The following is a 53998-nucleotide window of genomic DNA, read 5'->3' on the forward strand; positions in this document are numbered from 1 at the left end:
CGCAACCGACTCGAAGCCCTATTCCTTCCCGACGAGTTGCCCGATCTGCGGTTCCGATGCTGTTCGCGAGCACAATCCGCGCTCGGGCAAGGAGGATGCGGTGCGGCGCTGCACAGGCGGGCTGATCTGCGCCGCGCAGGCGGTCGAGCGGCTCAAGCACTTCGTCTCGCGCGATGCGCTCGACATCGATGGGCTCGGCGACAAGCAGATCGAGTTCTTCCACGCCGATCCCGACCTGCCCGTAAAGGAGCCGGCCGATATCTTCACGCTCGCGGCTCGCGATGCCGGTAATTTCAAGAAGCTGAAGGACAAGGAAGGCTTTGGCGCGCAGAGCGCCGCAAAACTGTTCGCGGCGATCGAGGACAGGCGAACGCCTCCGCTCAACCGCTTCATTTTCGGGCTCGGGATCCGCCATATCGGCGAGACCAATGCCCGCCTGCTGGCGCGGCATTACGGCTCGTTCGAGGCTGTGCAGGCAGCCGTGATGCTTGCGGAAGCTGTTTCGTCGCCGGAGCGGCAGGAGCTCGACGCCATCGACGGCGTCGGCCCCACGGTGGTCGAGGCGCTGCTGCAGTTTTTTGCCGAGGCGCACAATCAGGAGATGCTCGGGCGGCTGCTCGCACAGGTTACGCCGCAACCGCTGGAGGCGGTGGCGTCGGTCAGCCCGGTCGCCGGCAAGATCGTAGTGTTCACAGGAGCACTGGAGCGGATGACGCGCGACGAGGCCAAGGCGATGGCCGAGCGCCTGGGCGCCAAGGTCGCGGGCTCGGTCTCATCCAAGACCGACCTGCTAGTCGCCGGACCTGGTGCCGGCTCGAAGCTCAAGGACGCGGCCAAGCACGGGGTCGAGGTAATCGACGAGGCCGGATGGTTCGACCTCGTCGGAGGCTGAGCCGCGTCGCCTCAGTAGCGATGCACGCGCTTCTTGGTCGTTCGGGCGCTGCGGGGCACGTCCGTGCGCTGCGGAATGCCGACGACGCCCTTGACGCCGCCGACGACGCCACCGGTCACGCCACCGACCACAGCGCCGGCGGCGCCACCGACAGGGCCCGCCGCCTGGTTGCCGACGCGCGCGCCTTCAGCCGCGCCGCGCGGAACGCCCTGGGCGCCGGCGGCGAGCGGAAACGAAACGATCGCCAGTGCAGCCGCACCGGCCAAAGCGATGTGCTTGATTGTCATGATAGTTGTCCGTTCGTAAGGGATCGCAGCGCAGGAATTCGGGCGCTTGCGGATACCTGGAAGCAACCTGTGCCGCGCCGCTTTGTTCCGCCTTGCGCAGGCGTACCGGCGGACTATCCCGCCCGAACCTGGCTCGGTGCCACGCCGATGACACGCTTGAAAGCGCGGCTGAAGGCGGCCTCGGACTCATAGCCCAGCCGCTGCGCCACGACCGAGATTCGCGCCTTGTCGCGGGCGAGCCATTGCCGCGCCTGCTGCATCCGGACCTGGGCGACATAGCGCGCCGGCGTCTCGCCGACGACGCTGGCAAAGCGCTCCGCGAAGCCTGAGCGCGACGCCCCCATCAGCCGCGCCAGCGCCGTCACCGTCCAGTCATGGTCGGGATTAAGATGGATTGCTGCGAGGACGCGGCCGATCTCGGGGCAGCGCGCGGCTGCGATCCAGCCCGCCGACTCGCCGCAGCCATTCTCCACCCAGGAGCGGATGATGCTGGCCGCCAGCACATCGGCCAGCCTCGCGAGGATACCGCCTGCGCCGACACGGTCCATCTCGACCTCGCGGGTCATCGCCTCGAGCAGATGCGGGATGCCGGGTTCGCTGACCGCCAGCTCCGACATGCGCATCAGGTCGGGCATCATGCGCAGCAGCGGGTGCTCGCTGTCGACATTGAAGGTCATGTTGCCGCTGAGCAGCAGCGTGCGCTCGCCGTCGCCGCCGGCATGGATGTCGAAGATGTTGCCGCAGATCTGCTGGGTCTCGCAGTCACCCAGCGGGGCGGCCGCGACATCGGGTGCGCTGGCGAGCACATGGCCGGCACCGCGCGGCAGCAGCAGGGCGTCGCCATCCTGCAATTCGACCCACTCATTGGCCGGGGTCAGCAGCCAGCATCCGCGCCTGGCAATGAAGTAGAAGCGCGCCGCCTTCTGCTGCGGGACCGTGACGCCCCAGGGCGCCGTCATCTGGCAGCGATTATAGACGACGCCGTCGAGCCTCAGCCCGCGCAACATGTCGGTTAGCGGGTCGTTTGGTTGCGATGCAGCGATTTTGGACGAACGATCATGCATGATGGCGAATATAGCATGGAAGCTCCAGTGAGCCACGCCCATCTTGCGGCATCATCTTGGAGACAGCCATGTCCGATTCCGCATCCATCCCATCATCGGCGCTCGATCTGCTGCCGGAGGTGGACGAACGCAGCGAGGCCGCCTGGCCCGCGATCTTCTCACTGACGCTCGGCGTCTTCGGCCTTGTCACGGCCGAGTTCCTGCCCGCCAGCCTGCTGACGCCGATGGCCAACGATGTCGGCGTCTCCGTGGGGATCGCCGGGCAGGCGGTCACCGCGACCGCCGTCATTGGCGCCATAGCGGGCCTCGCCACCGCTATCGTGACCCGCGGCCTCGACCGCCGCGTCGTGGTCTGGGGACTGACGGGCCTGCTGATCCTGTCGAGCCTGCTCGCCGCGGCTGCGACAAATCTCACGGTCCTGCTGCTGGCGCGCGTGCTGCTCGGCATCGGGCTCGGCGGGTTCTGGTCGATGGTTGCGGCAACCGCGATGCGGCTCGTCCCTACCAGCGCCTTGCCCAGGGCGATGTCGCTGATCTTCACCGGTGTCTCGGTCGCGACCGTCAGCGCCGCGCCGATCGGCGCCTATCTCGGCGACCTCTGGGGTTGGCGCATCGTCTTCCTGCTCTCGGCGGCGCTCGGCGTGGTCGCGCTCGGCACGCAACTGGCGACGATACCGCGCCTGCCGCCGCTGGGCTCGCCGGATATCCGCACCCTGTTTGCGCTGCTGCGGCGTCCGAGCATCCGCGTCGTGCTGATTGCGATCGTCGTCAGCATCTCCGGCCATTTCGCAGGCTTCACCTATATCCGGCCCTTCCTCGAGCAGGTGCCGATGCTCTCGGTCGAGGCCCTGTCGCTGGTGCTGCTGGCCTATGGCGTCGGCGGGTTCTTCGGCAATTTCGCCGGTGGGGCGATCGTCGCGCGCAGCGCCAAGGCCGCCGTGATCGCAGGGTCGGCGGTGATCGGAGTGATGGCGATCGTGCTCTTGCAGTTCGGCGGCTCGACGATGATTGCGGCCTTGGCGGTCGGTGTCTGGGGCTTCGCCTTCGGCGCGCTGCCAGTGGGATTCCAGACCTGGATGGTCCGGATCTCTCCCGATGAAGCCGAATCATCCGGCGGCCTGCTTGTCGCCGCCTTCCAGGTCGCGATCGCGAGCGGCGCGATCTTCGGTGGCCTCCTGGTCGACAGCTTTGGCGCGCTCGGCGCAATCGGCTATGCGGCCGTCGCGACGAGCCTGGGTGCCGTTGGCGTGCTGGTCTTCCGCGCCCGGAGCCCCGAGCAGATCGAGCCCGGGGCCACTGTCCCGTCCGCTCACTGAACAGAAAACGAAGTGATCGGGTGCGTGAATGCGCCCGATCACTTTTCTTCAAGACAGTTGCAGCGGCATCGGCTGTAAGCTTGCTGCATGAACGCGATCTCCCAAAACGAGGCGTTGGGCCTGGAACCGCTCGGCACGGGCGAACGTGCGAAGCTGTTTCCGGCCGCGCGCTTTGGTGGGCTGGACTGCCTCGCGGCGACGTTCCGGAGCCATGCCTACGCGCCGCATCGCCATGACAGCTATGTCATCGGGGTGATCGAGGCCGGCTGCGAGACCTTCCGTATCAACGGCGTGCGCCACTATGCGCGGCCCGGACAGATCGCCTTCGTCAATCCGCTCGAGACCCATGATGGCGAGCCTCATGGCGGTGGCTACAGCTATCGGATGACCTATCCAGAAGTCGGGTTGATGCAGGAGCTCGCGAGTTCACTCGCCGGGCGTGCCGCCGTCTCGACGCCCTATTTTCCCGAGCCGCTGGTCGAGGACGCCGAGACGTCGGCTCTGTTTGCCGCCGCGCATCGCGCCATCGAGCAGGGGCGCGACGAGTTCGCTGGCGAGGAGATGCTGCTCGCCTTCTACGGCCGCTGCCTCGTCCGCCACGCCGGCTGGATCCCGGCTTCGCTCGGGGATGAGGCCGGGCCCGTCGCGCGAGCGCGCCAGCTCTTCGAAGAGCGGTTCGACGAGGATCTCTCGCTCGCCGACGTCGCAAAGCTCAGTGGCCTGCCGCGCCATCAACTGATCCGTTCTTTCCGGCGAGAAACCGGGCTGACGCCTCATGCCTATCTCGTCGATATCCGCGTGCGCCGCGCGCAGGAGGCCCTGCGCAAGGGCGAAACGCCGGGCGCGGTCGCTGCCGCCACCGGCTTCTGCGACCAGGCGCATCTGACGCGCGCCTTCAAGGCCAGGCTCGGCGTCACGCCCGGCGCCTTTCGCGCCGCCCATCTCGGTTGAAAGCAGACGTTTCATGTCGATGCGAGACGATGTCCGTCGCGGACTTGGCGACATCTGGCCGGCCGCCGTCGCGGCGATGCCGATAGGGCTGCTGTTCGGGGCGCTGGCCGCCGGTAAGGGGCTGTCGCCGCTCGAGGTGCTGCTGATGGGGGTGATGGTGTTCGCGGGCGGGGCGCAGTTCGCTGCCGTCGAGCTCTGGGCGACGCCGGCGCCGATCGGTGCGCTGGTGTTCTCGACGCTGCTGATCAATGCGCGCCATGTCCTGATGAGTGCCTCGCTGGCGCCGAAACTTTCGGGCTTCTCGACGACGCAGAAATTCCTGGGCCTGTACTACATGGCCGACGAGAACTGGGCGCTGGCCGAGAAGAGGGCGCGCACGCACAGACTGACTCCGGCCTATTGGTTCGGCATGGCGCTGCCCTTCGTCGCCGGCTGGATGACGACAACGACGCTCGGCGCGACAATCGGCGCGGCGATGGGCGATCCCCGACGGTTCGGCGCCGACTTCGCTTTCACGGCGCTTTTCATCGCGCTGGTCGCGGCGTTCTGGAAGGGACGGGTGACCGGCTGGACGGTCGCTGCCGCCGGCATGTCCTCGGCGCTGACCTATCGCTTCGTCGGGCCACCCTGGCACGTGCTGGTCGGTGCGCTCTGCGGACTGGCGGCGGCCTGGATCGCAGCTGGTGCCAGCGTGCCCGAGCCCGTGCTCGGCGGAGAGGCGCGCCCGTGACCCTCGATACGCAGACTGTGCTCGCCATACTCGGCATGGCGATAGTGACCTATGCCACCCGGATAGCCGGGCTGGCTCTCGCCGGCCGGCTCGACCTGTCGCCACGCGCGCAGGCTGCGTTCGATGCGATCCCGCCCGCCGTACTGATCGCGGTGATCGCGCCGAGCGCGCTTGCCACCGGCTGGGCCGAGACGGGGGCCGCCATCGTCGCGGGCATCGCCGCGACGCGGTTGCCGCTGCTGGCGGTCGTGGCGGTCGGCGTCGTGGCGGTCGTGGGGCTCAGGGCGCTGGTATAAGAGGCCAAGCGAAACACGACCGTCATTGCGAGGAGCGCAGCAACGAAGCAATCCAGGAGGCGTAGCGCGCTGCCGCCCCTGGATTGCTTCGCTGACGCTCGCAATGACGGCACGTCTTGAACGTCGTCTGGATGAGCGAAGACGCGCGTGGTCGGGACAAGCCAGACCATGACGGGGAGGCGTGACCTACAGCGGCAGGCAGGCCTGCTCCAGCCAGGCCTTTGCCTCGTCCTCGACCAGCGGCGAGAGCTTCTCCCAGACCCGCGCATGATAGGCGTCGATCCAGGCGATCTCGCCATTGTCGAGCAGGTTCCTGTCGATCAGCGCCCGCTCATAGGGGCACCAGGTGATTGTCTCGAAGCCGTAGATCGTCCGGTCGCCGCCGGGGATCTTCCGCTCCTCGACCACGACCAGGTTCTCGATGCGGATGCCGTATTCGCCCTGCTTGTAGTAACCGGGCTCGTTGGACAGGATCATGCCCGGCTCCAGCGGCGTGGTGCCGAGCTTGGACAAGCGCTGCGGCCCCTCATGCACCGAGAGGTAGCTGCCGACGCCATGGCCGGTGCCATGGTCGAAGTCGAGCCCTGCCTGCCAGAGCGGCAGCCGCGCCAAGGCGTCGAGCTGCGCGCCCGACGTGCCCTTCACGAAAAGCGCGCGCGAGATCGCGAGATGGCCCTTGAGCACGCGGGTATAGCGGTCGCGCATCTCGGCGCTGGGCTCGCCGACCGCCATGGTGCGGGTGATGTCGGTGGTGCCGTCCTCATACTGGCCGCCGGAATCGACCAGGAAGATGCCGGGCTCGATCGGGCGATTGCTGGCATCCGTGACGCGGTAATGCGGCAGGGCGGCGTTGGGGCCGGCACCGGCGATCGTGGTGAAGGAGACATCCTTGAGCAGCCCGGTCTTCATCCGCTCGGCTTCGAGCGCGGCAACCGCATCGATTTCGGTCAGGCCGCCCTTCGGCGCCTCGCGCGCCAGCCAGGTCAGGAAACGCACCATCGCGGCGCCGTCGCGCAGATGGGCCTGGCGCGTCCCGTCGAGTTCGGCTGCGTTCTTGCGCGCCTTCATCAGCGCGATCGGATCGGTTCCAGCCTCGGGCGTACCGCCGGCATCGCGAATGAGCGTTGCCAGTGCAGAGGCGGCAGTGGTCGCGTCGAGCCGGACCTTGGCCTTTGCAGCGCCGAGCGCCTGAAGCTGACCCTGCAGGGCGGAGGGCGGCGCGATCTCGCCGACGGCGCCGATGGCGTCGCCGGCCTCGTTGGTGACCTTCTCGGGCGCGAGGAAAACGGTGGGCCGCCCCTCGCGCGGCACGATGGCGTAGCCGAGAGGCAGCGGCGTGTGCTCGACATCGCCGCCGCGGATGTTGAAGGTCCAGGCCAGCGCATGCGGATCCGAGACGACGAGCGCATCGATCTTCGCCTTGGCAAGGGCCTCCTGGATGCGCGCGAGCTTCTCGGCCGTGGTCTCGCCGGCGAAGGCCGCCTGATGGGCCTTCACAGCCGCGGTCGGCGGGGCAGGGCGGTCACTCCAGAGCGCGTCGATGGGATTGGGCGTACAGGGAACGAGCGTGCCGCCGGCGGCGACTGCCGCCTTCTCCAGCCTGGCGACGCCGTCGACCGTATGGAGCCAGGGGTCATAGCCGAGCTGGCCGCTCGCCGGGAGGTTCGCCTCGATCCAGCGCTCCAGCGGCATTTCCTCCATCTTCGTCGGCGTGATGATGGCCGGGTCGGTCTGCTCCTGCGATTGCAGCGTGTAGCGCCCGTCGACGATCAGCGCGGCCTTGTCGGCCAGGATGACGGCATTGCCGGCCGAACCCGTAAAGCCCGTCAGCCAGGCCAGGCGCGCCATGTGCGCGGGCACATACTCGCCCTGGTGCTCATCGGCGCGGGGCACGATGAAGCCGGCAAGGCCCTGTGCCGCCAGCGCCTTGCGCAGCGCATCGACCCGCGGCGCGACCTGCATCGGATTGCTGGGTTCGGAGAAGCCCTGGAACCGGCAGGCGGGATGGGAGACGGCGGTCGAGTCGGTCATGGCGGGTCCGGAACAGGGAAATCGCGCCATGGTCGCGCCTTCGCGATTCCAAGGCCAGCGAAAAGCGCTTTTTTAGGCTGCATTTTCTGAAGGCGGTGCTGCGCCTGCGTTTTGGGCGAGCTGCCTCATTGCTATGCGAACAGCGCAATCGTTAACGGAAATCGACGCGGGGCATGCATTGAATGCATATCTCGCATCTGCGAAGTCCTCTTTTCGCAAGTGCGAAGAGAGCCCACCTTAAGGACATAAGAGAACGAGGAAGCGACCGGGACTGTCCTTCGTTTTTTAGGAGAGACCCTATGACTTATGTGCTGAACAATGCCGACGTCCTGCCGGTACGGGCCGGTGCCAAGGCAGTCGCTCCTGCCGCGAGCGGCCCTGGGTTCTGGCAAAGGCTCTACGCCGCGATGATCGAAAGCCGCCGCCGCTCTGTCGAGCGTGAATTGCGTGCTCGCTACTATCTGATCGGCGAAGCCGGGATCGTGCTGGGCGGCCTGCCGCAAACCACGCTGAAGACCGACGCCGAACTGCCGTTCAACCGCTGAGTTCCTAGCGCCTGCTCTCGTTCAAGTCGCGCCGGCCTCGCGCCTGGCGCCCAACCCACGGACAACCATCATGATCGCCATCATCAAGCACGCCTATGACTGGGTCGTAGATGCCGCCAAGTTCGCCTCCGCCGTCTGGCACGATGCCCGTGCCATGCAGCATGAGGCCGAAGCCAAGTACGGCCATATCGGCTTCTGACGAAAGCGCCGCACCCCCGGGTTCGGCTGGCCTATCGAAGGCGGCGTGGTCTAGGGGCCGCGCCGCCTTTTTTCATGACCAGCGTCGCCCAACCCTCGCGCTGCGACTGGCGGGCGAGATAAACGCCCTGATGCCGGTAGGTCGAGACGACTCCGGCGACGTCCATTGCCAGCAGCCCCGACAGGATCACAGTTCCGCCCGGTGCCAGCACGCGTGCGATCGACGGTGCCAGCCGCTTCAACGGCCACGCCAGAATGTTGGCGAAGATCAGGTCGAAATGCTTGGGCCGGTTGGCCTTGGCATGGCGCAGGCCCGGCGCGACATAGAGATCCAGGCGATTGGGCGCGTGGTTGACGCGCGCATTATCCGCCGCGACTTCGACAGCGATCCGGTCGATGTCGCCGGCGACGACCTTGGTCTTGATCTGCTTGGCCAGTGCCAGAGCCAGAATGCCCGTGCCGGTGCCGACATCGATGGCGTGGCGCGGGCGGCGCTGCTTCAACTCGGCGTCCAGTGCGAGCAGGCAACCCGCAGTGGTGCCGTGATGACCGGTCCCAAAGGCGAGTGCTGCGGGGATCTCGATACCGATGTCGTTGATCCCAACGACATCGCGATCATGCGAGCCATGGACGAGCACGCGGCCGGCGCGCACGGGCTTCAGCCCGTCGAGGCTGGTTGCGACCCAGTCCTGCTGGTTCACCGTGGTGAACTTCGTGCTGTCGACGGCGTCACCGACGATCGGGCGCAGCATGTCGCGCACCGCCTCCTCGTCGGGATGGTAGGAGAAATAGATCTCGACCTTCCACGGTGCGTTGAGCGACAGCGTGGTGACACCGGTCTCGATCTCGAAAGACGAGATCGCGGTTTCCGTGGGATCGAAGACCTCGCCCAGGAGCTCGGTCAGCGCACGCGCCTTGTCGCCGCTGGTGGAGAGTTCAAGGACGGTCGCGACCGTCGCGGGGAGAAGACCTTCACGCATTGCAGCGCGATAGCAGTCCGCGCGCCGCTTGTCATTGCCAACAGCGTCATTGCGAGCGCAGCGAAGCAATCCAGTATCGTAGAGCTCTACGGTTTCCTGATTGCATCGCTCACGCTCGCAATGATGGATGGGCCGCTCAGAAGGCGTCATTCACCATTTTGAAGACGCCAGCGAAATCGCCTCTTTCTGCTGCAAAGCGCAGCGGCTTGCAGCGCTCGACGATGACCTCCTCGGCATCCGGCTGGGTCTCGAGGATGGTCATCACCTCGGCGATGAACTCGGCCAGTGGCTGCGCGGCGGGGTCGATCGCCTGCTCGGGCCCGCGCAGTTCGGTCTGCACATAGGGGGGCGCGAGTTCGATGACCTGCGTAGAGCTGCCGGCCAGTTGGTGGCGCAGCGCCATCGAGTAGGAGTGAATCGCAGCTTTGGTGGCGCTGTAGGTCGGCGTCACGCCGAGTGGCACGAAGGCGAGCCCGGAACTGACGGTCATCAGTGTAGCGCGCGGCTGCTTCAGCAGATGGGGCAGGAGAGCCGCCGTCAGCCGGATGGGCCCCAGCAGGTTAGTGACCACGGTTTCCTCGGCGACGGCGAGATGCGCCTCCGTCTCCGTGACGTCCTCGTCCTTCATGATGCCGGCATTGTTGATGACGACGTTCAACGCGGGGAAGCGCTCGATGGCCGTGCGCGCAAATGCGACGATGTCGGCCTTGTCCTGGATGTCGAGAAGCAGCGACTGCATGCCGGGGTTGGCGGCGGTGACCTGGTCCAGGACCTGCTCGCGCCGCCCGGCGATGATGACCTGATTGCCACGGCCATGGAATGCTTCGGCAAGGGCGCGGCCAATGCCTGAGCCGCCGCCGGTGATGAGGATGGTGTTACCTGCGATGTTCATCGCAAAGCCCTTTCGTGGTTGCGCCAGACAAAATTAGGGCGGATGCTCTCCTTCCGAAAGAAGGCACCTGAAAGTTCTATACGCACCAAAAGGAGAGTGTGACTTGGGAGTGATTCGCGAAGCCGTCGCCAGAATGCAGAGCGAGGGCGGCCTGCAGCACCCGGAGGTCGAGCCGGCTGTCGAGGCGCTGGTGCGCGACGTGATCGCGCAGGTGGCCGACAAATGGACAATGCTCGTGCTCGAGGAGCTGGAGGAGCACGGAACGCTGCGCTTCACACAGATCGCCCGGCTCGTGCCGGGCATCAGCCAGAAGATGCTGACCAAGACATTGCGCCAGATGGAATGCGATGGGCTCGTCGAGCGCAGGGTGCATCCGGTCATCCCGCCCCATGTCGACTACACGCTGACGGAGCTGGGCGGAGAGCTGACCGCGGCCTTCTGCGGCGTCTGGGTCTGGGCCGAGACGTACCACCCGCAGGTCGAGGCGGCGCGCGCCGCATTCAAGCGGCGCGAGGCCAAGTGATCCAGGCGCGCGACGCGATCAGAGATCTTTCGTGAGATAGATGCGAGTCGCGCCGGGATTGGCCGCGATTTCGCCGAAGGCAATCCAGCCGTGGCGCTTGTAGAATTCCGGGGCCTGGAAACTTATCGTGTAAAGCACGCCCTTGCTGCAACCGCGCCTGCGGCCTTCGTCCTCTGCCATGACGAGCATCCGGCTTCCCAGCCCGGTGCCGCGCTGCGACTTCGGCAGATAGAACAGGTCGATAAAGAGGAGCCCGAGCGAGGTGCGGCCGATCAGGCCGCCCAGCAACTCGCCGCTTTCGGGGTCCTTGATCCCGATCGTCAGGGGCATGTGGTCGCTGACGCCGCAGACCTCGCGATTGTAGTCACGCAGGCCTTCCGAGACGGTCGACTGCAAAGCGGGGTCGGCAGTGTTGCCGAGGATGAGATCGATATCGGGCATGTCGCAAGTCCGGCAGGCCCCGCCGCCGGCATTCACACGAAGCCGGCCCGGAGCGATCGCCGCCTGCATAGTCGGTTCCGCGACGGCGCGCAGCGGCGCTGCTCGCGGGGAGGGGTGGAGTTTGCGGGCGGACTTGAAGTCAGGGCGGCGGGGGGAGCTTCTACCCCGCCTTCTGCACAAAGCTGTCCAGGACCATCTTCCGCCCGGCCTTGTCGAAATCCACCGTCAGCTTGTTGCCGTCTACTGATGCAACCGAGCCGTTGCCAAACTTGACGTGGAAGACGCGTGCGCCGGTATCATAGGCCGACGATGCGCTCGATTTGGCGGTGAGTTCGCCCTCGATCAGCATCGGCCCGCGCTGGCGATTGCCGCCGAAGCCACCGCTTTCGTTGAAGCCGGAGCCGCCCTTGGCCTTGTTCTCCTGCGCGCGCTGCCAACCGGGCGTGTTGTAGCTCGAGCCAAAGCTCTCCATGCGGTCGAAGCGCGAGGCGCCGTAGCCGACCTGGCTGTAGTTCGAGGCGGCCTGGACGACCTCGACATGCTCCTCGGGCAACTCGTCGATAAAGCGGCTCGGCAGGCTCGACTGCCAGAGGCCGTGGATGCGCCGGTTCGAGGCGAAATAGAGCTTCAGCCTCTTGCGGGCTCGCGTCAGGCCGACATGGGCGAGGCGGCGCTCCTCTTCCAGCCCGGCGCGGCCGCTCTCGTCGAGCGCGCGTTGGTTGGGGAACAGGCCTTCCTCCCAGCCGGGCAGGAAGACGGTGTCGAATTCCAGCCCCTTTGCACCGTGCAGTGTCATGATCGAGACGCGCTCGGCGCCTTCAGCCGTGTCGGCGTCCATCACCAGCGAGACGTGCTCGAGGAAGGCGGGAAGGTCCGGGAACTCATCGAGCGAGCGCACGAGTTCCTTGAGGTTTTCCAGGCGCCCGGCGGCATCGGCCGACCGGTCCTTCTGCCACATCTCGGTGTAGCCGCTCTCCTCCAGCACGAGTTCGGCGAGTTCGCCCTGCTGCATGTGCTCGGCGCGACCGCTCCAGCGGCCAAAGGCGTTGACGAGTTCGCGCAGGCTGCTGCGGGCCTTCGGCTTGAGCTCGTCGCTTTCGACGATCATCCGGGCCGATTGCAGCAGCGAGACACCCGTGGCGCGGGCGTGGTTGTGCAGGATCTGGATGGTCGCGTCGCCAAGGCCGCGCTTGGGCTGATTGACGATGCGCTCGAAGGCGAGATCGTCGGTCTGGCTGACGACGCAGCGGAGGTAGGCCATGGCGTCGCGGATTTCGGCGCGCTCGTAGAAACGGGGCCCGCCGATGACGCGATAGGGGATGCCGGTCTGGACGAAGCGCTCTTCCAGTTCGCGCATCTGTGCGGAGACGCGCACCAGGATCGCGACCTCGGCGAGGTTTGCACCCTTGGACTGCATCGCCTCGATCTCGTCGGTGATCAGCCGGGCCTCTTCCTGGCTGTCCCAGGCGCCGGTGATCGTGACCTTTTCGCCGGCCTCGTCCTCGGTGCGCAGGGTCTTGCCGAGGCGGCCCTCATTGCGGGCGATCAGTTTTGCGGCGGTGGCGAGGATATGGCCGGTCGAGCGATAGTTGCGCTCCAGTCGCACCACGACCGCGCCAGGAAAATCCTGCTCGAAGCGCAGGATGTTGTCGACCTCCGCGCCGCGCCAGCCATAGATCGACTGGTCGTCGTCGCCGACGCAGGCGATGTTGCGCCGGCCTTGGGCCAGCAGCCTCAGCCAGAGGTATTGCGCCGTGTTGGTGTCCTGGTACTCGTCGACCAGGATGTATTTGAACCGCTCGTGATAGGTCGTGAGCACGTCGGGATGTTCGCGGAACAGCGTCAGGCAGTGCAGCAGAAGATCGCCGAAATCGACGGCGTTCAATGTCTTCATCCGGTCCTGGTAGGCTGCGTAGAGCTTGCCGCCCTTGCCGTTGGCGAAGACGGCGGCCTCGCCCGGCGAGACGTCCTTGGGCGCAAGGCCGCGGTTCTTCCAGGAATCGATGAAGCCCGACAGCATCCGCGCCGGCCAGCGCTTCTCGTCGATCCCCTCGGCCTGGATCACCTGCTTCATCAGGCGCAGCTGGTCGTCGGTATCGAGGATGGTGAAGTCTGAGCGCAGGTCGAGCAGTTCGGCGTGGCGACGCAGCAGCTTTGCCGAGATCGAGTGGAAGGTGCCCAGCCATGGCATGCCTTCGGCCACGGGGCCGACGAGCTTGGCGACGCGCTCCTTCATCTCGCGCGCCGCCTTGTTGGTGAAGGTGACGGAGAGGATCTGCGAGGGAAAGGCGCGCCCGGTCGCAATCAGATGGGCGATGCGCGTGGTCAGCACGCGGGTCTTGCCGGTACCCGCGCCGGCGAGCACCAGCACGGGGCCATCCGTCGCCTCGACCGCCTGTCGCTGCTCCGGGTTCAGCCCCGAGAGATAGCCGGCCGTCGGCTGCGCTGCCGCGCGCGCGGCGAGGCCGCCGGGGCGGGGCAGGGGGGCGGAGGTGAGGTTGTGCTCGGACAAGAGGCGGCCATTCGATCGTGATTCGTTCTTGCGTCAATATAGGGATGTGGCGGCAGGATTGCGCCCTTCGCGAGCGAGCAATTTGAGCACCGTCATGCTCGGGCTTGTCCCGAGCACCTACGTCTTGAACACTGTCCTCGATCGAAGAAGACGCGGATGCTCGGGACAAGCCCGACCATGACGATAGAATGGTCGGCCAAGGTGGAGGAGCGCGCATGGCAGGCGATAGCAGGGCTCATCCCGCCTGGGACGCCACCAACCAGGTCCCGCCGCTGGCGGATTACGACGCCTTTGCCACAGATCCGGTGCTGCCTGCTGCAATTGCGGCCTTCGGCGGAGACTGGGCCAGCGAGCGCCTCCATGAGGCCGGGCGCGTCGTCGGCTCGGCCCATGTGCAGGAACTGGCCCGGCAGGCCAACCGGTACACGCCGGAACTGCGCACGCATGATCGCTTTGGCAACAGGATCGACCAGGTCGCCTTCCATCCCGCCTGGCATGAGCTGATGGGGCTGGCGATCGGCCAGGAGACCCATGCCTTGTGCTGGAACCGGCCCGGCCCGGGCGCGCAAGTGGCGCGCGCGGGGCTGCAATATCTCTGGTATGGAGCCGAGAGCGGTATCTGCTGTCCGATCAGCATGACCTATTCGGCAATCCCGATCCTGAAGCAGGATCCGGCGCGTTGGGCGGAATGGGGCGGGCTCATTTCATCTGCGGCCTATGATCCGAGCCAGGGCTCGGCGGGCGGGAAGTCCGGCGCCACCGTTGGCATGGCGATGACGGAGACCCAAGGCGGCTCCGACCTGCGCCAGACCCAAACAGTCGCGCACGACAACGGCGACGGGACGTTTTCGCTGCATGGCCAGAAGTGGTTCTTCTCCGTGCCGCAGTCCGACGTCTTCCTGACGCTGGCACGCACCGAGGAGGGGGGTTCCTGCTTCGTCGTGGCCGGCTGGCTGCCTGACGGTACGCGCAACGGCGTCGCGATCCAGCGCCTGAAGGACAAGTGTGGCAACCGCTCCAATGCGTCCTCGGAGGTCGAGTTCCGCGGGGCGATCGGTCATCTGCTCGGCGAACCCGGCCGGGGCCTGCGCACGGGGCTGGCGATGAATCACAACACCCGGCTCGATATCGCGGCGGCGTCCGCCGGGCTTATGCGGCAGGCTGTTGCGCTGGCGGCTCATCACGCAACGCATCGCAGGGCGTTCCAGCGCGCGCTGATCGACCAGCCGATCATGCAGAACGTGCTGGCAGACCTCGCCATTGAGGCCGAGGCAGCCGCGTGGCTGGCTTTTCGGCTGTTTGCGGCGGTTGACCGCCAGGAGGGATCCGAGAGCGAGCGATTGCTTGCGCGGATCGGGGCGCCGATCGCCAAATACTGGGTGGCCAAGCGCACGCCGGCCGTCGTCGTCGAGGCGCTGGAATGCCATGGCGGCAACGGCTTCATCGAGGAGAACCCGATGGCGCGGCATTATCGCGAGGCGCCGCTGAACTCCGTCTGGGAAGGCTCGGGCAATGTCATCTGCCTCGACGTGCTGCGCTCGCTCGAGCGCGAGCCGGGGTCGCTGGCAGCCCTGCTAGACGAGTTGCGCCAAGTGAAGGGCGCGGACCGGCGCTACGATGCTCAACTGGCGGCGCTGACTGGGGGATTGCCAGGGCTGATCGGCCATGAGGGCCAGGCCCGGCGGCTGACGGAGCGGCTGGCCGTGATGCTGCAGGCCTCGCTGCTGTTGCGCTACTCGTCGCACAAGGTCGCCGACGCCTTCATCGCGTCGCGGCTCGAGGGGCGTTGGTCTGGTCACTTTGGCGACCTCCCACACAGCGTCGATGCGGCCGCGCTGGCGCGACGGGCGGTGCCGGTGTCGGGCTGAGCCAAGTGGTGACGCTCTAAACCTGCAAGACTGAAAATGGCAACGCGAACAGCGCCTTCGGGATGTTGTTTGACGTTGCGTAAGTTCGTTTTGGCCGTCATGACGACCGGACGGCAGCATTCCGCTGGCCGGCCCGCCGGATCATCATTCCAATGTCCATGCTTAAAAATATCTGCGTCGCTTTTGTCGGCCTGACGATTTCGACCGCCGCGCTGGCTGCCGAAGACTGCACGAGCGAGCGCTCGATCAAGTCAGCGGATAGCAACCAGGCTGCCAAGGTTCAGTTCAAGAACGACAGCAAGAGCCGCGTCAAGATTTACTGGCTGAACTATGAGGGCAAGCGCGAGCACTACAGCGATGTGGCCCCCGGCCGCAGCTATAGCCAGGACACGTTCATGACGCACCCATGGGTCGTCACCGATACGAGCGGTCAGTGCATCCTGCTGTTCAGGCCGCTGCCCGGCGCCACGGTCGCGACGATCAAGAACGTCGACTGAACCAAAAGGGGCTTCGCGGGAGCGCACCCGCGAAGCCCTGATTTTGCGAGAAGGCCGATCAAGGCGCGTTCCGGCTCGAACGCGATCGGCAATAGACCTTACGCCGCCGGCGCAAAATCCATTGCGACGCCGTTCATGCAGTAGCGCAGGCCAGTGGGCGGCGGGCCGTCGGGGAAGACGTGGCCGAGATGGCCGCCGCAGCGGGCGCAGTGCACTTCCGTGCGGACCATGCCGAATTTGCGGTCCTCCGTGACGCCGACCGCGCCTTCGAGCGGCTGGTCGAAGCTCGGCCAGCCCGTGCCGCTCTCGAACTTCTTGCCGGCGGTGAACAACGGATTGCCGCAACCGGCGCAGGTGAAGGTGCCGGCGCGCTTTTCGTAGTTCAGGGCGCAGGAACCGGCGCGCTCGGTGCCATGCTCGCGCAACACATGATACTGCTCGGGCGTGAGCTTGGCGCGCCACTCGGCCTCCGAGAACTGCACCGGGAAGGTCTCGTCCTGGCTCTTCTCTGTCCCGAACATGCTCATCAGGCCCATATCCGTCTCCTTCTCTGCCGCGGGCCAATGGCCCGGCCGCTACGTTCAGCAGCTTCGTGTTCGAAGCGCAATATGGCGATCGTCGCGCGGATTTCAGCCCCGAACCGCCGCAATCGGTTTCACGTTCCTGTTGACCGCGCGCTTGCGCCTGCAACTGCCGGGGCGCGCAGGCGTCACCCCACCGTCACGCTGCTTCTCTAGTCGGATCGCCATCGCAGTGAGCCGACCAAGAGGCGGAAACGATGCAGACAGCGCGGGCGGTTCGGCGTGAGACGGCATCGGGGCTGACGACGGCGGTGCATCGCAGCAAGGCGTTGTCGAAGGCGGGGCTGTCGGAACGGCTCTTCACGCTCGCCTTTTCCGGGCTGGTCTATCCGCAGATCTGGGAGGATCCAGTCGTCGACATGGAGGCGCTCGCCCTGCGGCACGACGATCATGTCGTCGCGATCGCCTCGGGCTCGTGCAACATCCTGTCCTATCTCACAGCGCAGCCCGCGAGGATCAGCGCGGTCGACCTGAACGGCGCCCATATCGCGCTCGGCCGGTTGAAGCTTGCGGCGCTGGCCAATCTCGACTGCCACGACGATTTCCTGAGTCTGTTCGGGCAGGCTCGCGCGCCCGCCAACATTGCGCTCTACGACCGCGGCATCGCACCCCATCTAGACCCGGTGTCGCGCGCCTATTGGGAGGGGCGCGGCCTCGATGGGCGCCGACGCATCAGCATGTTCGCGCGGAATTTCTATCGCTTTGGACTGCTCGGCCGCTTCATCGGCGCGTGCCACCTGCTCGGACGCATGCTCGGCTGCGACCCCCGCGTGATGCTCCAGGCCCGCGACATGGACGAGCAACGCGCCCTGTTCGAGCGCCATCTCGCGCCGGTCTTCGACAAGCCTTTCGTGCGCTGGCTGATCCGCCAGCCGGCCTCGCTCTATGGGCTCGGCATTCCTCCAGCCCAGTACAAAGCGCTGGCTGCCGAGGGCGACGCCGGCATTCGCGGCGTCCTGCGCCACAGGCTCGAGCGGCTGGCCTGCGGCTTCGACCTCAAGACGAACTATTTCGCTCGACAGGCTTTTGGCCGCAGCTATGCGCCTGGCCCGGATGCCGCAGTGCCCCCCTATCTGCAGCGCGAGCATTTCGCGGTCGTCAAGGCGGGTGGATCGCGTGTCGGCTATCACCAGAGTGCGATTACCGCCTATCTCGAGAACCAGCCGGCCGAGAGTTGCGATGCCTATGTCCTCCTCGATGCCCAGGACTGGATGAACGATACCGAACTGACCGGCCTCTGGGCGCAGATCACGCGAACGGCCCGGCCGGGAGCACGGGTGATCTTCCGGACCGCAGCCGACGAGCGCCTGCTGCCGGGGCGCGTCCCGGCGGGGATCCTCGATCGCTGGGACTATCGGGAGGCGGCGAGCCGCAGGCTTGGCGAGCAGGACCGCTCGTCGATCTACGGCGCCTTCCACCTCTATGTCCTGTCCGGGCCGGCGTCTTGACCATGGCGCGCGCGCTCGGGGACGCTGCTGGGCTGATGGACGCGATGTACCGGCATCAGCGGCATGTCTATGACGCCAGCCGGAAGTTCTACCTGCTGGGGAGGGATCGCTTGATCGCCGGGCTCGCTCCCCCTCCGCAAGGGACGGTCCTCGAAATCGGCTGCGGCACCGGCCGCAACCTGATCGCGATCGCGAGACGTTATCCGGGGCTGCGCTGCCATGGCCTCGACGTGTCCTCGGCCATGCTCGCGACTGCGGACACGGCGGTGACGCGGGCGCGGCTCGGCAATCGCATCTGGCTGGCGCAGGCCGATGCCACGAACTTCGATCCCGAGACGCTGTTCGGGATCGAAGGATTCGACCGGATCGTGATCTCCTATGCGCTCTCGATGATCCCGCCCTGGCAGGCAGTGGTTGCGCATGCGTTGGCGATGCTCAATCCGGGCGGCTCGCTGCATATTGTCGATTTCGGCGATCAGGCCGGGCTGCCTGCGCCGGTCGGCGCAGCGCTCAGTCGCTGGCTGGCACTGTTCCAGGTGACACCGCGCCGGGACATGCCGGCGGTCATCGCGGCGCTGGCCGAGGCGAGGGGGTTCCGGGGCGCTGCCGGCCCGATGTTCCGTGGCTATGCGGTCAGAGCGGTGGTCGAGCGGCCGATGCCGTGAGCATGGCTTGCGGGACGCGCCAGCGGGCCGCATGCTACCACGCGATGATGGATGAGATACCGCAGAAGGCGAGCGATCGGCGCGGCGTCGACCGCCTGTGCGATCGGCTTCGGCAGCTTTATCACGGGCGCTCCCTGGCGGCGGTGCGCTTCCAGTTCGCGATCATCATCGTCGACCTGCTGATCATCGCCTTCTTCATCGCCACGCCACTGATCCGCGACCGGCCGAATTTCCTCTGGATCGACTATGCGGTGGCAGCGATCGTGGCCGCAGAGATCATCGCGCGGCTGCTGGGCGCTTCGAACTCCTGGCGCTTCCTTCGCCAGCCAAGCACAATCCTGGACCTGTTCATCCTGGCGACGCTGCTGGCGCCGCAATGGCTGGAGAATTTCGGGTTCCTGCGGATCCTGAGGTTGTGGTCGTTCTCGCAGCGCAGGCTGATCTGGGATCAGCTGCGGGTGACGCGCTATCGCGGCTGGGAGGACATCTCGCGGGCGCTGATCAATCTCGCGACCTTTCTCTTCGTGGTCACCGGCTTCGTCTACAGCTTCTTCTTCCGCGATGCCTCGGGGCTCGCGGGCTATGTCGAGGCCCTGTATTTCACGGTCGCCACCGTGACCACGACGGGGTTCGGCGACGTTACCCTGCCGGGGATCGCCGGGAAGCTGACGTCGATCTGCGTCATGATCGTCGGCATCTCGCTGTTCGTGCGGTTGGCGCAAGCGGTGTTCCGCCCTGACAAGGTGACCTTTCCGTGCCCTGAATGCGCGCTGCAGCGGCATGACCCCGACGCCGTGCACTGCAAGGCCTGCGGTCACATCTTGAAGATCCCCGACCACGACGACTGATCAGCCGACCTGAATGCCTTTCCAGAAGGCGATCCGGCCCTTGATGCCAGCGGCGGCCTCTTTCGGATCGGCATAGAACCAGGCTGCGTCAGGATTCTCCCGGCCGTCGACGACGAGCGAATAATAGTTCGCCAGGCCTTTCCAACCGCAGACCGAGGTCGTCTCGCTGGGCCGGAGCAGATCGGTCCTGACGGCGTCGCGGGGAAAATAGTGGTTGTTCTCGACGACGACTGTGTCATCGGACTCCGCGATCACCGTGCCGTTCCATGTGGCCTTGACCATGCCGTGCCTCCTGAGAGCGCCGTCTCGACGACCTGTTCTCATGGCAGCCGAAACGTTCTCGCTCAGTGGCGCGTTTCGGCCTCGTGCGTGGCAGCACCCACGCTTTCCATCGTGATGGCTGTCTTCTTGGGCATCCCGATGATGCGGCCGATTGTGGCTGGCAACGGCATCATGCTGTGCGCTGCCTTCATCAAGGCGAGATTGGCCAGGATGTCGGCGGGGAAGGGCGTCACCTTGCGGTTGAGCATGTCGACATGCAGCGACATGTTCTCGCTGGTCGCGGCGAGCCAGCCTTCGTTGGCATGGCGCATCTCGAGATAATAATGCAGCCGCTTGTCGTCGAATGCGACGAGTTGCGCGGTGACGCGGACAACGTCGCTTTCTGTGAGCTCGCGCTTGTAGAGCACATGGCATTCCGCGGTGAAGGTCGAGGCGTGCCGCGTGTTCAGATAGTCCTCGTCGAGCCCGACGACAGAGAAGACCTCGTCGACCGCACGGTCGAACAGGACATGGTAAAAGGCCATGTTGAGATGGCCGTTCCTGTCGATCCATTCCGGCTCGACCCGCATCGCCGAGGATACGAAAGGGGCAAAGAACAACGCCGGAGCGCGGATTTCGTCTTTCATGGCCGCCTCCTGCTCTAGGCGCGCCCTCGCGGCTCGCCGATGGTCGAAAGGCCGAATGTCCGCGGCGCCATTGCCACCGTCCATCCTTTGCCTGCATGTTCCCGGCTGCATGGTCCGCCATGCGTTGGCCGGGCTTGTCTCCGGTCGCGTCGGACTGGAAAACGGTGACAAGTTCACGAGACCGTACGCTTCTAACGCGCGGTCTTGCGAAATCGTTCAAACATAAGTTAAGCGCCAAAATTGGATGATGACAATGAGCAAGGCTGCCCCGTTACCTCATGACGCACCCGCTTCCGCCGCAACGCTCCCGCCGTCTTCCGAGGCGATCGCAGCGGTCACGGGCGCCCTAGCGGCCTCGTTCGGCAACCGGCTCGTCACCAGCCTCGCGGTGCGCGAGCAGCACGGCCACACGCTGACCTGGATCGCCAACCAGCCGCCGGATGCGGTCGTTTACCCGCAAACCACTGTCGAAGTGTCTGAGATCGTCAAGCTTTGCGCCGAGCATGGCGTGCCGGTCATCGCCTATGGCACGGGCACCTCGCTGGAGGGCCACGTCAATGCGCCCTATGGCGGCGTCTGCATCGACCTGAGCCAGATGAAGCGCATCATCGCGGTCCACACTGAGGATCTCGACTGTGTCGTCGAGGCGGGCGTCACTCGCAAGGAACTCAACGAGCATCTGCGCGACCAGGGCCTGATGTTCCCCATCGACCCCGGCGCCGATGCCTCGATCGGTGGCATGGCGGCGACCCGCGCCTCGGGCACCAATGCGGTGCGCTACGGCACGATGAAGGACAATGTGCTGGCCCTGACCGCGGTGATGGCCGACGGCTCGATCGTCAAAACCTCCGCCCGCGCGCGCAAAACCTCGGCGGGCTACGACCTGACGCGGTTGCTCGTCGGCTCGGAAGGCACGCTCGGTGTCATCACCGAGATCACGCTGAAGCTGCACGGCATCCCCGAGGCAATTTCGGCGGGCGTCTGCCCGTTCCCCTCGGTGAAGGCGGCCTGCGACGCCACGATCGTGACGATCCAGACCGGCCTGCCGGTGGCGCGCATCGAGTTGATGGACGACGTCATGATCCGCGGCGTCAACCTGCATTCCAAGCTCGGCCTGCCCGAGACCACCATGCTGTTCGTCGAGTTCCACGGCTCGGAAGCCGGTGTGAAGGAACAGGCCGAGCGCTTCGGCGAGATCGCGGCGGAGTTCGGCGGCGGACCGTTCGATTGGGCGACAAAGGCGGAAGATCGGACCAAGCTCTGGCAGGCGCGTCATGACGCGTACTGGGCGGCCAAGGCGCTGCGCCCCGGCTTCAACTCGGTCGCGACCGATGTCTGCGTGCCGATCTCGCAGCTCGCGGCCTGCGTCGAGGCAACCAAGGCCGATATCGCGGAGATGGGCCTCCTGGCGCCGATCGCCGGCCATGTCGGCGACGGCAATTTCCACACGCAGCCGCTGATGGATTTGAACAACCCGGAAGAGGTCGCGCTGGTGCAGGGCTTCATCGACCGGCTGGTCAAGCGCGCGCTCGCCATGGGCGGCACCTGCACCGGCGAGCACGGCCTCGGCCAGAAGAAGGGCAAATATCTCGAGGCCGAGCATGGTGTCGCGGCCGTCGAGGTGATGCGGCTGCTGAAGCGCTCGCTCGACCCGCGCAATATCCTCAACCCCGGCAAGATGCTGCCGATGGGGTAGGGCGTTCGGGCCCGCTCCCCTGTAATTGGCGCTCTGAAGCGATGGAAATGTCGTGATCTTGCCGCGACCTGGCGGCATGATCACGGCGCGATGAGACATATGAGGATCATTCCCGACGGTGCGTGAGACGCTGACAGTCCTGGCTGGCCTGCTGGTCGCGATCCTGCTCGCTGCCCTGATCGGGCCGGGCTTCGTCGACTGGCGTGCCTACAGGCCGCAGATCGAGGCAAGGCTGAGCACGGCGCTCGGCGTCGAGACCAGCGTGGCCGGCGGGATTTCGCTACGGCTCCTGCCGTCTCCGCGCCTGTCGCTCGGGGCTGTGCGGGTCGGGGCGGTCGATGGAGCGCGGAGCTCCGCAACGATCGAGCAGGTCACGGTCGAGTTGGCCTTGGCTGCGCTCGCTCGCGGCGAGTTCCGATTCTCCCACGCCGCTGCCGAGGGAGCTACGCTGAATGCGGTGCTCGACGCGCACGGCGCCCTGCAACTCCCGATGCGGTCCAGTTCGGGCTTGCCGGCGCAGACCAGCCTCGATCAGGTCAGCATCAGACGCTCCGCGCTTGTCTGGCGCGAACCCGGCAAGGCGCCGGTGACGCTGGCGCCGATCGCGGCGGAGCTCTCCGCAGTCAGCCTCGAGGGGCCGTGGCGCGTCGAGGGGGAGGTCGCGGGCACCTCGCTGCGCGTATCGACCGGGGTGATCGAGCCCGATGGTCGGCTGCGCGCCAAGGCCTCGCTCACGGGCGAGGCGCTTCAGCTCGGCTTCGATGGAAATTTCCGGCTCGCTGCGGGGGGCGACGCTGTCGGGCTCGGTCTCGAAGGTGCGTTCACGCTGGCCCCGGGCGGCGCGGTGGCGCTGACCGGACGCGTCAATGGCGGCAGCCGCCAGCTCGATCTCTCGGGCCTCGTCCTCGATATCGCCGGTGGCGCGGCCAAGCTGGAAGGCGAGGGCCAGTATCGCCCCGATGGCGGCACGGGCACGCTGGCACTGCGGGCGCGCCGGCTGGATGTCGACGCGCTCTCCGACGCACTTGCCGATCGTGCCGGCTTTGCCCATGCGCTCACCGCGCTGCCTGGCAACTTCGACGTCAGCCTCGACCTCGACCAGGTGATATGGCGCGGCGAGGACTTTTCCGCCTTCAGCCTGCGTGGGAGGCTCGACGATCTCGGCCTGAGCGATGCCAACGCCTCGGTGCGGGTCGCCGGAGCGCTGCTGGGTGCGTCGGGGGCCATCGACGCCAAGGGCGTCGCCGGGCGCCTCAACCTCAAGGCGGAGGATTCGCGCCGCGTCGCGCTGGTGCTCGGGCGCGCGGGTCTCGATGCCGCCCTGGCGGATCTGATCGCGGGGCTCGGGCGCATCGATGCCGACGCTGTCGGAGCCTGGGATGGCGGGCGCATCGCGTTCGAGCGCCTGCTGGTGACCGGAAGCTCCGGGATCAGGCTGGAGGGATCCGGCGACATCATGCCCGAGCGGCTCGCGGCTAGGCTCGCGCTGAGCGGGCTCGACCTGTCGGCGCTGCCGCCCGCCGAGAGCTTTTCCGGGCTGGTCGGTGGCCGCGATCTCGCCCTCGATCTCGCCCTCAACAATGCGCGTTATCGCAATGCCCCGCCTGGCTCGGCCAGTCTCGATCTGCGTCGCGAGGGCGCAGTCTGGCGCCTGAGCCGGCTCGCCATCGACGGTTTCGGCGGCATTGGCGTCACCGGCAACGGGACGCTGCTCGCTGAGGGCGGGGAGATTTCCGGCCGTGTCCGCGCGCCGCGCTTCGAGACGCTGGCCGCGCTTGCCGGTCCGGTCCTGCCCGACAGCGTGCGGCAGGCGCTGGGTCGCGTGGGCGACGGGCTGGCGCGGCTCGATGCGAGCTTTCGTCTGACGCGCGCCGCCAGCGCCGAGACGGCGGTCTCGGTCGAGGGCACGGCACAGGCGGGCAAGCTCGCTCTGGACGGGCGCATCGACAAGGCCGGTGTCTGGAGCAGCGCATCCCTGCGCTTCGACCTGACCGAGCGCCGGCAGGTGTTCGCGGCGCTCGGCCTGCCGCAGCCGCAGTTGGGCGGGCCCGGACGACTGACGCTCGAGCAGCGCCCCGAACGGCTTGCGGGCTCTCTCGCCGGGACGGGATTGTCGGTGGTTCTGGAAGGCACGGGCGCGGCGGCGGGGCGCCTGACCGTACAGGCCGACCGGCCCGGCCAGATCCTGCCCGATGGGCCGGCGCGGCTGCTGCCCGATGCGCTTTTCGACGCCAACGCCAAGGTCGCGATTACCAGCGAGGCCGTCTCGCTCGACGACATCGTCGTCAATCTCGGTGCGACGGGCGCTCGCGGTTCCCTCGCTCTGGCGCGTGAGGGCGGTGTTTCGGGGCGCCTCGTCCTGCCCAGCGTCGACCTGCGTGCCGTGCTCGGCGGTGTGCTGGGGGCTGGACCGGCAGCGGCCGGCGCTGGCTGGTCGACTGTCCGTTTCGGGCAGACGCCGCCGCTCGGGGATCTCAAGCTGTCGATCGAGGCCGGCACGCTGGTCGTGGCAGAAGGCGCGAGCCTGAACGGGGCGCGTTTCGCGCTACGCGCCGACCGCGACGGGGCCGGCATCGACGACCTAACCGCCGCCTATGCCGGTGGCCAGATCAGCGGGCGCGTCGCTTTGCGGCGCGAGGGTGGGCTCGGTCAGCTCACCGGCCGGATCGGGCTGGCGCAGCTCGATCTCGGCACGATCACGAAGGGCGCGCTTGGCGGCAAGCTCTCGGGCCAGCTCGAGGCTGGCGGTTCCGGCGAAAGCCCGGCGCGGTTGATCGCCGGGCTCGGGGGCTCCGGCGCTCTGCAGCTGAACGGCGCGAGCCTCGCGAGATTCGATCCGAACGCCTATTCGCGGTTGATCGACGCCACGGGCGAGGATGCCTCGGAAAGCGAGGCGGCGCGCTTGCAGGAGCGTCTCGGCAAGGCACTGGATCAGGCTGCCTGGCCGCTTGGCGACATCGCCCTGCCGTTCACTCTGGCGGGCGGTCTGGCGCGGCTGCAGCCGCTGAGCTTCCAGCGTAACGGTCTGCGCGCCGAGGCGAGCGGGCTGGTCGATCTGCGCGCCTTCAGCGCCGATGTCAGGCTTGGCCTGCGCCCGCTGGGCCCTCTGCCGAAGGGCTGGCCCACCGACGCGCCGCAGGTGGTCGTCGCCTGGCGCGGGCCGCTGACCAATCTGCAGCGCGAGACCGATGTCGGGGCGCTCTCCAATGCCGTGGCGGCGCGGGCACTGGCACGCGAGATCGAGCGGGTCGAGGCGTTCGAAGCCGATGCCCGCGAGCGGGCGGCGAATTCGCGCCGGCTGCGGGCCGAGCGCGAGACGCGAGAGAACGAACGCAAGCTAGCAGAATTCTTGAAAGCCGAGGAAGAGCGCCGTATTGCCGAGGAGAAGCGCGCCGAGGAGGCGCGGCGAGCCGAGGAAAAGCGCATCGAGGACGCGAGGCGGGCCGAAGAGGCGCGGCGGCTTGCCGAGGACAAGCGGGCCGAGGAGCTTCGGCGCGTGGAAGAGGCACGTCGCGTGGCCGAGGAGCGCCGGGCCGAGGAGGCCAAGCGTGCCGACGAGCAGCGGCAGGAGCAGGAAATTCGCCGTCGCATAGAAGCCGAGTTGAGGGCCGAACGCGCGCGGGCGGTGGCCGAGCGGGCAGCCGCGGAGCGGGCGCCTCAGCCGGGCCCGCTGGTTCTGCCGAGCGCGCCTCGCGAGGTCATCGAGGACGCGAACCGGAGGGCGGCCCCTCCATTGGCGCCACCGCTCGATATCCAGTCGATCCCGCGACCGCTCTCACGCAGCAGCCAGCCGAACTGAAGCGTCGTTGACAGGTTGATTCAACGTGATCATCCGTTGATTCAAGTTAATGCTGCAAATCATTGAAAGATCGCAGAAGTATCCGTGCGCCTGAATCCAGAGAAGCCGGCGGAGGAGCCTGGATTTTTGCCAAGGGCGTTGGGTCATGGGTAGGGCAGTGCCGAGCCGCACCGACTCCGCTCGGGCAATCCGACGGAATGCCGGCTAGGTTACGGGCACTTCAGCCTTCGCCTGCAAGCGTCCGATAATGGGCCAGCACATGCAGGCGCAACGCCGATGACAGATTGTTGTCGCCGCGGCGGGAATCGATCTCGGCGATCACGGACGCCAGCGTGCGCTGTTGGAGAGCCGCGATCTGCTTCAGCCCCTCCCAGAACGCATCCTCCAGCGAGACGCTGGTGCGATGGCCAGCGATCGAGAGCGAGCGCTTGCGCTCGGTACTCATCGGGACTTGTCGTCCTCGCCGCGCAGGCGATGCCCGTCGAGTTCGCGGGCCGCCTTGTCGCGTTCAGCCTCGATTAGCGTACGCTCGGCCTTGGTCCGTCCGAAGCTGATGCGGTTCTGCTCGGCTTTCGCCTCGGCGTCCTGCCGCGTGCGCTGCTTGCGGGCGCGGCGGAGGTTGATGATCTCGGCCACAGCCCTGCCTCAGGCCGGCCCGAGCATAAGCTCGGGCTTCACGGTTGCGTCGAACAGTTCGGCCGCCACGCCGGCGCGCAGAGCCTCCTCGCGCAGGGTCGTGCCGTTGTGGTGGGCCGACTTCGCGATCAACGCGGCCTTGTCGTAGCCGATCGCCGGGGCCAGCGCGGTGACCAGCATCAGCGAGCGCGAGAGCAGCTCGGTGAGGCGATCGCGGTTGGGCTCGATGCCCTCGACGCAGTTGCTGCGGAAGCTGTCGGCGGCGTCGGCCAGCAACCGGACCGATTGCAGGAACGCGCTGGCGATGACGGGCTTGAAGACGTTGAGCTCGAAATGGCCCTGGCTGGCGGCGAAGCCGATCGTGGTCTGGTTGCCGAGAACCTGGGAGGCCACCATCGTCAGCGCCTCGGCCTGCGTCGGGTTGACCTTGCCGGGCATGATCGACGAGCCGGGCTCGTTTTCGGGCAGGCTGATCTCGCCGAGGCCCGAACGCGGGCCCGAACCCATCAGGCGGATGTCGTTGGCGATTTTGAACAGGTCGGAGGCGAGGGCTGCCAGCGCGCCGTGTCCGCTCGCCATCGCGCCATGGCTCGCCAGCGCCTCGAACTTGTTCTCCGCGGAGCGGAAGGGCAGGTCTGTCAGCGCAGCGACCTCGCTGGCGAAGCGCCCGGCGAAGGCGGGATGGGTATTGAGGCCGGTGCCGACGGCGGTGCCGCCCTGCGCCAGGGCCTGGAGGTCGCCAAGAGTCGCCTCGATGCGGGCGATGCCGAGCTGGAGCTGCGTGGCATAGCCGGAGAATTCCTGGCCGAGCGTGACCGGCGTCGCGTCCTGCAGATGGGTGCGGCCGATCTTGACGAGGTCGGTATAGGCCTCGGCCTTGTCCGCGAGCGCCTGCTGGAGCCTGCGCAGCGCCGGCAGCAGGCGCTGGGTTATCTCCAGCGTCGCGGCGATATGCATCGCGGTTGGGAAGCAATCGTTCGAGGACTGGCCGCGATTGACGTGGTCGTTAGGGTGAACCGGGCTCTTTGCGCCGAGGCCGACGCCCAAAATCTCATTGGCGCGGTTGGCCAGGACCTCGTTGGCGTTCATGTTGCTTTGCGTGCCCGAGCCGGTCTGCCAGACCACCAGGGGGAAATGCGTGTCGAATTTCCCGCTGAGCGCCTCATCAGCCGCCTGTTCGATTGCCCCCGCCACGCGCGGCTCGATGAGTCCCAGCCCGGCATTGACGCGGGCGGCCGCCTTTTTCACCAGGACCAGTGCGTGGACCAGCGGCAGCGGCATGCGCTCGCGCTCGCCGCCGATGCGGAAATTCTCGAGCGAGCGCTGCGTCTGCGCGCCCCAGTAGCGATCGGCCGGCACCGCGATGGGCCCGAAGGAATCCGTTTCGGTGCGGCTGTCGCTCATCGCGGGTATTCCTGGCAGAGGGGAGGGATGACGCTCCTGCGCGGCCTTGTGAGCTCTGTCGGCTCAGATCTTCTTGTGCTCAGGTCTTCTTGCGGAAGGCGTCGAGGCTGACGACCTGGGCGCTGCCCGTCTCGTCTCCGGTGGTCGCGTTGGAGTCCGTATCGGTTTCCTTTGCCGCTGGCTTGGCGTCAGCATCGCCGTCGCGCTCGGCAGGCTGCTTGAGCTTGAGGGCAGGCACGCCAGCGGGCTTCACCTTGGCAGGCAGCGCCACGGGAGCAGCCGGTGCCACGCTGGGCTCCGAGCCCGCACCACGCGGCTTGGCGCCAGCCGGCGCGGCCTCGTCGGCCGAGGCAGCATCGGCCGCGTCCTGGTTCTCGAACTTCAGGCCGAACTGCACTGACGGATCGAAGAACGTGGTGATCGCATCGAACGGCACCAGCAGGCGCTCGGGAACGCCGGAGAAGGACAAGCCGACCTCGAAGGAGTGGTCGCTGACGTTCAGGTCCCAGAACTGGTGCTGGAGAACGATCGTCATCTCTTCGGGATGCTTTTCGCGCAGGCGCGAGGACATGCGCACACCGGGCGCCGTGGTCTTGAAGGTGACGTAGAAATGATGCTCGCCAGGCAGGCCGTCGCGGCCGGCGTCACTGAGAATCTTGCGCACGACGCCCTTCAGTGCCTCCTGCACCATGAGGTCGTAGCGAAGAATGTCCTTTGTCATCGTGTCGATGATCCGATTCCGCTTTACCAGCTCCGGCGGGAACGGCCGGCATGCCCTTGAGAAAAAAGTGGAGGCTTCTGTTGCCAGGCGCCTCCGAGCCCCGCCTTACGTCGCTAAACGGAAGGACTTAGGTTTGGGAACCAGCACCGCTTACGCGGCGACAGCGACCCGAGCATTGTTGTCATTGGCAACTATGCGTTAGCCCTATAACGGCGGAACCATACCGAGCAAAAGAACGGCCTTTACACCCTCGTCGATCCTATTTCGCCCCCGCCGCAGCCCTGCCGCCAGACGGCAGGTCCCTCATCGCTTGCGCAATCAAGAGCCCCGTTGCGAGATGCAGCAGGGCTGTGGTGGAGGCGCCGGGTACCGCCCCCGGGTCCGAAAAGCTTATTTCGACGTCCGTTTATCGCCATAGCCGCTCTTGCGAGTGGCAAGCCGAATATAGGGGCAGCGAGCGCGCGGGGAAAGAGAGGATGGCGCGAATTCTGGTGGAGATCGTCAGTTTAGAATGCGGCCGTCATAGGCGCTGATGTCGATCTGGCGCTCATTGCCGTCCTGATCGTGCCCGGCGATCTCCCAGCGCGCGCCAGCGAGTGCGATTTCATCGATCCTGACGATCCCGAAACTCCAGGCGATATCGCGCGCGACGCGCTCGCTGACGCTGGGGGCGTGGTTTGCCGGGCGCGGCTCGGTCGAGGACGGCAAGGCCGCCCCGGTCAGCGTCACGGTGAACATCAGCCCGACGATCGTTCCCTGAAAATGCATGGTCGGCCTCTGGAAGCACTCTGTCCTGAGGCTCAGAGACACCAGGAATGTGGCACTTCCTGTGGCGTGCGGGGCTGTCCCTGCATCACGCCACTTCGCAATCTCGCGAGCGGCTAAGCGTCGTCATGGGCGCGTGGTGCCGGCCGACGCGGGGCGGTCGCGTTCCATCTTGATCACCACGCCGTCGCTGGCGCGCAGGTTTATCTCGATCTCGGCACCGGCGCTGTCGCGGCCCTCGATCTCCCACTTGCCGTCGTCCAGCTTGATCTCCTCGATCCGGATCACGCCATTCTCGCTTGCGATGCGACGCGCCTCCTCCATCGAGATGGCGGGCGGGCCCGGCTGGATGGGCGTTGGCGCCTGGGCAGAGGCAAGCGTCACGCTGCCGGCAAGAGCTGCAGAGAACGCCAGGGCACGTGTCATCCTGTGAAAGGGCATGATGCTATGTCTCCTTCGCTATGACTTGCGGAGGAAACCGGGCGGCCATGGCATTGTTCCGGCCGTAGCGCGGGCCCGCCCCGCCAGAGAAAGCCGGGGATGCCTCAGGGAGGGGGCGCGCGTTTTTCGAGCGTACCGGCTATGGTCGATGCGCTTTTCCAGGATTCGCCATGCGCCAGTATCACGACCTGCTCCAACGCGTGCTGAACGAAGGCGTCCGCAAGGATGACCGCACGGGCACCGGCACGCTTGCCGTCTTCGGCCACCAGATGCGCTTCGATCTCTCGGAGGGCTTTCCCCTGGTGACGACGAAGAAGCTGCATCTGAAATCGATCATCCACGAGCTGATCTGGTTCCTGCGCGGCGATACGAATGTGCGCTATCTCCGGGAGAACGGCGTCACGATCTGGGACGAATGGGCCGACGCCAATGGCGACCTCGGACCTGTGTACGGAAGTCAGTGGCGCTCCTGGCCTGCGCCTGACGGCCAGACGATCGACCAGATCGCCTGGCTCGTTGACGAGATCAAACGCAACCCGGACTCGCGCCGACTGATCGTCACGGCCTGGAACCCCGCCGATATCCCGAAGATGGCGCTGGCACCGTGCCACTGCCTGTTCCAGTTCTTTGTCCAGCCATCGAGCGAGGGGCCGGCGAAGCTGTCCTGCCAGCTCTATCAGCGCTCGGCCGACGTGTTCTTGGGCGTGCCCTTCAACATCGCGAGTTATGCGCTGCTGACGCATATGGTTGCGCAGGTCACCGGGCTGCAGGTCGGCGATTTCGTGCACAGTTTTGGCGACACGCATCTCTATGTGAACCATCTCGACCAGGCGCGGCTGCAGCTCTCGCGCGAGCAGCGGCCGCTGCCCCGGCTCAACCTCAATCCGGCCGTCACGCGGCTGGAGGATTTTTCGTTCGAGGATGTCATGATCGAAGGCTACGACCCCCATCCCGCGATCAAGGCGCCGATTGCCATATGAGTTACGCGATCCGCTCTGCCCGGCCCGACGAGGCCGGCCTCGTCCTCTCCTTCATCAAGGAACTGGCCGACTACGAAAAGCTGTCGCATGAGGTCGTGGCGACGGATGCCGAGATCGCGGAGGCGCTTTTTGGCGCCAATCCGCGCGCCTTCTGCGACATTGCCGAGTGGGACGGCGAGCCGGTCGGCTTCGCGGTCTGGTTCTACACCTATTCGACGTTCAGCGGCCGGCACGGCATCTGGCTCGAGGACCTCTATGTCCGGCCGGAGCAGCGCGGGCGCGGTATCGGCAAGGCTCTGATCGCCGGGCTGGCCAAGCGCTGCGTCGCGGAAGGCTTGCCGCGGCTGGCCTGGTGGGTGCTGAACTGGAACGAGCCCTCGCGGGTTTTCTACCGCTCGATCGGCGCCAAGGCGCAGGACAAATGGACTGTGAAGCGGCTCGATGGCGATGCGCTGACGCGCCTCGCGCAGGAGAGCTGAGGCATGGCGGGTCTGCCCCTCGTCCTCGTCGCGGCTGTCGCCGACAATGGCGTCATCGGCAACGACAACAAGCTGATCTGGCGGTTGAAGACCGATCTCAGACATTTCCGCCGGCTGACGACGGGCTGCCCTATCATCATGGGCCGCAAGACCTTCCTCTCCATCGGCAAGCCGCTGCCGGGACGCGAAACCATCGTGCTGACCCGCGACCAGGGTTTCGCGGCAGACGGCGCCCACGTCGCACATGGGTTCGACGCCGCGATGGAGATGGGCCAGCGCATCGGTGGCGCGATGGGGGCTCATTCCGTCATCATCGGAGGGGGCACGGAGATCTATGCGCAGGCCCTGCCGAGCGTCCACCGGCTGGAGTTGACGCTGGTTCATGGCGAGCCGGAAGGCGATGCCACCTTCCCCGATTGGGACCGGTCGGCGTTCGAGGAGACGGCGCGGGAGGACCATCCCCGCAGTGCCGATGATGAATATCCGTTCACATTCGCGACGTTTAGCCGCCGCGCGTGAGAGCCGGATTCAGCCGAGAAAAGGGATTTTCCGTTCACGATGAACCGTTTGCGCCGTTGACGAATCCGTGTCCCATGCCCAACTCAGCGCCACGGGTCCGCAAGGACGCTGACAAACGGCCGGCATTCGCCTATTGCACGGCCTGACACGAACGCAAGGGAACGTCACAAGTATGCCTTGGAGCAACCAGAGCGGCGGCGGCAATGGGGGGGGACCCTGGGGCCAGCGCGGAGGAAGTGGCGGCGGTGGCCCTTGGGGCGGCGGTGGCGGTTCTAACGGGAGCGGAGGCGGCAGCCCGCCCGATCTCGAAGAGATCCTTCGGCGCAGCCAGGACCGGCTCAAGAACTTCATGCCCGGCGGCAATCTCGGCGGGCGCAGCCTGCTTCTCGGCGTCCTGGTTCTGCTCGTGATCTGGGCCGCGACAGGCGTCTATTTCGTTCGGCCCAACGAGGTCGGCCTGAACATCGTCTTCGGCAAGTTCGTCGGCAAGACCGGCGAAGGCGCGAACTGGAACTGGCCCTATCCGATCGGCAGCGTGATCAAGCCTACGGTCACAAACGTTATCACCACAGAAGTCGGTTTCCGAACCGTCGAGTCCGTGCGCACCTCGCGCCAGACCGATGTGACCGAGGAAAGCCTGATGCTGACCGGTGACGAAAACATCGTCGACGTCGACGTCATCGTACAGTGGCAGATCGACCCGGTCGCTCCGGAGAACTTCGTATTCAACATCCAGGATCCCGCAGGCACCGTCAAAGCCGTAGCCGAAAGCGCGATGCGCGAGGTCATTGGTCGTCGCAACATCCAGCCCGTGCTGACGACCGATCGCGGCGCGATCGAGACTGAAGTGCGCCAGCTGATGCAGGAGACGCTCGACAGCTACAAGGCGGGCGTGCAGATCCGCCTCGTCCAGCTACAGAAGGTCGACCCGCCGCAGCAGGTCATCGACGCCTTCCGCGACGTCCAGGCGGCCCGCGCCGACCAGGAGCGCCTGCGCAACGAAGCGCAGACCTACGCCAACCGGGTCGTGCCCGAGGCCCGCGGTCGTTCGGCCCAGCTGGTGCAGGCAGCCGAAGCCTTCAAGGACCAGACTGTGGCAGAAGCTCTCGGTCAGGCCAGCCGTTTCAATGCGGTGTATGAGCAGTACAAGAACGCGCCAGGCGTCACTCGCGAACGGTTGTTCATCGAGACGATGGAGCGCGTGCTGGGTGGAACGGATAAAGTGATCATCGATCAGAAGAATGGCGGCCAGGGCGTCGTGCCCTATCTGCCGCTGACCGAACTCCAGCAGCCTCGCCGTCAGGCTCCGGGCGCTCCGCAGGCGGGAGGCACCCGATGAACGGTTCCATCCTGCGCGTCGGCGCGCTCATCGCCGTCGGCATCGTCGCCGTCCTGTTCTATGCCGGCACCTATGTGGTCCAGCAGACGCAATCGGCCATCGTCCTGCAGTTCGGGCGGGTTCGCACGATCTCGACTACGCCGGGCCTGTATTTCAAGCTCCCGGCGCCGTTCGAGACCGTGACCTATCTCGACAACCGCATCCTCGATCTCGATCTTCCCTCGCAGGAAATCATCGCCTCGGACCAGAAGCGTCTCGTGGTCGATGCCTTCACGCGCTACAAGATCTCCGATCCCCTGCGCTTCTATCAGGCGGTCAACAACATCCCGCGCGCAAACTCGCAGCTGGCCTCGATCGTCAATGGTACGGTCCGCAGCGTACTCGCCGAGGCGTCCTTCACCGCCATGGTGCGCACCGATCGCTCGCGCCTGATGAACCGCATCCGCGACGAGGTGAACCGCGAGGCCGCGCGCTTCGGCATGACGGTCGTCGACGTCCGGCTGCGCCGCGTCGATCTGCCGGGGGCCAACTCGGCTGCGGTGTTCCAGCGCATGCAAACCGAACGCCAGCGGGAGGCGGCGGAAGCCCGCGCGCTCGGTGGTCAGCAGGCCCAGGAAATCCGCGCCCGCGCCGACAGGGACTCGACTGTGATCGTCGCAGAGGCCCAGCGCCGCTCCGACGAGATCCGAGGCGAGGGTGAAGGCGAGCGAAACAAGGTCTTCGCCGAGGCTTTCGGCAAGGATCCGGAGTTCTTCGCGTTCTACCGCTCGATGCAGGCCTATGAGGCCAGCATCAAGCCGGGCGACACGCGCATGGTCCTGTCTCCCGATACGCCGTTCTTCCGGTTCTTCAATGGACCGCAGGCACGGCGCCCCGCAGGCGAGACGACGTCGGCGCCTGCGCCGGCGACGCCTGCCCAACCTTGATCCCACGAGCCCGGGCGTCCGCGCATGCTTGATTTCATCGCGGCACTCGGGCTCGTATTCGCCATCGAGGGCATATTGTTCGCGGCAGTGCCCAATCTCGCGAAGGACGCCCTTCGCAGTGCCGCGGAGACACCAGTCGACCGGATGCGCCTGATCGGACTGGGATCGGCCGTCATCGGCGTGGTCCTGGTCTGGCTTGCGCGAGGGCTCTAGCGAAGCAGTGGATGGCCGAAGGCCTCCGCGCGCCGCGAAGTCTTCAAGCCACCGCCGGCAGGACGTCGAGGCGACTTGGTCGCCGGCGCCGGGATCGGGCATGATGACGCGATTGTGCGTCGCCCTTCCGCCGCAATTTGAGGTTCAATCTCACCTAGCGTTCACGCCGCTTCGATCGGCTCAGACATTCATTCGACGAGGACACAGATGGCACTGAAATCCGTTACAGCCTCTCGCACCGCGCGCACCGCACTCGTGACCGGCGTCGCCTGCCTGTCGCTGCTCGGTGCGCCCGCGTTTGCGCCGGTTCAGGCCAACACGCCGCTGCTGACCGGCCAGACCTCTCTCGCCGATCTTGTCGACCGGGTCATGCCCGCGGTCGTCAACATCTCGGCGGTCACGACCAGCGATACGCGCGGCCGCACGCTGCCCCAGCTGCCGCAACTCGGCCCCGATACGCCTTTCGGCGATCTGTTCGAGGAATTCTTCAACCGTCGCGGCCAGGGTCAGCAGGGGCAGGGCCAGCCCGGCGAACGACAGCAGGGCGAGCGCCAGGCGCCGCAGCAGCGCCGCTCGCAGTCGGCGGGTTCGGGCTTCGTGATCGATGCCTCGGGCATCGTGGTCACCAACAACCACGTCATCGGCGATGCCAACGAGATCACCGTGATCTTCGGCAGCGGCCTGCGCCTCAAGGCCGAGGTCATCGGCAAGGATGCCAAGGTCGATCTCGCCGTGCTGCGGGTGAAGCACGACAAGCCGCTTCCTGCCGTGAAGTTCGGCGATTCCGACGCGATGCGTATCGGCGATCCCGTGATGGCTATCGGCAACCCGTTCGGCCTGGGCGGCTCGGTCTCGTCGGGCATCATCTCGGCACGCAACCGCGATATCAGCCAGGGCCCGTACGACACCTATATCCAGACCGATGCGGCCATCAACAAAGGCAATTCGGGCGGGCCACTGTTCAACATGGCCGGCGAGGTGATCGGCATCAATACGGCGATCCTGTCGCCGACCGGCGGCTCGGTCGGCATCGGCTTTGCCGTGCCGTCCTCGCTTGCCACCAACATCGTGGAGCAGCTGCGCGAATTCGGCGAGACCCGCCGCGGCTGGCTCGGTGTGCGCATCCAGAGCGTCGATGACGCGACCGCCGAGGCTCTTGGCCTGGGTACCGCGCGTGGCGCGCTGATCGCCGGCGTCGACGACAAGGGCCCGGGCAAGCCCGCAGGCCTCGAGATCGGCGACGTGATCACCAAGTTCGACGGCAAGGAGGTCAAGGATTCCCGCGACCTGCCGCGCATCGTCGCCTCCACGCCGGTCGGCAAGGACGTGCCGGTCACGCTGATGCGGAAGGGCAAGGAAGAGGTCAAGACGGTCAAGCTCGGCCGCCTTGAGGACGGCGAGAAGGTCCAGCCGGCGTCGTCCAAGACCCCCGCAGAGCCTGCCAAGCCCGCCGTGACCACCGCGCTCGGCCTCGAATTCTCGCCGCAGACCGAGGAGCTCAAGAAGCGCTACTCGATCAAGGAGGGCACGAAGGGCGTCATCATCACCAAGGTCGATGCCAATTCGAACGCCGCCGACAAGCGGATTTCGGTCGGCGAGTTGATCGTCGAGGTCGGCCAGGAGCCTGTAAACAGCCCCGAGGACGTCACCAAGCGGCTCGATGCGCTGAAGAAGGAGGGCAAGAAGTCGGCGCTCCTTCTGGTCTCCAACGCGCAGGGCGAGGTTCGCTTCGTCGCTGTGGCGATGAACTGATCGCTTCCGGGCGGATTTATGCGAAAAGGGCGGCCCTTGTGGTCGCCCTTTTTCATGTCGTCGCGCCGTCCGAGGGCGCTCATGCAAGGGATGCGTTGGCGCGGCCTGCCGTGCCATGCCAGCGTCCGGCACAGAGATACGGAGAGACATCATGCGTATGAGCGAAATCCCCTTCGGTACGACCGACTGGGCGAGCGTCGAGCCGGAGAGGCATGCCGGCGAGGTTGGCGAGGCGCTCTGGCGCGTGCGCAAGGTTGGGCCCTCAGAGAACCCGATACGCGTGCGCATGGTCGAGTATTCGCCGGGCTACGTCTCGGACCACTGGTGCTCGAAGGGCCACGTCCTGCTCTGCCTCGAAGGCGAGCTTGAGACGACGCTGGAGGACGGCCGCGTCTTCGTCCTGAAGCCGGGCATGAGCTATCAGGTGGCCGACCAGGCCGAGGCGCACCGCTCGACGGCGCCGAAGGGCGCAAAGCTGTTCATCGTCGACTAGCGCGTTGCCGCCATCGCGAGCGTGAGCGAAGCAATCCAGGCGGCGTAGAGCGCAGCTGGTCCTGGTTTGCTTCGCTCACGCTCGCAACGACGGCTTTGGGTGCGTCTTAAGCGCGGACGATGTCGGCGCCCTTGTAGCCTTGCGCATAAAGCAGCGCCGTCAGATCGGCATGGTCGAGCCGGGCCGCAGCGGCCGCAGCGACTGCCGGCTTGGCACGGAAGGCGACGCCCAGCCCCGCTTCCCCCAGCATGGCGAGATCATTGGCGCCGTCGCCCACCGCCAGCGTCTGCGCCGGCGACAGGTTTAGCCGCGCGCGCATCTCGACCAGCGAATCGAGCTTGGCCTGCTTGCCCAGGATCGGCTCCGCGACCACGCCGGTGAGAATTCCGTCCTCGGCCAGAAGCAGGTTCGAGCGGTGCTCGTCGAAGCCGATCGTGGCGCTGATCGGCCCGGTGAACACGGTGAAGCCGCCCGAGACGAGGGCAGTGTAGGCGCCATTGGCCCGCATCGTGCGCACCAGTTCGCTGCCGCCAGGCGTCAGCGTGATGCGCTGGGAGATAATCTCGTCGACGACGCTGAGCGGGACACCCTTCAGCAGGGCGACGCGCTCGCGCAGCGCCGGTTCGAAGGCGATCTCGCCGCGCATGGCGCGCTCGGTGATCCCCGCCACCAGGTCCTTGAGGCCGACATAGGCTGCAAGCTCGTCGATGCATTCCTGGCCGATCATGGTCGAATCCATATCGGCCAAGAACAGCGCCTTCCGGCGGGTTGCCTCCGGCTGGACGATGATATCGACCGCAGCGTCGTCGAGCGCGCGGCGAAGCTCGGCCTCGAGCCAGCGCGCGTCTGTCGCGTCGGTGAGGAGGTCGGCGGCGATTTCGCCGTCGAGCCGCACTAGGCGCGACGACGGCACGACTTGCATCAGCCCGGCGAGCAGGGCATCGCTGAGAAGGGCCTGACCATGGGCGGAAACCAGCGTGGCGACGAGTGTCATCGAGACCTGAGGATCAAAAAGCTGCGGCGTTTGGCGCGGTGCTCATCGCAGGTCCGACAGCGAGCGGCAAGTCCGCGCTCGCCATGGAGATCGCGCGTCGGCTCGGCGGCGTCGTCGTCAACGCAGACTCGATGCAGGTCTATCGCGATCTCAGGGTGCTTTCCGCCAGGCCGAGCGCGGCGGAGGAGGCGGGCCAGCCGCATCGGCTCTACGGCCATGTCGACGGCGGCGAGAACTATTCCGCGATGCGCTACGCCAAAGATGCCGGGCAAGTCCTGGCTGAACTGCAGCGCGGCGGGGCGACGCCAGTTCTGGTCGGCGGTACCGGGCTCTATTTCAAGGCGCTGACCGAGGGGTTCTCGGAGATGCCGCCGGTTCCAGAGGCCGTACGGACGGCGTTTCGCGACCGGGTCGAGGGGCTGGAGACGCCGGCGCTGCATGCCGAGCTGTCCGGCTGCGATCCCGTGACGGCGCAAAGGCTCAAGCCCAACGACCGGATGCGGATCATGCGGGCGCTCGAGGTGATGATCGCCACGGGGCGCTCGCTTTCGAGTTTCCACGGGGAGCGGCGTCCCGGCCCGCTCGATGGGCTGCCCTTGCTCAAGCTCTTCGTGATGCCCGAGCGCGAGGCCATCCGCGAGCGTATCGACCGCCGTTTCGAGGTCATGATGGGGGAGGGCGCGCTCGACGAGGTGGCACGCCTGCACGAGCGCCGGCTCGACCCGCTGCTGCCGGTGATGCGAGCCCATGGCGTGCCGGGCCTGATCGCGCATCTCGATGGCGGCTTGTCCCTCGCCGATGCGATCGCGCGCGGCCAGGCCGACACGCGCGCCTACGCCAAGCGGCAGGTCACCTGGTTCCGGCACCAGATGCCGGACTGGCAGGCTGTCGCGCCCGAGGTTGCGCTCGAGACCGCCCTGCGCGCACTTGACCTCTCGGCCTGAGGCTCAGGCGGCCACGGCCAGGACGGCTTCGGCCAGCCTGATGCAGTCGCGCCCGTCATTCTTGGCGCTGTAGAGCGCCCGGTCGGCGCGTTCGATGAAGGCGGTGAAGTTTTCGCCTGCCTGGTGCGTCGCGATCCCGAAGCTTGCGGAGACCGCGAGCGCCAGCGTCTCCGATACCGGCAAGGCGCGCATCGAGAGCGCGTTCTGGATCCGCTCCGCCATGCGCTGCGCCGCCGCGCTGCCAGCGTCTGGCAGGAAGACGGCGAACTCCTCGCCGCCGAAACGCCCGACGAGATCGCGTGGCGACCGCACCATGCCGAGAAGCAGATCGGCAAAAGCCCGGATCACGGCATCACCTGCCGCATGGCCATAGCTGTCGTTCACACTCTTGAAGTGATCGAGATCGACGATGATCAGCGCGGTGTTCTCGCCACGCTCGGCGCAGGCCGCGATCTCGGCGTTGGCTCGCTCGACGAAGGAGCGCCGGTTGAGAAGCGCGGTCAGCGGATCGGTATCGGCAAGGCGGCGGAGCTCCTGTTCGCGCTCCTCGCGCTCGCCGATCTCCTGCGAGAGGGCCCGGCGCGTAGCGCGTTCCCTGCCGATCTCCAGGGCGAGCGTCGCAGCACGGCTCTGCAAGGTCTGGTTGGCGACCATGAGTTCCGAGATATCGGTCATGGTCAGCACGAGCCCGTCGCCCAGCGGCGCCAATGCGATCTGCAGCCAGGTCAAGCGCCCGTCGAGGCTGAACGAAGTCTCGATCATGTCGGCGCGGCGCAATTCGATGGCGATAAGGCAGCGCTGCCAGAGCGCATCGTCGCGCAGAAATGGCAAGCTCTCGCGAACGTCGCAGTCCTGCAGGTTGTCCTCGGGCCGGCCGGCGATGGCAGCCGCGCGCTGGTTGGCTGTGACGATCACTGCGCGCTCGATCTGCCCGCCGGAGTCGCGAATGGCGCGCAGCGCCACGATCCCCGATGTCGAGGTCTGGAGGATCGCCGTGAGCAGGTCCTCCTGGAAACGGAGCACCCTGCCGAACACGATCAGAAGTTGGCCGCCATCGCGCCTCTGCGTCGGCAGGATCAGTCTTTCCCAGAGGCATATGCCACTGGAGCGCATCGAGCGGTGGACGGTGTAGAGCGGCTTGCCGTCGGCCAGCGCCTGGGCGTAGCAAGCCGCCGTGAAGGTCGCGACCTCGGGGGTCATGATCGAGGTGCGCTTGCCTAGGCGGTTCTCGCCCAGCTGCCGCGCGAGCTCCTCACCGAAGTAGACATAGGTGTACTCGCCGTCGCCCGTCGGGGCGATCACCATCACATCGTCGCCGAAGCGCGGCATGATGGCGGTTGCAAAGGCTTCGTGATCAATGACAGGGGCGGCTTCGCAATGCTGCGCGTAGAGTTGCAGCAATTCGCCGACCTCTGTCGCGTGAGCACGCTCCGCGATATTTTCGGTGTGAACTTCCTGATACATCAGCGACCTGACCCCGACTGGCGCGCACGGTAACCAGCGACGCTTGAGAAAGTGTTCCCTTTGGTCAGGCGATTTGCGGCAACTTCGACTTGCCATCGCGCATGGGCTGCGATGACCGGCCAGCAGCGCATTCCCGCTTGACCGTGGCGAAGCCCTCGGCTAGCGTCCGGCATCGCAAAGGTTTGGATTTCGCTATGCGCAAGCTTATTATCGTACGGGTGCGCTGGTAGGGGCCGGTTCCAAGAGAACCGCGCGTCCCCGACGCCAGCGCATGTTCAGGCCCCTCCGAGGGCCTTTTTTATTGCCGATTTTTCCCCACCCACTTGCTACCCCATCTGCTGCAGGAGAGCGTTATGAGCGAGAAGATGACCGGAGCCGAAATGGTCGTCCGCGCGCTTCAGGATCAGGGCGTCGAACATCTGTTCGGCTACCCCGGCGGCGCGGTGTTGCCGATCTATGATGCGCTGTTCCAGCAGGACAAGGTCAAGCACGTGCTCGTGCGGCACGAGCAGGGCGCGGTTCACGCCGCCGAGGGCTATGCCCGCTCGGGGCCGGGCAAGGTCGGCTGCGTGCTCGTCACCTCCGGCCCCGGCGCGACCAACGCCGTCACCGGCCTGACCGATGCGCTGCTGGATTCGATCCCGATCGTCGTCATCACGGGCCAGGTCCCGACACATCTGATCGGCTCCGACGCCTTCCAGGAGTGCGATACGGTCGGCATCACGCGGTCCTGTACCAAGCACAACTACCTGGTGAAGAGCATCGCGGATCTGCCGCGCATCCTGCACGAGGCCTTCTTCGTCGCGGCCAATGGTCGGCCCGGTCCCGTCGTCATCGACATCCCCAAGGACATCCAGTTCGCAACGGGCTCCTACAGCCGTCCGCGCGACAACCAGCACAAGACCTATCGACCTACGGTCAAGGGCGACCTCAACAAGATCAAGGCGGCCGTCGAGCTGATCGCGTCCGCGAAAAAGCCTGTCTTCTATACCGGCGGCGGCGTCATCAACTCCGGCCCGCACGCCTCGGCGTTGCTGCGCGAGCTGGCGCACCTGACAGGCTATCCCGTGACTTCGACGCTGATGGGCCTGGGAGCGTTTCCGGCCGCTGACAAGCAGTGGCTCGGCATGTTGGGCATGCACGGCACCTACGAGGCCAACCTCGCGATGCATGACTGCGATGTCATGATCAACATCGGCGCGCGCTTCGACGACCGCATCACCGGGCGTCTCGACGGCTTCTCGCCGCGTTCGCGGAAGATCCACGTCGATATCGATCCCTCCTCGATCAACAAGACCGTCAAGATCGACATCGGCATCATCGGCGACTGCGCCCATGTCCTGGAGGACATGGTCCGGATCTGGCGCGAAACCTCGCCGCAGGTCGACAAGACCGCGCTGGCTGCGTGGTGGGCGCAGATCGACGGCTGGCGCGGCCGCAACAGCCTCGGCTACAAGAATTCGAGCGAGATCATCAAGCCGCAATACGCGCTCGAGCGGCTGCATGCGCTGACCAAGGATCGAGATACCTACATCACGACCGAGGTCGGCCAGCACCAGATGTGGGCGGCGCAGTATCTCCAATTCCAGGAGCCCAACCGCTGGATGACCTCCGGTGGCCTCGGCACCATGGGCTACGGCCTGCCGGCCGCCATCGGCGTGCAGATGAAGCATCCGAAGGCGCTGGTCATCGATGTCGCGGGCGAAGCCTCGATCCTGATGAACATGCAGGAGATGTCGACGGCGGTTCAGTACCGGCTGCCCGTCAAGATCTTCATCCTGAACAACCAGTACATGGGCATGGTGCGCCAGTGGCAGGAATTGCTGCATGGCGGGCGCTATTCGGAGAGCTATTCGGAGTCGCTGCCCGACTTTGTGAAGCTGGCCGAGGCCTATGGCGGGCATGGCATCCGCTGCTCCGACCCCGCCCAGCTCGACGCGGCGATCATGGAAATGATCGACAGTCCCAAGCCGGTGATCTTCGACTGCCTCGTCGCGAAGCAAGAGAACTGCTTCCCGATGATCCCCTCGGGCAAGGCGCATAACGAGATGATCCTGCCCGATTTCGAAGGCGATACCGGCGAGATCATCGACGCCAAGGGCAAGCAGCTGGTCTGAAGCACTCCGCCATTGCGAGCGCAGCGACGCAATCCAGAGCCGGCAGCGCTTGATGCCCCCTGGATTGCTTCAATCGCTGCGCTCCTCGCAATGACGCGCAGCGCCGTGCCATGTTTCGGAGCAAGACCATGACGACAATCGGCCTGATCGGCGGGATGAGCTGGGAGTCGACGGCGGTCTATTACCGCCTGCTCAACGAGGGCGTGCGGGCTCGCTTGGGTGGCCTTCATTCGGCAGACGTCATGCTGCACTCGCTCGACTTCTCTGAGGTCGCCGAGATGCAGGCCAAGGGCGACTGGGATGCCGCGGGGAATATCCTCGCCGACAGTGCCCGGCGGCTCCAGAATGCCGGCGTCGGCTGCATCCTGTTGTGCACCAACACCATGCACAAGCTGGCAGACAGCATCACCTCCGCCACAAACGTGCCGTTCCTGCATCTCGCCGATGTCACCGCCAAGGCGATCAAGCGCAGCCCGTCGCGGCGGCCGCTGCTGCTGGCGACGCGCTTCACCATGGAGCAGCGCTTCTATCGCGACCGTCTGGCCGCCTTCGGCGTCGAGACGCTGGTGCCCGATGCCGCCCAGCGCGGCGAGGTTCATCGCATCATCTATGAGGAGCTGTGCCGGGGCGTGGTCTCGCCGGCTTCCAAGGCGCGCTATCTCGACATCGTGGCCGAGGCGGTCGAGCAGGGCGCGGACGGCGTCATCCTCGGCTGCACCGAGATCACGCTTCTGGTCTCGCAGGCCGATTTCGGCATACCGGTGTTCGACACGACGGCGCTGCATGTCGAAGCCGCACTCGATTTCCTCGGGAACGCCGAGAGCGTTGCGGCATGAAGCTCCTGATCGGCAACAAGTGCTACTCGTCCTGGTCGCTGCGCGCCTGGCTGTTGATGCGCGCCAAGGGCCTGCCCTTCGAGGAGATCATGGTCCTGCTCGACCAGCCGGGCTTCAAGGACACGATCTTCCGGCATGCGCCGGGCAGCGGCGGTACCGTCCCGACATTGGTCGACGGTCCGTTCGCGGTCTGGGAGACGCTCGCGATCGCCGAGTATCTCCATGAGAAACACCCCCATCACGGCATCTGGCCGCGCGATGGCGCGGCGCGGGCCCATGCCCGCGCGATCGCCAGCGAGATGCATGGCGGCTTCGGCGCCCTGCGCAACGCCTGCCCGATGAACCTCGGCAAGCGCTACGCAGCCCGGGACCGGGGAGAGGGCGTGGCAAGAGACGTCGCGCGCATCTGCACGATCTGGCGTGAGGCGCGCGAGCGCTTCGGCATCAAGGCGGGCGGCGCCTTCCTGTTCGGCGCCTTCTCGGCCGCGGATGCCATGTTCGCGCCGGTCGTGACCCGGCTCGACACCTATGCGATCCCCGTCGATCCGGTATCGGCGACCTATATGCGCGCAATGCTCGATCTGCCGGCCTATCGCGACTGGCTCGCGGCCGGGCTGTCCGAGCCCTGGGTCGTGGAGCATGACGAGGTCGATGAGCCCGCCATCGCCCAGTTGCGCAAATAACCTGATCCCATCATCTCCCGCTCACAGGTTCTGACATGCCGAATTCTGCTTCCCACTACCCCAATGCCCCGGTCGCCCAGCCCATCGCCCGCCATACGCTGGCAGTGATCGTCGACAACGAGCCCGGCGTGCTCGCGCGGATTGCGGGACTGTTCTCCGGACGCGGCTACAACATCGAGAGCCTGACCGTCTCCGAGACCGAGCATGACAAGCACGTCTCGCGCATCACCGTGGTGACCTCGGGCACGGCCAATGTGATCGACCAGATCAAGGCGCATCTCGACCGTCTGGTGCCGGTGCACCGCGTCGTCGACCTCACCCTCCAGGGCGAGGCGCTGGAGCGCGAACTGGCCCTCATCAAGGTGGTTGGCAAGGGCGATTATCGCGTCGAGGCGATGCGGCTTGCCGCGGCGTTCGGGGCCCGCACGCTCGATGCTTCGCTGACCTCCTTCGTCTTCGAGCTCACCGGTTCGACCGACGAGATCGAGCGTTTCATCAAGCTGATGACTGCCGTCGGTTTGACGGAAGTCTCGCGCACCGGCATCGCGGCCATGAGCCGTGGTCCCGACGCGATGTAATTTCCGGATATCCTTCCCGAACTCTGCCTAGTCTCGCTGCTGCGGGTGAGGCGCGCATGATCGAGCGCCGCGCACACAGGCTTGGCTATCTGGGCTGCCAGCCCGACGGGTTTCCCGGCTTGCGCGTCAGCCCTGATTGCTTTCGCTCCTGGTCGACCATGACGGAGTTGCCATGACCATCTCTCTCGAACAGATCGCGCTCGGGCTCGGCATTCTCGGCTTCGGTTGCTTTGCCTGGCCGATCATCCAGCGGCTCAACGGCCGGGCTTCCGCGGAGGCGCCCGGCAGCGGCAAGAGCCTGCGCTCGCCGGTATGGTGGGCAGGCTTTGTCCTGACGATCGCGGCGATCTTCCTGCAGCGGATAGCGGCGCAGCAGGCTGCCGGGGCCTGACCCGCCTCAGCCGCTGAAGCCGCCTTCGTCGAGGAAGGCGCGCTCCGCCGGTGTCGTGGCGCGGCCAAGCACCGGGTTGCGATGCGGAAAGCGGCCGAAGTCGCGGATGATGTCGCGGTGGATCTCGGCGAACTTGACGCCCTCGGCATCGTCCGACGCGGCGCAAAGGTGGATGCATCGCTCCTGATGGTCGAGGTCTTCGGCATGCATGTAGGGCATGTAGAGGAAACGACGCTCGATCACGTCGAAATCCTGGTCGAAGCCGCGCGCGATGGCGCGTTCTGCGATTCCCAGCGCCTGCGCATCGGTGGCGAAAGCCTGGGCCGAACCGCGAAACAGGTTGCGCGGAAACTGGTCCAGCAGGATCAGAAGGGCATAGCTCCCCTCGGGCGTGGCCTCCCAATCCGACAACTCGCCAGCGGCTGCTGCCAGATGCGTGTCGAGGAAGCGGGCGCGGATCGCAGCGTCAAAGGCCTCGTCCTTCGTAAACCATTTTCCCGGACCGGCTTGCCGCCAGTATCCGGTGACATCGGCAATCGAGGCGAGGTGAGGCAGGGCTGTAGGCATCGCGGCTTCCTGGAGGCTTTCTTCGGTCATCCTGAGATAGGGAGGACGATGGCTGCAAACAATCGCCGGTGCTCCCTTGCGGACCCCGACGCTCTGCGCTAAATGACCGAACCGTAACGTACGGTACGGCAGATTTCGCGGCTTACAAGCGACCATGGCGGCAACGCAGACCACATTCGACAGCGAGCCCGAGGAGCCGACTTCCCGTCAGGAAGCCGTGCTCAATGCCGTGCTCGAACTGATGGTGGAGGAGGGCGACCAACTCACCATGAATGCGGTGGCGCGCCGGGCGAGCTGTTCCAAGGAAACGCTGTACAAGTGGTTCGGCGATCGGGACGGCCTGCTGACCGCAACCGTGCGCTGGCAGGCGGCCCGCGTCCGCGCCGGCGAATACGATCGGCAGACGCTCGATATCTCGGCCCTGCGCGACAGCCTCAAGGATTTCGCCGCCAACTGGCTGACCGTGATCTCGGGCCCGACCTCGATCGCGCTGAACCGGCTCGCGATCGGCCATGCCGCCTCGCGCAAAAGCAATCTCGGCGGCATCGTGCTGGCCAATGGGCGGCTGGCCATCGGCGAACGCCTGCGGCCGGTTCTGGAAGCCGGGCGCGAAGCGGGGCTCCTCGATTTTGAGGATGCCGAGACGACCTTTCGTACATTTTTCGGCCTGGTCGGACGCGACGTCCAGATCCGGCTGCTGCTCGGCGACCGGATGGAGCTCAGCAGCGCCGAGATCGAGCGCGACGCCGCCCGGGCCACAGACCAGTTTCTCGCACTTCACGGACGGGCGAAGCCCGAACCGAAAGCCTGAAAAGACCACCAAACCCCAAGGAAGGACGTTTCAAAATGCGCGTTTATTACGATCGTGATGCCGACATCAACCTGATCAAGGGCAAGAAGGTCTGCATCGTCGGTTACGGCTCGCAGGGCCACGCCCATGCGCTCAACCTGCGTGATTCCGGCGTCAAGGACATCATCATTGCGCTGAAGGCCGGTTCGGCCACCCGCAAGAAGGCCGAGGAAGCCGGCTTCACCGTCATGACCCCGAGCGAGGCTGCAAAAGTCTCGGACATCATGATGATGCTGACCCCCGACGAACTGCAGGGCGACATCTATCGTGACGAGTTGCACGGCAACATGAAGGAGGGCGCCGCCCTTCTGTTCGCCCACGGCCTGAACGTCCACTTCAACCTGATCGAGCCCCGCAAGGACCTCGACGTGCTGATGGTCGCCCCCAAGGGCCCCGGCCACACCGTGCGCTCCGAGTATCAGCGCGGCGGCGGCGTGCCGACCCTGATCGCGATCCACCAGGACGCGACCGGCAACGCCCATGACCTCGGCCTGTCCTACGCCTCGGCCAATGGCGGCGGTCGCGCCGGCATCATCGAGACGACCTTCAAGGAAGAGTGCGAGACCGATCTGTTCGGCGAGCAGGTCGTGCTCTGCGGCGGTCTGGTCGAGCTGATCAAGGCCGGCTACGAGACGCTGACCGAGGCCGGCTACGCACCCGAAATGGCCTATTTCGAGTGCCTGCACGAAGTGAAGCTGATCGTCGACCTGATCTATGAGGGCGGCATCGCGAACATGAACTACTCGATCTCGAACACCGCCGAATTCGGCGAGTACGTGACGGGTCCGCGCATCATCACCGCCGAGACCAAGGCCGAGATGAAGCGCGTGCTGACCGACATCCAGTCGGGCAAGTTCACCCGCGACTGGATGCTCGAGAACAAGGTCAACCAGACCTCGTTCAAGGCCACCCGCGCCCGTTACGCTGCTCATCCGATCGAGGAAGTCGGCGCCAAGCTGCGCGACATGATGCCCTGGATCAAGGCCAAGGCCCTGGTCGACAAGACCAAGAACTGAGCTGCTGCGCCTGAAGCGCCGGGGCCGCCGGAAAGCCCGCAATCCGGTTCATCGGCTTGCGGGCTTGAGTCAGCCCTGCGCTTCAACGCTTTGGCAAGGTTAATGAATCGGTAATTTTGTGAGGGGCGGGTGCAGTGATGCGCCCGCCCTTTCCCGTGTAACGGCACCTTCGCGTCGCCTGAAACCGGAACCTCTGCGGCGGCGGCCCGTTGTTGTTTGCAGGCGGGGACGTAGCGGGAGCAAGACATGGCACGGCAGCAGGATTTCGACGAGCGGGCAGTGCGCGAACACTATCGCGCGCTTCAGGAGCGCCAGGCGAAAGTCGAGGTTGCCGAGCAGAACGATGATGACAGCTGGATATTGCCCGTGTCGCTTTTTGGCGCCTTGGCCGTGGCCCTGATGCTGACCGCGTTCTTGTGAACCGGCCGGGCCGAATACACCTAGGGAGGCGGATATGACGATCGAGGCGGAAGATCGCGCCAAGGCGCAGTCCGAGGGCGTTCGAGGCGGCGATATCGTCAGGCCCATGCGGGCCGATGATCACAGCAGCGCTGATCCTGCAATCGAGACACCAGTCGAGGCGCGCCAGGGCTTCCTGGGGAAGCCGGTGCTGATGGTGTTGTGCGGAGGCCTGCTCCTGACGGTCGTCGCCTGGATCGCGGTTCATTTCCTGGCGTACTAAGCCTGCCCTGACAGAATGTTCCTACGGCACGCAAATCTTTGACCAACGCGATGGAGGCTGACCATGCATATGCTCAAGCTCATCGATGGCCGCGTCGGCGCCAGCATGGCGTTGGCGCTGTCACTTGCGGTTCTGATGGCTGTGGTGCTCGGCCTTGCCTGAGCGGATTGGCGTCAATCAGGGCCACTTCACGCCGCTATGCGTGACGAACTCGGCAAGCCGGCCTGCGCCATAGAGCAGGCCGAAGCCCCAGGCGGTGGATGCGATCCAGTTTGCGATCTGGAACGGCCAGAACGGCATCTGCACGATCCCTGCGACGATGGCGATCACCGCTCGCAGCGGCCCGAAGAAGTGGCCGATCAGGATGCTGGCAACTCCCCATTTCTCGAAGAAGGCGTGGCCCCGCGCGAGCAGTGCCGGATTGTCCTTGAACGGCCAGTGATGGTCGACGCGCGGGCCCAGCACGACACCGGCCCAGTATGAAATCCAGAAGCCACAGCCGGCGCCCAGCGACGCCGCGAATGCCAGGGGAACAAGGTTGAGGCCCGATGCGCCCGCCGCGACCCCGAAGGCGGTGAAGAAGACCGTCGCCGGCACGATCCAGGACAGCACCGCGACGCATTCCGCAAACGCCACCAGAAAGACGATCGGCAGCGCCCATTCCTGGTTGGCACGCATGAACTCGACCAGAGCCTGCATCCAGAGTTCGAACTGAGCCATGATGCGCGGGGTCTCTCGATGCAGGGTCAGGGCTTATCGCTGCGGCAGCACGGTTGTGCAAGCCGACGCCCGAGCCGCATCGTGTCCGACGAAGGGCGGCTTTGCCTTGCTGCCACGATGTCCTAGTCTTCCACCCAAAGACGCAGATCCAGGGAGCGGCCGGTGCTTGACGCCAGTGCCGCCCGGCGACGGGGAAACGGGGTTCATGGAGACGCCACATCGTCCGCAACGCGAGGCGGGAGCCGTCGACGCGTCTGCGGGGCCGCTCGCGGTCGACCTCAAGGGGCTCGACATCACCTTCCATATCGAGGGAGGGGCTCGCTACAAGGCCGTCACCGGCATCGATCTGAGCGTGCGGGCCGGCGAGTTCGTCTCGGTCGTGGGACCGACCGGCTGCGGCAAGTCGACCTTGCTCAATGCCGCGGCGGGTCTGCTGACGCCGTCCGCCGGCACCGTCGGGATTTTCGGCAAGCCGCTTTCGGGGCTCAACCGCCGGGCCGGTTACCTCTTCCAGGCCGATGCCCTGATGCCGTGGAAAACGGCGCTCGACAACGTCAAGGTCGCGCTGGAGCCGATGGGCGTGCCCGATGCGGAAGCCGACGCCAAGGCGCGCGAATGGCTTGGCCGCGTGGGGTTGCGCGCTTTCGTCGACCGCTATCCGCACATGCTGTCGGGCGGCCAGCGCAAGCGCGTGGCTCTCGCGCAGATGCTGATCCGCAATCCGGAAATCCTGCTGATGGACGAGCCCTTCGGGCCGCTCGACGCGCAGACCCGGCAGATCATGGGCAATCTGCTGCTCGATCTCTGGTCGAAGGACCGCAAGGCGCTGATGTTCGTCACTCACGACCTCGAGGAGGCTATCGCATTGTCGGACCGTGTGGTGGTGATGTCGGCGGGACCCGCTGCGGGCATCGTGGCGGACTACAAGGTGCCTCTGCCGCGCCCGCGCGACATCGCCGAAATCAGGCTCGAAAAGGCCTTTCACGAGATCCACCGCGACATCTGGGCCTCGCTCAGGGTCGAGGTCCAGAAGGCCTATGCGATGGGCGATGGTCGCGAACTCGTAGCGGGAGAGGCGTCGTGAACCGCATCAAGCTGCTCCTGCTTCAGATCCTCGTGATGATCGTGGCGCTGGGGATCTGGCATATCGTCACGGTCTTCCCGCTGTTTGGCGAGGTCAAGACGACGCAGTTCTTCTTCTCGACGCCGGCCGATGTTCTGCTCAGGACCTGGAAGCAGCTCACCGGCAGCGAGATCTACTATCATCTCGGCATCACGTTGACGGAGACCGTGCTCGCCTTCGTGATCGGCTCGGCGGCAGGCATCCTGTTCGGCTTCGCCTTCGCCCGCAATGCGCTTCTGGCGGCGGTGTTCGACCCCTACATCAAGGCCGCAAATGCGCTGCCGCGCGTCGTGCTGGCGCCGATCTTCGCGCTCTGGTTCGGGCTGGGCATCTGGTCGAAGGTCGCGCTCGGCTTCACGCTGGTCTTCTTCATCGTCTTCTTCAACGTCTACCAGGGCGTGCGCGAGGTCTCGCCGACTGTGCTCGCCAATGCGCGGATGCTCGGCATGAACGAGCGCCAGCTGTTCAAGCACGTCTATTGGCCTTCCGCGCTGACCTGGATGTTCTCGTCGCTGCACACCTCGGTGGGCTTCGCGCTGGTCGGCGCCGTCGTCGGCGAATATCTCGGCTCGTCGGCAGGGCTCGGCTACAAGATCCACGAGGCTGAAAGCGTCTTCGACGTGACCGGCGTGTTCTCCGGCATGCTGATCCTGGCGATCTTCGTGATCGCGATAGATGCCGTGGTCACCATGGTCGAGAAGCGGCTGCTGGTCTGGCGCCCCGGCCAGAGCTCGACGACAGCGACATGAGCCCGTCATTGCGAGCGCTGCCCTGTCCGTCATTGCGAGCGAAGCGAAGCAATCCAGCCTGCTGCGCTCTACGGCCTTCTGGATTGCTTCGCTGCGCTCGCAATGACGGGGCTGAGCTGTCCTTGCCCACGACCGGAGACCTAGCCTAACCTTTCGTCATCGATGCGCTCGCAAGAAGCGCGCAACGTTCAACCGGAGAAAACGCCATGAATTTCACCCGCCGCGCCGCGCTTGCCGCGCTCGCATTGTCGACCTCGCTTGGCTTCGCCGCCTCGGGCGCGCTTGCCCAGAATGCCGAAAAGCCGAAGCTGACGCTGGGCGTCGGCGGCAAGCAGTTGCTGTACTATCTCCCGCTCACGGTCGCGGAGAAGAAGGGCTTCTTCAAGGAGCAGGGCCTCGACGTCGAGATCAACGATTTCGGTGGCGGCGCGAAGTCGCTGCAGGCGCTGGTCGGCGGGTCCGTGGACGTTGTCACCGGCGCCTATGAGCACACCATCCGGATGCAGGCCAAGGGCCAGGACATCCGCGCCGTGATCGAGCTCGGGCGCTTCCCGGCCATCACCATCGCGGTGCGCAAGGATCTGGCCGACAAGGTCAAGTCGGCTGCGGATTTCAAGGGGCTGAAGATCGGTGTCACGGCCCCGGGTTCATCGACCTCGCTGACCGCGCAATACGCCATGGTCAAGGCTGGCTTGAAGGCCACTGACGCGCCGATCGTCGGCGTTGGCGCCGGCGCGAGCGCTGTCGCGGCGATCAAGCAGAAGCAGGTCGATATCATCTCCCATCTCGACCCGGTGACCTCGAAGCTCGAGGCCGATGGCGACGTCGTCGCGCTGATCGATACCCGCACCGAGGCCGGTACCAAGGCACTGTTTGGCGGCTCGAACCCGGCAGCCGTGCTCTATCTCAAGAACGACTTCGCCGAAAAGAACCCGGTGACGACGCAGAAGCTGGTCAATGCGCTCTACAGGTCGCTGAAATGGCTCGAGACCGCCAAGCCCGAGGATGTCGCCAATCTCGTGCCGGAGGAGTTCCTGCTCGGCGACCGGCCGCTCTATCTGCGCGCGGTCAAGAACTCGCAGGAGAGCTATTCGCGCACCGGCATCTCCACGCCCGACGCGATGAAGAGCATGTATGACTCGCTCAAGCTGCTCGATCCCGAGCTCTCCAGCTCGAATGTCGACCTGACCAAGACGTTCATCGAAACCTTCGCGAAGAAGGCCGCAGCCGGCTCATAAGGGTTACTCGACAGGCGCGGGCGCCCCGGTCAAACTCCTCTTTTGACCTAGGGAGAGGGACCATGACCGGGCGCACCGCGATCGAGACCTTGATCCACGAGACCTATGCGGCGCGCTGCCGTGGCGATCTCGACGGGTTGATGAGCAATCTCCACCCGGAGTGCAGCTACCGCCTGATCGGCGCGGCGCAGGTTGCGCCGATGTGCGGGGAGACCTGCGGGCACACTGCCGTCCGCAGCCAGATGGCCGACCTGATCCGCACCTTCGTCTTCTCCGACGTCGAGCCGCTGAGCCTGACAGTCGATGGCGATCGCGCAGCCTATCGCTGGCGCGCTAAGGTGACGTTCACACCCAATGGGCGCAGCGAGGACGTCGACATCATAGAGCTGATCGAGATCGCTGACGGCAAGGTCAGGCGGGTCGAGGAATTCACCGACACCACGGTCGTGATGCGGCTGACCTCGGCCTGAGCGAGGCGGCCCGATCGTGGCCGCTGGCGCTTTGGATTTGCCGTGGGGCTTGCTGAGCGGCTAGAGCTTGTCGTCTCGCCATCGAGTCCCGGTGCCATGAATATCCTGTCCATCCAGTCGCATGTCGCCTTCGGCCATGTCGGCAACGCTTCAGCCGTCTTCCCGATGCAGCGCCTGGGCGTCGAGGTCTGGCCGATCCATACGGTGCAGTTCTCGAACCATACCGGCTACGGCGCCTGGAAGGGTCGCGTCTTCGACGGCGGCATGATCGACGAGGTGATGGAGGGCATCGCGGAGCGCGGCGTCCTCCCGTCCTGCGACGGTTTGCTCTCGGGCTATATGGGCTCGGCCGATATCGGCCATGCGATCCTGTCGGCGGTGGAGCGGGTGCGCGGCGCCAATCCCAAGGCCCTGTATTGCTGCGATCCGGTGATCGGGGATGTCGGGCGCGGCGTGTTCGTGCGCCCAGGCATTCCCGAGTTCATGCGCGAACAGGCGGTGCCGGCGGCGGACATCGTGACGCCCAACCAGTTCGAGTTGGAACTGCTGACCGATATCGAGATCCGGACGATCGCCGATGCGCATCGCGCGGTAGATGCCTTGCGCGATGCCGGTCCCAAGGTCGTCCTCGTGACCTCGCTGGTCACGGACGAAACGCCCGCGGATTCGATCGACATGATGGCTGCCGATGCCAAGGGGGCGTACCGCGTGCGCACGCCGAAGCTCGATGTCAGCGTCAACGGAGCGGGTGATGCGATCGCGGCGCTGTTTTTCGTGCATTACCTGCGCGAGCAATCTGCGGCGGCGGCATTGGCCAAGGCGGCATCCTCGATATTCGGGCTGCTGCGGCGAACCAAGGAAGCAGGCTCGCGGGAAATTTTGATGGTGGCGGCGCAGGACGAGTTCGTGACGCCCTCGCAGCAATTCGTGCCGGAAGCGATCTGAACCGGATGAAGCTGCGCATCGGCACCTTCAATGTCGAGAACCTGTTGACGCGCCATCGCTTCGCACCCGGTGGCCGCACCGATACGGCCGCGGCGATGTCCCTGTTCCACTTCCCCCGTGCCGACGAACGCGACGCGGTCGAGCGCTCTCTGGCCGTGGCGCTGGAGGACGACAAGCGTCAGATGACGGCGCTCGCCATCGCCGAGGCGCAGGCGGATCTCTGGATGTTTCAGGAGGTCGACTCGCTGGCCAGCCTTCAGGCCTTCTTCGCCAATTACGTCCACCGCATCGCCGATCATCGCTACGGCCATTTCACGCTGATCGACGGCAATGACCGGCGCAACATCGACATTGGCTTCGCGGCGCGGCGCGATCTTGTGGCACCGGCGCAGGTCTCCGTCCGCTCGCACAAGGATCTGACCTTCGCCGAAGCGGGGGTGCATGACCGCGACCTCGCCGCGTTGGGCATCGCGGCCGACGGCAAGGTCTTTGCGCGCGACTGCCTCGAGGTCATGCTCGATTTCGGCGACCGTTCCCTGAGCCTGTTCGGATGCCACCTGAAGTCCATGAACAATGGTCGCGACGACGGAAGGCAGGCGACCCTGCCGGTGCGGCGGGCGGAGGCGAGGGCGGTCAAGTGGCTGGCGCAGCAGCGCTTCGGTGCCAACTGGCGGCGGGCAAACTGGATCGTGCTCGGTGATCTCAACGCCTATCGTGTGGGCATAGGCCCCCTCGGCGAAACCCTCGACGAGGGCGAGAGCGGCATGGAGCCGCTACTGCAGGATTTCGCGGTCGAGACAATGGACACGTTGCCGCCGCATGAGCGCTGGACGCATTTCCGGCGCTTCTGGTCGGAGGAACTGCAGCGCCTCGTCGAGACGCATATGCCGCTCGACCACATCCTGCTGTCGCCCGCGCTTGCAGCCGCCAATCCCAGCCCGGCGATGCAGATGATTCGGCGCGGCTTGCCGTATCGCGTGCCGCTCGACCCCCGC

Annotated in this window: 59 protein-coding genes and 1 other RNA gene (2 of these 60 running past the window's edge); 39 read left to right on the plus strand and 21 right to left on the minus strand. The window is 66.0% G+C overall.

The genetic code is table 11. The annotated features are described in order from the left end of the window. A protein-coding gene (gene ligA, locus AC1D2L_RS06840) for an NAD-dependent DNA ligase LigA (protein WP_476845079.1) crosses the window boundary here: on the plus strand, window positions 1-892 show its 3' portion. The gene continues 1259 nt to the left of window position 1, outside the view; 892 of the gene's 2151 nt are visible here — the last part of the coding sequence; its start codon lies off the left edge, out of view; its stop codon occupies window positions 890-892. Window positions 893-903: 11 nt separating this feature from the next. Here ligA and AC1D2L_RS06845 read toward each other — a convergent pair whose 3' ends face one another. Continuing rightward, a complete protein-coding gene (locus tag AC1D2L_RS06845) occupies window positions 904-1179 on the minus strand; it encodes a hypothetical protein (protein WP_476845080.1) in 276 nt (91 codons plus the stop codon). A 113-nt stretch (window positions 1180-1292) separates the two neighbouring features. Next, complete coding sequence (locus AC1D2L_RS06850) at window positions 1293-2243, minus strand: AraC family transcriptional regulator (protein WP_476845081.1); 951 nt, start codon at window positions 2241-2243, stop codon at window positions 1293-1295. 68 nt (window positions 2244-2311) lie between these two features. Here AC1D2L_RS06850 and AC1D2L_RS06855 point away from each other — a divergent pair, with 68 nt between their 5' ends. The 4 genes from AC1D2L_RS06855 (at window position 2312) to AC1D2L_RS06870 (ending at window position 5536) form a co-directional block, all read left to right on the plus strand. After that, on the plus strand, window positions 2312-3559 hold the full coding sequence (locus AC1D2L_RS06855; RefSeq protein WP_476845082.1) for an MFS transporter: 1248 nt from the start codon (window positions 2312-2314) through the stop codon (window positions 3557-3559). A gap of 87 nt (window positions 3560-3646) precedes the next feature. After that, on the plus strand, window positions 3647-4510 hold the full coding sequence (locus AC1D2L_RS06860; protein WP_476845083.1) for an AraC family ligand binding domain-containing protein: 864 nt from the start codon (window positions 3647-3649) through the stop codon (window positions 4508-4510). A 13-nt stretch (window positions 4511-4523) separates the two neighbouring features. Continuing rightward, window positions 4524-5240 (plus strand): AzlC family ABC transporter permease, encoded by a 717-nt coding sequence (locus AC1D2L_RS06865; protein WP_476845084.1) that lies wholly within the window; start codon window positions 4524-4526, stop codon window positions 5238-5240. Continuing rightward, window positions 5237-5536: an AzlD family protein gene (locus tag AC1D2L_RS06870; protein ID WP_476845085.1), complete on the plus strand. Its 300-nt coding sequence runs from the start codon at window positions 5237-5239 to the stop codon at window positions 5534-5536. The genes AC1D2L_RS06865 and AC1D2L_RS06870 overlap by 4 nt, the downstream gene beginning before the upstream one ends. 186 nt (window positions 5537-5722) lie before the next feature. On the opposite strand, the gene AC1D2L_RS06875 is transcribed toward AC1D2L_RS06870, so the two are convergent. Next, window positions 5723-7567, minus strand: a complete 1845-nt coding sequence (locus tag AC1D2L_RS06875) for an aminopeptidase P family protein (protein WP_476845086.1) — start codon at window positions 7565-7567, stop codon at window positions 5723-5725. A 299-nt stretch (window positions 7568-7866) separates the two neighbouring features. Between AC1D2L_RS06875 and AC1D2L_RS06880 the strand changes: the two genes are divergently transcribed. Both AC1D2L_RS06880 and AC1D2L_RS06885 read left to right on the plus strand, forming a co-directional pair. Beyond that, window positions 7867-8112 carry a hypothetical protein gene (locus AC1D2L_RS06880; protein ID WP_476845087.1) on the plus strand — a complete coding sequence of 82 codons (246 nt, stop codon included), beginning with the start codon at window positions 7867-7869 and terminating at the stop codon, window positions 8110-8112. A gap of 70 nt (window positions 8113-8182) precedes the next feature. Beyond that, window positions 8183-8311: a hypothetical protein gene (locus AC1D2L_RS06885; RefSeq protein WP_476845088.1), complete on the plus strand. Its 129-nt coding sequence runs from the start codon at window positions 8183-8185 to the stop codon at window positions 8309-8311. 31 nt (window positions 8312-8342) lie between these two features. Here AC1D2L_RS06885 and AC1D2L_RS06890 read toward each other — a convergent pair whose 3' ends face one another. Both AC1D2L_RS06890 and AC1D2L_RS06895 read right to left on the minus strand, forming a co-directional pair. Further along, entirely contained in the window at window positions 8343-9290 is a 948-nt protein-coding gene (locus AC1D2L_RS06890; protein WP_476845089.1) for a 50S ribosomal protein L11 methyltransferase, read from the minus strand. 136 nt (window positions 9291-9426) lie between these two features. Next, window positions 9427-10182: an SDR family oxidoreductase gene (locus AC1D2L_RS06895; RefSeq protein ID WP_476845090.1), complete on the minus strand. Its 756-nt coding sequence runs from the start codon at window positions 10180-10182 to the stop codon at window positions 9427-9429. 133 nt (window positions 10183-10315) lie between these two features. On the opposite strand from AC1D2L_RS06895, the gene AC1D2L_RS06900 reads away from it, so the two are divergent. Further along, on the plus strand, window positions 10316-10705 hold the full coding sequence (locus AC1D2L_RS06900; RefSeq protein ID WP_476845227.1) for a winged helix-turn-helix transcriptional regulator: 390 nt from the start codon (window positions 10316-10318) through the stop codon (window positions 10703-10705). A gap of 18 nt (window positions 10706-10723) precedes the next feature. On the opposite strand, the gene AC1D2L_RS06905 is transcribed toward AC1D2L_RS06900, so the two are convergent. Further along, the gene (locus AC1D2L_RS06905; RefSeq protein ID WP_476845091.1) at window positions 10724-11146 is read right to left on the minus strand and encodes a GNAT family N-acetyltransferase; all 423 of its coding nucleotides are present in this window, start codon (window positions 11144-11146) and stop codon (window positions 10724-10726) included. 160 nt (window positions 11147-11306) lie between these two features. Beyond that, entirely contained in the window at window positions 11307-13658 is a 2352-nt protein-coding gene (locus AC1D2L_RS06910; protein ID WP_476845092.1) for an ATP-dependent helicase, read from the minus strand. 215 nt (window positions 13659-13873) lie between these two features. On the opposite strand from AC1D2L_RS06910, the gene AC1D2L_RS06915 reads away from it, so the two are divergent. Further along, window positions 13874-15526, plus strand: coding sequence for an acyl-CoA dehydrogenase family protein (locus tag AC1D2L_RS06915; protein ID WP_476845093.1), 1653 nt, complete (start codon window positions 13874-13876; stop codon window positions 15524-15526). 152 nt (window positions 15527-15678) lie between these two features. Further along, window positions 15679-16023, plus strand: a complete 345-nt coding sequence (locus tag AC1D2L_RS06920; protein WP_476845094.1) for a VHL beta domain-containing protein — start codon at window positions 15679-15681, stop codon at window positions 16021-16023. Window positions 16024-16121: 98 nt separating this feature from the next. Here the strand turns inward: AC1D2L_RS06920 and msrB are convergent, their stop codons facing one another. Next, a complete protein-coding gene (gene msrB / locus AC1D2L_RS06925) occupies window positions 16122-16550 on the minus strand; it encodes a peptide-methionine (R)-S-oxide reductase MsrB (protein WP_476845228.1) in 429 nt (142 codons plus the stop codon). A gap of 251 nt (window positions 16551-16801) precedes the next feature. Between msrB and AC1D2L_RS06930 the strand changes: the two genes are divergently transcribed. The 3 genes from AC1D2L_RS06930 to AC1D2L_RS06940 are packed head-to-tail and all read left to right on the plus strand — an operon-like array spanning window position 16802 to window position 19565. Continuing rightward, window positions 16802-18052 (plus strand): BtaA family protein, encoded by a 1251-nt coding sequence (locus AC1D2L_RS06930; protein WP_476845095.1) that lies wholly within the window; start codon window positions 16802-16804, stop codon window positions 18050-18052. Between the two features lie 2 nt (window positions 18053-18054). After that, on the plus strand, window positions 18055-18717 hold the full coding sequence (locus AC1D2L_RS06935) for a class I SAM-dependent methyltransferase (protein WP_476845096.1): 663 nt from the start codon (window positions 18055-18057) through the stop codon (window positions 18715-18717). A 47-nt stretch (window positions 18718-18764) separates the two neighbouring features. Continuing rightward, window positions 18765-19565 (plus strand): potassium channel family protein, encoded by an 801-nt coding sequence (locus tag AC1D2L_RS06940; protein ID WP_476845097.1) that lies wholly within the window; start codon window positions 18765-18767, stop codon window positions 19563-19565. Here AC1D2L_RS06940 and AC1D2L_RS06945 read toward each other — a convergent pair whose 3' ends face one another. Both AC1D2L_RS06945 and AC1D2L_RS06950 read right to left on the minus strand, forming a co-directional pair. After that, complete coding sequence (locus tag AC1D2L_RS06945) at window positions 19566-19847, minus strand: DUF427 domain-containing protein (RefSeq protein WP_476845098.1); 282 nt, start codon at window positions 19845-19847, stop codon at window positions 19566-19568. 62 nt (window positions 19848-19909) lie between these two features. Then, entirely contained in the window at window positions 19910-20473 is a 564-nt protein-coding gene (locus AC1D2L_RS06950; RefSeq protein WP_476845099.1) for a thioesterase family protein, read from the minus strand. Window positions 20474-20726: 253 nt separating this feature from the next. Between AC1D2L_RS06950 and AC1D2L_RS06955 the strand changes: the two genes are divergently transcribed. Both AC1D2L_RS06955 and AC1D2L_RS06960 read left to right on the plus strand, forming a co-directional pair. Next, the gene (locus AC1D2L_RS06955) at window positions 20727-22169 is read left to right on the plus strand and encodes an FAD-binding oxidoreductase (RefSeq protein WP_476845100.1); all 1443 of its coding nucleotides are present in this window, start codon (window positions 20727-20729) and stop codon (window positions 22167-22169) included. 118 nt (window positions 22170-22287) lie between these two features. Continuing rightward, a complete protein-coding gene (locus AC1D2L_RS06960; RefSeq protein ID WP_476845101.1) occupies window positions 22288-25968 on the plus strand; it encodes an AsmA family protein in 3681 nt (1226 codons plus the stop codon). A 220-nt stretch (window positions 25969-26188) separates the two neighbouring features. On the opposite strand, the gene AC1D2L_RS06965 is transcribed toward AC1D2L_RS06960, so the two are convergent. The 7 genes from AC1D2L_RS06965 to AC1D2L_RS06995 form a co-directional block, all read right to left on the minus strand. Next, window positions 26189-26413, minus strand: coding sequence for a ribbon-helix-helix domain-containing protein (locus tag AC1D2L_RS06965; protein WP_476845102.1), 225 nt, complete (start codon window positions 26411-26413; stop codon window positions 26189-26191). Continuing rightward, window positions 26410-26604: a DUF4169 family protein gene (locus AC1D2L_RS06970; protein ID WP_476845103.1), complete on the minus strand. Its 195-nt coding sequence runs from the start codon at window positions 26602-26604 to the stop codon at window positions 26410-26412. Before AC1D2L_RS06970 ends, AC1D2L_RS06965 begins: the two co-directional genes overlap by 4 nt. A 9-nt stretch (window positions 26605-26613) precedes the next feature. After that, on the minus strand, window positions 26614-28008 hold the full coding sequence (gene fumC / locus AC1D2L_RS06975) for a class II fumarate hydratase (protein ID WP_476845104.1): 1395 nt from the start codon (window positions 28006-28008) through the stop codon (window positions 26614-26616). A gap of 79 nt (window positions 28009-28087) precedes the next feature. Next, the gene (locus tag AC1D2L_RS06980) at window positions 28088-28729 is read right to left on the minus strand and encodes an SspB family protein (RefSeq protein WP_476845105.1); all 642 of its coding nucleotides are present in this window, start codon (window positions 28727-28729) and stop codon (window positions 28088-28090) included. 66 nt (window positions 28730-28795) lie between these two features. Continuing rightward, window positions 28796-29203: a transfer-messenger RNA gene (ssrA, locus tag AC1D2L_RS06985) on the minus strand. A 27-nt stretch (window positions 29204-29230) separates the two neighbouring features. Continuing rightward, window positions 29231-29497 carry a hypothetical protein gene (locus AC1D2L_RS06990; protein ID WP_476845106.1) on the minus strand — a complete coding sequence of 89 codons (267 nt, stop codon included), beginning with the start codon at window positions 29495-29497 and terminating at the stop codon, window positions 29231-29233. Window positions 29498-29620: 123 nt separating this feature from the next. After that, the gene (locus AC1D2L_RS06995) at window positions 29621-29935 is read right to left on the minus strand and encodes a PepSY domain-containing protein (protein ID WP_476845107.1); all 315 of its coding nucleotides are present in this window, start codon (window positions 29933-29935) and stop codon (window positions 29621-29623) included. A 170-nt stretch (window positions 29936-30105) separates the two neighbouring features. Between AC1D2L_RS06995 and AC1D2L_RS07000 the strand changes: the two genes are divergently transcribed. From AC1D2L_RS07000 to AC1D2L_RS07035, 8 genes are all read left to right on the plus strand, one after another. Then, window positions 30106-30915 carry a thymidylate synthase gene (locus AC1D2L_RS07000; RefSeq protein WP_476845108.1) on the plus strand — a complete coding sequence of 270 codons (810 nt, stop codon included), beginning with the start codon at window positions 30106-30108 and terminating at the stop codon, window positions 30913-30915. Next, the gene (locus AC1D2L_RS07005; RefSeq protein ID WP_476845109.1) at window positions 30912-31394 is read left to right on the plus strand and encodes an N-acetyltransferase family protein; all 483 of its coding nucleotides are present in this window, start codon (window positions 30912-30914) and stop codon (window positions 31392-31394) included. Before AC1D2L_RS07000 ends, AC1D2L_RS07005 begins: the two co-directional genes overlap by 4 nt. A gap of 3 nt (window positions 31395-31397) precedes the next feature. After that, window positions 31398-31913 (plus strand): dihydrofolate reductase, encoded by a 516-nt coding sequence (locus AC1D2L_RS07010; RefSeq protein WP_476845110.1) that lies wholly within the window; start codon window positions 31398-31400, stop codon window positions 31911-31913. A gap of 172 nt (window positions 31914-32085) precedes the next feature. After that, window positions 32086-33252, plus strand: a complete 1167-nt coding sequence (gene hflK / locus AC1D2L_RS07015) for an FtsH protease activity modulator HflK (RefSeq protein WP_476845111.1) — start codon at window positions 32086-32088, stop codon at window positions 33250-33252. After that, the gene (gene hflC, locus AC1D2L_RS07020) at window positions 33249-34178 is read left to right on the plus strand and encodes a protease modulator HflC (protein ID WP_476845112.1); all 930 of its coding nucleotides are present in this window, start codon (window positions 33249-33251) and stop codon (window positions 34176-34178) included. The genes hflK and hflC overlap by 4 nt, the downstream gene beginning before the upstream one ends. A gap of 24 nt (window positions 34179-34202) precedes the next feature. Continuing rightward, window positions 34203-34391 (plus strand): DUF2065 domain-containing protein, encoded by a 189-nt coding sequence (locus AC1D2L_RS07025; protein WP_476845113.1) that lies wholly within the window; start codon window positions 34203-34205, stop codon window positions 34389-34391. Window positions 34392-34598: 207 nt separating this feature from the next. Then, complete coding sequence (locus AC1D2L_RS07030) at window positions 34599-36143, plus strand: Do family serine endopeptidase (protein WP_476845114.1); 1545 nt, start codon at window positions 34599-34601, stop codon at window positions 36141-36143. Window positions 36144-36294: 151 nt separating this feature from the next. Continuing rightward, window positions 36295-36636, plus strand: coding sequence for a DHCW motif cupin fold protein (locus AC1D2L_RS07035; RefSeq protein WP_476845115.1), 342 nt, complete (start codon window positions 36295-36297; stop codon window positions 36634-36636). A gap of 106 nt (window positions 36637-36742) precedes the next feature. Here AC1D2L_RS07035 and serB read toward each other — a convergent pair whose 3' ends face one another. Next, complete coding sequence (gene serB, locus AC1D2L_RS07040; protein ID WP_476845116.1) at window positions 36743-37630, minus strand: phosphoserine phosphatase SerB; 888 nt, start codon at window positions 37628-37630, stop codon at window positions 36743-36745. Window positions 37631-37713: 83 nt separating this feature from the next. Between serB and miaA the strand changes: the two genes are divergently transcribed. Next, entirely contained in the window at window positions 37714-38574 is an 861-nt protein-coding gene (miaA, locus tag AC1D2L_RS07045) for a tRNA (adenosine(37)-N6)-dimethylallyltransferase MiaA (protein ID WP_476845229.1), read from the plus strand. 3 nt (window positions 38575-38577) lie between these two features. Here miaA and AC1D2L_RS07050 read toward each other — a convergent pair whose 3' ends face one another. Further along, on the minus strand, window positions 38578-40038 hold the full coding sequence (locus AC1D2L_RS07050; RefSeq protein ID WP_476845117.1) for a GGDEF domain-containing protein: 1461 nt from the start codon (window positions 40036-40038) through the stop codon (window positions 38578-38580). Between the two features lie 353 nt (window positions 40039-40391). Here AC1D2L_RS07050 and AC1D2L_RS07055 point away from each other — a divergent pair, with 353 nt between their 5' ends. The 5 genes from AC1D2L_RS07055 (at window position 40392) to AC1D2L_RS07075 (ending at window position 44643) form a co-directional block, all read left to right on the plus strand. Continuing rightward, window positions 40392-42155, plus strand: coding sequence for an acetolactate synthase 3 large subunit (locus AC1D2L_RS07055; protein WP_476845118.1), 1764 nt, complete (start codon window positions 40392-40394; stop codon window positions 42153-42155). 128 nt (window positions 42156-42283) lie between these two features. Continuing rightward, window positions 42284-42991, plus strand: a complete 708-nt coding sequence (locus AC1D2L_RS07060) for an aspartate/glutamate racemase family protein (RefSeq protein WP_476845119.1) — start codon at window positions 42284-42286, stop codon at window positions 42989-42991. Then, window positions 42988-43674, plus strand: a complete 687-nt coding sequence (locus AC1D2L_RS07065; RefSeq protein WP_476845120.1) for a glutathione S-transferase family protein — start codon at window positions 42988-42990, stop codon at window positions 43672-43674. The genes AC1D2L_RS07060 and AC1D2L_RS07065 overlap by 4 nt, the downstream gene beginning before the upstream one ends. A 35-nt stretch (window positions 43675-43709) precedes the next feature. Further along, the gene (ilvN, locus tag AC1D2L_RS07070; RefSeq protein ID WP_476845121.1) at window positions 43710-44252 is read left to right on the plus strand and encodes an acetolactate synthase small subunit; all 543 of its coding nucleotides are present in this window, start codon (window positions 43710-43712) and stop codon (window positions 44250-44252) included. A gap of 172 nt (window positions 44253-44424) precedes the next feature. Next, window positions 44425-44643 carry a hypothetical protein gene (locus AC1D2L_RS07075; protein WP_476845122.1) on the plus strand — a complete coding sequence of 73 codons (219 nt, stop codon included), beginning with the start codon at window positions 44425-44427 and terminating at the stop codon, window positions 44641-44643. A gap of 6 nt (window positions 44644-44649) precedes the next feature. Here the strand turns inward: AC1D2L_RS07075 and AC1D2L_RS07080 are convergent, their stop codons facing one another. Next, window positions 44650-45210 carry a DUF924 family protein gene (locus AC1D2L_RS07080; protein ID WP_476845123.1) on the minus strand — a complete coding sequence of 187 codons (561 nt, stop codon included), beginning with the start codon at window positions 45208-45210 and terminating at the stop codon, window positions 44650-44652. Between the two features lie 154 nt (window positions 45211-45364). Here AC1D2L_RS07080 and AC1D2L_RS07085 point away from each other — a divergent pair, with 154 nt between their 5' ends. The 4 genes from AC1D2L_RS07085 to AC1D2L_RS07100 all read left to right on the plus strand — a co-directional run bounded on the left by AC1D2L_RS07085 (window position 45365) and on the right by AC1D2L_RS07100 (window position 47758). After that, window positions 45365-46021 (plus strand): TetR/AcrR family transcriptional regulator, encoded by a 657-nt coding sequence (locus AC1D2L_RS07085; RefSeq protein ID WP_476845124.1) that lies wholly within the window; start codon window positions 45365-45367, stop codon window positions 46019-46021. A gap of 35 nt (window positions 46022-46056) precedes the next feature. Beyond that, window positions 46057-47076: a ketol-acid reductoisomerase gene (gene ilvC / locus AC1D2L_RS07090; RefSeq protein ID WP_476845125.1), complete on the plus strand. Its 1020-nt coding sequence runs from the start codon at window positions 46057-46059 to the stop codon at window positions 47074-47076. Window positions 47077-47322: 246 nt separating this feature from the next. Next, on the plus strand, window positions 47323-47496 hold the full coding sequence (locus tag AC1D2L_RS07095) for a hypothetical protein (protein WP_476845126.1): 174 nt from the start codon (window positions 47323-47325) through the stop codon (window positions 47494-47496). A 34-nt stretch (window positions 47497-47530) separates the two neighbouring features. Continuing rightward, window positions 47531-47758: a hypothetical protein gene (locus tag AC1D2L_RS07100; protein WP_476845127.1), complete on the plus strand. Its 228-nt coding sequence runs from the start codon at window positions 47531-47533 to the stop codon at window positions 47756-47758. Window positions 47759-47935: 177 nt separating this feature from the next. On the opposite strand, the gene AC1D2L_RS07105 is transcribed toward AC1D2L_RS07100, so the two are convergent. Next, entirely contained in the window at window positions 47936-48478 is a 543-nt protein-coding gene (locus AC1D2L_RS07105; protein ID WP_476845128.1) for a DedA family protein, read from the minus strand. A gap of 205 nt (window positions 48479-48683) precedes the next feature. On the opposite strand from AC1D2L_RS07105, the gene AC1D2L_RS07110 reads away from it, so the two are divergent. From AC1D2L_RS07110 to AC1D2L_RS07135, 6 genes are all read left to right on the plus strand, one after another. Beyond that, window positions 48684-49562: an ABC transporter ATP-binding protein gene (locus tag AC1D2L_RS07110; protein ID WP_476845129.1), complete on the plus strand. Its 879-nt coding sequence runs from the start codon at window positions 48684-48686 to the stop codon at window positions 49560-49562. Next, window positions 49559-50350 carry an ABC transporter permease gene (locus tag AC1D2L_RS07115; protein WP_476845130.1) on the plus strand — a complete coding sequence of 264 codons (792 nt, stop codon included), beginning with the start codon at window positions 49559-49561 and terminating at the stop codon, window positions 50348-50350. The genes AC1D2L_RS07110 and AC1D2L_RS07115 overlap by 4 nt, the downstream gene beginning before the upstream one ends. A 206-nt stretch (window positions 50351-50556) precedes the next feature. Continuing rightward, the gene (locus tag AC1D2L_RS07120; RefSeq protein WP_476845131.1) at window positions 50557-51588 is read left to right on the plus strand and encodes an ABC transporter substrate-binding protein; all 1032 of its coding nucleotides are present in this window, start codon (window positions 50557-50559) and stop codon (window positions 51586-51588) included. Between the two features lie 62 nt (window positions 51589-51650). Then, the gene (locus AC1D2L_RS07125) at window positions 51651-52058 is read left to right on the plus strand and encodes a nuclear transport factor 2 family protein (protein ID WP_476845132.1); all 408 of its coding nucleotides are present in this window, start codon (window positions 51651-51653) and stop codon (window positions 52056-52058) included. A 96-nt stretch (window positions 52059-52154) separates the two neighbouring features. After that, window positions 52155-53003, plus strand: a complete 849-nt coding sequence (pdxY, locus tag AC1D2L_RS07130) for a pyridoxal kinase PdxY (RefSeq protein ID WP_476845133.1) — start codon at window positions 52155-52157, stop codon at window positions 53001-53003. A gap of 5 nt (window positions 53004-53008) precedes the next feature. Continuing rightward, window positions 53009-53998, plus strand: the 5' portion of a protein-coding gene (locus tag AC1D2L_RS07135) for an endonuclease/exonuclease/phosphatase family protein (RefSeq protein ID WP_476845134.1). The gene runs 135 nt beyond the window's last position; 990 of the gene's 1125 nt are visible here — the first part of the coding sequence; its start codon is at window positions 53009-53011; the stop codon falls past the right edge of the window.

Source organism: Allobosea sp. P1_B10 (genome assembly GCF_056406735.1).

Excerpts from the sequence above, each read along its gene's own strand:
- AC1D2L_RS06845 (WP_476845080.1), bottom strand. The coding sequence starts at position 1,179 with ATGACAATCAAGCACATCGCTTTGGCCGGTGCGGCTGCACTGGCGATC.
- AC1D2L_RS06850 (WP_476845081.1), bottom strand. The coding sequence starts at position 2,243 with ATGCATGATCGTTCGTCCAAAATCGCTGCATCGCAACCAAACGACCCG.
- AC1D2L_RS06855 (WP_476845082.1), top strand. The coding sequence starts at position 2,312 with ATGTCCGATTCCGCATCCATCCCATCATCGGCGCTCGATCTGCTGCCG.
- AC1D2L_RS06860 (WP_476845083.1), top strand. The coding sequence starts at position 3,647 with ATGAACGCGATCTCCCAAAACGAGGCGTTGGGCCTGGAACCGCTCGGC.
- AC1D2L_RS06865 (WP_476845084.1), top strand. The coding sequence starts at position 4,524 with ATGTCGATGCGAGACGATGTCCGTCGCGGACTTGGCGACATCTGGCCG.
- AC1D2L_RS06875 (WP_476845086.1), bottom strand. The coding sequence starts at position 7,567 with ATGACCGACTCGACCGCCGTCTCCCATCCCGCCTGCCGGTTCCAGGGC.
- AC1D2L_RS06880 (WP_476845087.1), top strand. The coding sequence starts at position 7,867 with ATGACTTATGTGCTGAACAATGCCGACGTCCTGCCGGTACGGGCCGGT.
- AC1D2L_RS06885 (WP_476845088.1), top strand. The coding sequence starts at position 8,183 with ATGATCGCCATCATCAAGCACGCCTATGACTGGGTCGTAGATGCCGCC.
- AC1D2L_RS06890 (WP_476845089.1), bottom strand. The coding sequence starts at position 9,290 with ATGCGTGAAGGTCTTCTCCCCGCGACGGTCGCGACCGTCCTTGAACTC.
- AC1D2L_RS06895 (WP_476845090.1), bottom strand. The coding sequence starts at position 10,182 with ATGAACATCGCAGGTAACACCATCCTCATCACCGGCGGCGGCTCAGGC.
- AC1D2L_RS06900 (WP_476845227.1), top strand. The coding sequence starts at position 10,316 with ATGCAGAGCGAGGGCGGCCTGCAGCACCCGGAGGTCGAGCCGGCTGTC.
- AC1D2L_RS06905 (WP_476845091.1), bottom strand. The coding sequence starts at position 11,146 with ATGCCCGATATCGATCTCATCCTCGGCAACACTGCCGACCCCGCTTTG.
- AC1D2L_RS06915 (WP_476845093.1), top strand. The coding sequence starts at position 13,874 with ATGGCAGGCGATAGCAGGGCTCATCCCGCCTGGGACGCCACCAACCAG.
- AC1D2L_RS06920 (WP_476845094.1), top strand. The coding sequence starts at position 15,679 with ATGTCCATGCTTAAAAATATCTGCGTCGCTTTTGTCGGCCTGACGATT.
- msrB (WP_476845228.1), bottom strand. The coding sequence starts at position 16,550 with ATGAGCATGTTCGGGACAGAGAAGAGCCAGGACGAGACCTTCCCGGTG.
- AC1D2L_RS06930 (WP_476845095.1), top strand. The coding sequence starts at position 16,802 with ATGCAGACAGCGCGGGCGGTTCGGCGTGAGACGGCATCGGGGCTGACG.
- AC1D2L_RS06935 (WP_476845096.1), top strand. The coding sequence starts at position 18,055 with ATGGCGCGCGCGCTCGGGGACGCTGCTGGGCTGATGGACGCGATGTAC.
- AC1D2L_RS06940 (WP_476845097.1), top strand. The coding sequence starts at position 18,765 with ATGGATGAGATACCGCAGAAGGCGAGCGATCGGCGCGGCGTCGACCGC.
- AC1D2L_RS06945 (WP_476845098.1), bottom strand. The coding sequence starts at position 19,847 with ATGGTCAAGGCCACATGGAACGGCACGGTGATCGCGGAGTCCGATGAC.
- AC1D2L_RS06950 (WP_476845099.1), bottom strand. The coding sequence starts at position 20,473 with ATGAAAGACGAAATCCGCGCTCCGGCGTTGTTCTTTGCCCCTTTCGTA.
- AC1D2L_RS06955 (WP_476845100.1), top strand. The coding sequence starts at position 20,727 with ATGAGCAAGGCTGCCCCGTTACCTCATGACGCACCCGCTTCCGCCGCA.
- AC1D2L_RS06965 (WP_476845102.1), bottom strand. The coding sequence starts at position 26,413 with ATGAGTACCGAGCGCAAGCGCTCGCTCTCGATCGCTGGCCATCGCACC.
- fumC (WP_476845104.1), bottom strand. The coding sequence starts at position 28,008 with ATGAGCGACAGCCGCACCGAAACGGATTCCTTCGGGCCCATCGCGGTG.
- AC1D2L_RS06980 (WP_476845105.1), bottom strand. The coding sequence starts at position 28,729 with ATGACAAAGGACATTCTTCGCTACGACCTCATGGTGCAGGAGGCACTG.
- AC1D2L_RS06990 (WP_476845106.1), bottom strand. The coding sequence starts at position 29,497 with ATGCATTTTCAGGGAACGATCGTCGGGCTGATGTTCACCGTGACGCTG.
- AC1D2L_RS06995 (WP_476845107.1), bottom strand. The coding sequence starts at position 29,935 with ATGCCCTTTCACAGGATGACACGTGCCCTGGCGTTCTCTGCAGCTCTT.
- AC1D2L_RS07000 (WP_476845108.1), top strand. The coding sequence starts at position 30,106 with ATGCGCCAGTATCACGACCTGCTCCAACGCGTGCTGAACGAAGGCGTC.
- AC1D2L_RS07005 (WP_476845109.1), top strand. The coding sequence starts at position 30,912 with ATGAGTTACGCGATCCGCTCTGCCCGGCCCGACGAGGCCGGCCTCGTC.
- AC1D2L_RS07010 (WP_476845110.1), top strand. The coding sequence starts at position 31,398 with ATGGCGGGTCTGCCCCTCGTCCTCGTCGCGGCTGTCGCCGACAATGGC.
- hflK (WP_476845111.1), top strand. The coding sequence starts at position 32,086 with ATGCCTTGGAGCAACCAGAGCGGCGGCGGCAATGGGGGGGGACCCTGG.
- hflC (WP_476845112.1), top strand. The coding sequence starts at position 33,249 with ATGAACGGTTCCATCCTGCGCGTCGGCGCGCTCATCGCCGTCGGCATC.
- AC1D2L_RS07025 (WP_476845113.1), top strand. The coding sequence starts at position 34,203 with ATGCTTGATTTCATCGCGGCACTCGGGCTCGTATTCGCCATCGAGGGC.
- AC1D2L_RS07030 (WP_476845114.1), top strand. The coding sequence starts at position 34,599 with ATGGCACTGAAATCCGTTACAGCCTCTCGCACCGCGCGCACCGCACTC.
- AC1D2L_RS07035 (WP_476845115.1), top strand. The coding sequence starts at position 36,295 with ATGCGTATGAGCGAAATCCCCTTCGGTACGACCGACTGGGCGAGCGTC.
- serB (WP_476845116.1), bottom strand. The coding sequence starts at position 37,630 with ATGACACTCGTCGCCACGCTGGTTTCCGCCCATGGTCAGGCCCTTCTC.
- miaA (WP_476845229.1), top strand. The coding sequence starts at position 37,714 with ATGGAGATCGCGCGTCGGCTCGGCGGCGTCGTCGTCAACGCAGACTCG.
- AC1D2L_RS07050 (WP_476845117.1), bottom strand. The coding sequence starts at position 40,038 with ATGTATCAGGAAGTTCACACCGAAAATATCGCGGAGCGTGCTCACGCG.
- AC1D2L_RS07055 (WP_476845118.1), top strand. The coding sequence starts at position 40,392 with ATGAGCGAGAAGATGACCGGAGCCGAAATGGTCGTCCGCGCGCTTCAG.
- AC1D2L_RS07060 (WP_476845119.1), top strand. The coding sequence starts at position 42,284 with ATGACGACAATCGGCCTGATCGGCGGGATGAGCTGGGAGTCGACGGCG.
- AC1D2L_RS07065 (WP_476845120.1), top strand. The coding sequence starts at position 42,988 with ATGAAGCTCCTGATCGGCAACAAGTGCTACTCGTCCTGGTCGCTGCGC.
- ilvN (WP_476845121.1), top strand. The coding sequence starts at position 43,710 with ATGCCGAATTCTGCTTCCCACTACCCCAATGCCCCGGTCGCCCAGCCC.
- AC1D2L_RS07075 (WP_476845122.1), top strand. The coding sequence starts at position 44,425 with ATGACCATCTCTCTCGAACAGATCGCGCTCGGGCTCGGCATTCTCGGC.
- AC1D2L_RS07080 (WP_476845123.1), bottom strand. The coding sequence starts at position 45,210 with ATGCCTACAGCCCTGCCTCACCTCGCCTCGATTGCCGATGTCACCGGA.
- AC1D2L_RS07085 (WP_476845124.1), top strand. The coding sequence starts at position 45,365 with ATGGCGGCAACGCAGACCACATTCGACAGCGAGCCCGAGGAGCCGACT.
- ilvC (WP_476845125.1), top strand. The coding sequence starts at position 46,057 with ATGCGCGTTTATTACGATCGTGATGCCGACATCAACCTGATCAAGGGC.
- AC1D2L_RS07095 (WP_476845126.1), top strand. The coding sequence starts at position 47,323 with ATGGCACGGCAGCAGGATTTCGACGAGCGGGCAGTGCGCGAACACTAT.
- AC1D2L_RS07100 (WP_476845127.1), top strand. The coding sequence starts at position 47,531 with ATGACGATCGAGGCGGAAGATCGCGCCAAGGCGCAGTCCGAGGGCGTT.
- AC1D2L_RS07105 (WP_476845128.1), bottom strand. The coding sequence starts at position 48,478 with ATGGCTCAGTTCGAACTCTGGATGCAGGCTCTGGTCGAGTTCATGCGT.
- AC1D2L_RS07110 (WP_476845129.1), top strand. The coding sequence starts at position 48,684 with ATGGAGACGCCACATCGTCCGCAACGCGAGGCGGGAGCCGTCGACGCG.
- AC1D2L_RS07120 (WP_476845131.1), top strand. The coding sequence starts at position 50,557 with ATGAATTTCACCCGCCGCGCCGCGCTTGCCGCGCTCGCATTGTCGACC.
- AC1D2L_RS07125 (WP_476845132.1), top strand. The coding sequence starts at position 51,651 with ATGACCGGGCGCACCGCGATCGAGACCTTGATCCACGAGACCTATGCG.
- pdxY (WP_476845133.1), top strand. The coding sequence starts at position 52,155 with ATGAATATCCTGTCCATCCAGTCGCATGTCGCCTTCGGCCATGTCGGC.